Annotated in this window: 47 protein-coding genes and 5 pseudogenes (1 of these 52 only partly in view); 26 read left to right on the top strand and 26 right to left on the bottom strand. The window is 59.8% G+C overall.

Annotation, left to right across the window (positions count from 1 at the left end; translation table 11 throughout):
* Positions 1-961: the 3' portion of an NADH:flavin oxidoreductase/NADH oxidase gene (locus AC1DTN_RS11900; RefSeq protein WP_439019109.1), read on the top strand. The gene continues 146 nt to the left of window position 1, outside the view; the window shows 961 of its 1,107 coding nt (coding positions 147-1,107); its start codon lies beyond the left edge, outside the window; it ends in the stop codon at positions 959-961.
* An 11-nt stretch (positions 962-972) separates the two neighbouring features.
* Here the strand turns inward: AC1DTN_RS11900 and AC1DTN_RS11905 are convergent.
* The 5 genes and pseudogenes from AC1DTN_RS11905 to AC1DTN_RS11925 form a co-directional block, all read right to left on the bottom strand.
* Positions 973-1,327 (bottom strand): annotated as a pseudogene (locus AC1DTN_RS11905) (transposase); the annotation flags it as partial.
* Between the two features lie 449 nt (positions 1,328-1,776).
* Positions 1,777-2,127, bottom strand: a complete 351-nt coding sequence (locus AC1DTN_RS11910; RefSeq protein ID WP_477921036.1) for a DUF1330 domain-containing protein — start codon at positions 2,125-2,127, stop codon at positions 1,777-1,779.
* 49 nt (positions 2,128-2,176) lie between these two features.
* Positions 2,177-3,289, bottom strand: coding sequence for an NADH:flavin oxidoreductase (locus AC1DTN_RS11915; protein ID WP_439019111.1), 1,113 nt, complete (start codon positions 3,287-3,289; stop codon positions 2,177-2,179).
* 152 nt (positions 3,290-3,441) lie between these two features.
* Entirely contained in the window at positions 3,442-3,801 is a 360-nt protein-coding gene (locus tag AC1DTN_RS11920; RefSeq protein WP_439019112.1) for a hypothetical protein, read from the bottom strand.
* A 502-nt stretch (positions 3,802-4,303) separates the two neighbouring features.
* The gene (locus tag AC1DTN_RS11925) at positions 4,304-6,028 is read right to left on the bottom strand and encodes a PAS domain-containing sensor histidine kinase (protein ID WP_477921038.1); all 1,725 of its coding nucleotides are present in this window, start codon (positions 6,026-6,028) and stop codon (positions 4,304-4,306) included.
* A 367-nt stretch (positions 6,029-6,395) separates the two neighbouring features.
* Here AC1DTN_RS11925 and AC1DTN_RS11930 point away from each other — a divergent pair, with 367 nt between their 5' ends.
* Both AC1DTN_RS11930 and AC1DTN_RS11935 read left to right on the top strand, forming a co-directional pair.
* Complete coding sequence (locus tag AC1DTN_RS11930) at positions 6,396-9,245, top strand: ATP-binding protein (protein ID WP_439019114.1); 2,850 nt, start codon at positions 6,396-6,398, stop codon at positions 9,243-9,245.
* 289 nt (positions 9,246-9,534) lie between these two features.
* Positions 9,535-9,931, top strand: a pseudogene (locus AC1DTN_RS11935) (NUDIX hydrolase); the annotation flags it as partial.
* A 155-nt stretch (positions 9,932-10,086) separates the two neighbouring features.
* On the opposite strand, the gene AC1DTN_RS11940 reads toward AC1DTN_RS11935, so the two are convergent.
* The 8 genes from AC1DTN_RS11940 to AC1DTN_RS11975 form a co-directional block, all read right to left on the bottom strand.
* Positions 10,087-10,299 carry a hypothetical protein gene (locus tag AC1DTN_RS11940; RefSeq protein WP_477921040.1) on the bottom strand — a complete coding sequence of 71 codons (213 nt, stop codon included), beginning with the start codon at positions 10,297-10,299 and terminating at the stop codon, positions 10,087-10,089.
* Positions 10,296-11,105 (bottom strand): DUF2092 domain-containing protein, encoded by an 810-nt coding sequence (locus AC1DTN_RS11945; RefSeq protein WP_477921041.1) that lies wholly within the window; start codon positions 11,103-11,105, stop codon positions 10,296-10,298. The genes AC1DTN_RS11940 and AC1DTN_RS11945 overlap by 4 nt, the downstream gene beginning before the upstream one ends.
* A gap of 159 nt (positions 11,106-11,264) precedes the next feature.
* A complete protein-coding gene (locus tag AC1DTN_RS11950) occupies positions 11,265-13,103 on the bottom strand; it encodes an adenylate cyclase (protein ID WP_477921042.1) in 1,839 nt (612 codons plus the stop codon).
* 188 nt (positions 13,104-13,291) lie between these two features.
* Positions 13,292-13,756 (bottom strand): hypothetical protein, encoded by a 465-nt coding sequence (locus AC1DTN_RS11955; RefSeq protein ID WP_477921043.1) that lies wholly within the window; start codon positions 13,754-13,756, stop codon positions 13,292-13,294.
* 500 nt (positions 13,757-14,256) lie between these two features.
* A complete protein-coding gene (locus AC1DTN_RS11960; protein ID WP_439019119.1) occupies positions 14,257-14,655 on the bottom strand; it encodes a helix-turn-helix domain-containing protein in 399 nt (132 codons plus the stop codon).
* 255 nt (positions 14,656-14,910) lie between these two features.
* A complete protein-coding gene (locus AC1DTN_RS11965; RefSeq protein WP_439019120.1) occupies positions 14,911-15,750 on the bottom strand; it encodes a TIGR01459 family HAD-type hydrolase in 840 nt (279 codons plus the stop codon).
* Positions 15,743-17,023: an FGGY-family carbohydrate kinase gene (locus AC1DTN_RS11970; protein WP_439019121.1), complete on the bottom strand. Its 1,281-nt coding sequence runs from the start codon at positions 17,021-17,023 to the stop codon at positions 15,743-15,745. The genes AC1DTN_RS11965 and AC1DTN_RS11970 overlap by 8 nt, the downstream gene beginning before the upstream one ends.
* Positions 17,020-18,102 (bottom strand): class II aldolase/adducin family protein, encoded by a 1,083-nt coding sequence (locus AC1DTN_RS11975; protein WP_477921044.1) that lies wholly within the window; start codon positions 18,100-18,102, stop codon positions 17,020-17,022. Before AC1DTN_RS11975 ends, AC1DTN_RS11970 begins: the two co-directional genes overlap by 4 nt.
* Positions 18,103-18,298: 196 nt before the next feature.
* On the opposite strand from AC1DTN_RS11975, the gene AC1DTN_RS11980 reads away from it, so the two are divergent.
* From AC1DTN_RS11980 to AC1DTN_RS12020, 9 genes are all read left to right on the top strand, one after another.
* A complete protein-coding gene (locus tag AC1DTN_RS11980; protein ID WP_439019123.1) occupies positions 18,299-19,078 on the top strand; it encodes a DeoR/GlpR family DNA-binding transcription regulator in 780 nt (259 codons plus the stop codon).
* Positions 19,075-20,481, top strand: a complete 1,407-nt coding sequence (locus AC1DTN_RS11985; protein ID WP_439019124.1) for an FGGY-family carbohydrate kinase — start codon at positions 19,075-19,077, stop codon at positions 20,479-20,481. Before AC1DTN_RS11980 ends, AC1DTN_RS11985 begins: the two co-directional genes overlap by 4 nt.
* Positions 20,478-22,022 (top strand): sugar ABC transporter ATP-binding protein, encoded by a 1,545-nt coding sequence (locus tag AC1DTN_RS11990; RefSeq protein ID WP_477921046.1) that lies wholly within the window; start codon positions 20,478-20,480, stop codon positions 22,020-22,022. Before AC1DTN_RS11985 ends, AC1DTN_RS11990 begins: the two co-directional genes overlap by 4 nt.
* A gap of 31 nt (positions 22,023-22,053) precedes the next feature.
* Positions 22,054-23,037: an ABC transporter permease subunit gene (locus AC1DTN_RS11995; RefSeq protein ID WP_439019126.1), complete on the top strand. Its 984-nt coding sequence runs from the start codon at positions 22,054-22,056 to the stop codon at positions 23,035-23,037.
* Between the two features lie 65 nt (positions 23,038-23,102).
* Positions 23,103-24,041: an ABC transporter substrate-binding protein gene (locus AC1DTN_RS12000; protein WP_439019127.1), complete on the top strand. Its 939-nt coding sequence runs from the start codon at positions 23,103-23,105 to the stop codon at positions 24,039-24,041.
* 77 nt (positions 24,042-24,118) lie between these two features.
* Positions 24,119-25,018, top strand: a complete 900-nt coding sequence (locus tag AC1DTN_RS12005; RefSeq protein ID WP_439019129.1) for a sugar phosphate isomerase/epimerase family protein — start codon at positions 24,119-24,121, stop codon at positions 25,016-25,018.
* A gap of 173 nt (positions 25,019-25,191) precedes the next feature.
* Complete coding sequence (locus tag AC1DTN_RS12010) at positions 25,192-26,457, top strand: metallophosphoesterase family protein (protein ID WP_477921047.1); 1,266 nt, start codon at positions 25,192-25,194, stop codon at positions 26,455-26,457.
* On the top strand, positions 26,408-29,965 hold the full coding sequence (locus AC1DTN_RS12015) for an AAA family ATPase (RefSeq protein WP_477921048.1): 3,558 nt from the start codon (positions 26,408-26,410) through the stop codon (positions 29,963-29,965). The genes AC1DTN_RS12010 and AC1DTN_RS12015 overlap by 50 nt, the downstream gene beginning before the upstream one ends.
* Positions 29,966-30,868: 903 nt before the next feature.
* Positions 30,869-31,087: a hypothetical protein gene (locus tag AC1DTN_RS12020; RefSeq protein ID WP_477921049.1), complete on the top strand. Its 219-nt coding sequence runs from the start codon at positions 30,869-30,871 to the stop codon at positions 31,085-31,087.
* A gap of 9 nt (positions 31,088-31,096) precedes the next feature.
* Here the strand turns inward: AC1DTN_RS12020 and AC1DTN_RS12025 are convergent, their stop codons facing one another.
* Together AC1DTN_RS12025 and AC1DTN_RS12030 are read right to left on the bottom strand one after the other, a co-directional pair.
* On the bottom strand, positions 31,097-31,603 hold the full coding sequence (locus AC1DTN_RS12025) for a LapA family protein (protein ID WP_477921050.1): 507 nt from the start codon (positions 31,601-31,603) through the stop codon (positions 31,097-31,099).
* Between the two features lie 51 nt (positions 31,604-31,654).
* The gene (locus AC1DTN_RS12030; RefSeq protein WP_477921052.1) at positions 31,655-32,341 is read right to left on the bottom strand and encodes a TetR/AcrR family transcriptional regulator; all 687 of its coding nucleotides are present in this window, start codon (positions 32,339-32,341) and stop codon (positions 31,655-31,657) included.
* Positions 32,342-32,488: 147 nt separating this feature from the next.
* On the opposite strand from AC1DTN_RS12030, the gene AC1DTN_RS12035 reads away from it, so the two are divergent.
* From AC1DTN_RS12035 to AC1DTN_RS12055, 5 genes are all read left to right on the top strand, one after another.
* Positions 32,489-33,658 (top strand): patatin-like phospholipase family protein, encoded by a 1,170-nt coding sequence (locus AC1DTN_RS12035; protein WP_477921053.1) that lies wholly within the window; start codon positions 32,489-32,491, stop codon positions 33,656-33,658.
* Between the two features lie 27 nt (positions 33,659-33,685).
* Entirely contained in the window at positions 33,686-34,444 is a 759-nt protein-coding gene (locus tag AC1DTN_RS12040; RefSeq protein WP_477921054.1) for an acetoacetate decarboxylase, read from the top strand.
* Positions 34,445-34,470: 26 nt separating this feature from the next.
* Positions 34,471-35,253 carry a 3-hydroxybutyrate dehydrogenase gene (locus tag AC1DTN_RS12045; RefSeq protein ID WP_477921056.1) on the top strand — a complete coding sequence of 261 codons (783 nt, stop codon included), beginning with the start codon at positions 34,471-34,473 and terminating at the stop codon, positions 35,251-35,253.
* Between the two features lie 129 nt (positions 35,254-35,382).
* On the top strand, positions 35,383-36,276 hold the full coding sequence (locus AC1DTN_RS12050) for a DUF2092 domain-containing protein (protein ID WP_477921057.1): 894 nt from the start codon (positions 35,383-35,385) through the stop codon (positions 36,274-36,276).
* 287 nt (positions 36,277-36,563) lie between these two features.
* Positions 36,564-37,367 (top strand): hypothetical protein, encoded by an 804-nt coding sequence (locus AC1DTN_RS12055; RefSeq protein WP_477921059.1) that lies wholly within the window; start codon positions 36,564-36,566, stop codon positions 37,365-37,367.
* A gap of 130 nt (positions 37,368-37,497) precedes the next feature.
* Here the strand turns inward: AC1DTN_RS12055 and AC1DTN_RS12060 are convergent, their stop codons facing one another.
* A complete protein-coding gene (locus AC1DTN_RS12060) occupies positions 37,498-38,253 on the bottom strand; it encodes a TetR/AcrR family transcriptional regulator (RefSeq protein ID WP_477921060.1) in 756 nt (251 codons plus the stop codon).
* A gap of 114 nt (positions 38,254-38,367) precedes the next feature.
* Between AC1DTN_RS12060 and AC1DTN_RS12065 the strand changes: the two genes are divergently transcribed.
* The 5 genes from AC1DTN_RS12065 to AC1DTN_RS12085 all read left to right on the top strand — a co-directional run bounded on the left by AC1DTN_RS12065 (position 38,368) and on the right by AC1DTN_RS12085 (position 45,655).
* On the top strand, positions 38,368-39,432 hold the full coding sequence (locus AC1DTN_RS12065) for an efflux RND transporter periplasmic adaptor subunit (RefSeq protein WP_477921061.1): 1,065 nt from the start codon (positions 38,368-38,370) through the stop codon (positions 39,430-39,432).
* 1 nt (position 39,433) lies between these two features.
* A complete protein-coding gene (locus AC1DTN_RS12070) occupies positions 39,434-40,531 on the top strand; it encodes an efflux RND transporter periplasmic adaptor subunit (protein ID WP_477921062.1) in 1,098 nt (365 codons plus the stop codon).
* Positions 40,528-43,581, top strand: a complete 3,054-nt coding sequence (locus AC1DTN_RS12075; RefSeq protein ID WP_477921064.1) for an efflux RND transporter permease subunit — start codon at positions 40,528-40,530, stop codon at positions 43,579-43,581. The genes AC1DTN_RS12070 and AC1DTN_RS12075 overlap by 4 nt, the downstream gene beginning before the upstream one ends.
* A gap of 1 nt (position 43,582) precedes the next feature.
* A complete protein-coding gene (locus AC1DTN_RS12080) occupies positions 43,583-44,866 on the top strand; it encodes an alpha/beta hydrolase (RefSeq protein ID WP_477921065.1) in 1,284 nt (427 codons plus the stop codon).
* Positions 44,867-44,932: 66 nt separating this feature from the next.
* Positions 44,933-45,655, top strand: a complete 723-nt coding sequence (locus AC1DTN_RS12085; RefSeq protein WP_477921067.1) for a TetR/AcrR family transcriptional regulator — start codon at positions 44,933-44,935, stop codon at positions 45,653-45,655.
* On the opposite strand, the gene AC1DTN_RS12090 is transcribed toward AC1DTN_RS12085, so the two are convergent.
* Together AC1DTN_RS12090 and AC1DTN_RS12095 are read right to left on the bottom strand one after the other, a co-directional pair.
* Positions 45,652-46,107, bottom strand: coding sequence for an NUDIX hydrolase (locus tag AC1DTN_RS12090; protein ID WP_477921068.1), 456 nt, complete (start codon positions 46,105-46,107; stop codon positions 45,652-45,654). The genes AC1DTN_RS12085 and AC1DTN_RS12090 overlap by 4 nt on opposite strands.
* A gap of 87 nt (positions 46,108-46,194) precedes the next feature.
* Positions 46,195-47,643 (bottom strand): CYTH and CHAD domain-containing protein, encoded by a 1,449-nt coding sequence (locus tag AC1DTN_RS12095; RefSeq protein ID WP_477921069.1) that lies wholly within the window; start codon positions 47,641-47,643, stop codon positions 46,195-46,197.
* Between the two features lie 179 nt (positions 47,644-47,822).
* On the opposite strand from AC1DTN_RS12095, the gene AC1DTN_RS12100 reads away from it, so the two are divergent.
* Positions 47,823-48,215: an NUDIX hydrolase gene (locus AC1DTN_RS12100; protein ID WP_477921197.1), complete on the top strand. Its 393-nt coding sequence runs from the start codon at positions 47,823-47,825 to the stop codon at positions 48,213-48,215.
* 62 nt (positions 48,216-48,277) lie between these two features.
* Here AC1DTN_RS12100 and AC1DTN_RS12105 read toward each other — a convergent pair.
* Positions 48,278-48,469, bottom strand: a pseudogene (locus AC1DTN_RS12105) (adenylate/guanylate cyclase domain-containing protein); the annotation flags it as partial.
* Between AC1DTN_RS12105 and AC1DTN_RS12110 the strand changes: the two are divergent.
* Positions 48,444-48,980 carry a transposase gene (locus tag AC1DTN_RS12110; protein WP_477921199.1) on the top strand — a complete coding sequence of 179 codons (537 nt, stop codon included), beginning with the start codon at positions 48,444-48,446 and terminating at the stop codon, positions 48,978-48,980. The pseudogene AC1DTN_RS12105 and the gene AC1DTN_RS12110 overlap by 26 nt on opposite strands.
* On the top strand, positions 48,884-49,093 hold the full coding sequence (locus AC1DTN_RS12115) for an IS66 family transposase (protein ID WP_477921201.1): 210 nt from the start codon (positions 48,884-48,886) through the stop codon (positions 49,091-49,093). Before AC1DTN_RS12110 ends, AC1DTN_RS12115 begins: the two co-directional genes overlap by 97 nt.
* A gap of 341 nt (positions 49,094-49,434) precedes the next feature.
* Here AC1DTN_RS12115 and AC1DTN_RS12120 read toward each other — a convergent pair whose 3' ends face one another.
* The 7 genes and pseudogenes from AC1DTN_RS12120 to AC1DTN_RS12150 all read right to left on the bottom strand — a co-directional run bounded on the left by AC1DTN_RS12120 (position 49,435) and on the right by AC1DTN_RS12150 (position 57,175).
* Positions 49,435-50,892, bottom strand: a complete 1,458-nt coding sequence (locus AC1DTN_RS12120; protein ID WP_477921070.1) for a DUF1254 domain-containing protein — start codon at positions 50,890-50,892, stop codon at positions 49,435-49,437.
* 111 nt (positions 50,893-51,003) lie between these two features.
* Positions 51,004-51,759: a transporter gene (locus tag AC1DTN_RS12125; RefSeq protein ID WP_477921203.1), complete on the bottom strand. Its 756-nt coding sequence runs from the start codon at positions 51,757-51,759 to the stop codon at positions 51,004-51,006.
* Positions 51,760-51,953: 194 nt separating this feature from the next.
* Complete coding sequence (locus tag AC1DTN_RS12130) at positions 51,954-53,756, bottom strand: adenylate cyclase (RefSeq protein WP_477921072.1); 1,803 nt, start codon at positions 53,754-53,756, stop codon at positions 51,954-51,956.
* Between the two features lie 229 nt (positions 53,757-53,985).
* On the bottom strand, positions 53,986-55,290 hold the full coding sequence (locus tag AC1DTN_RS12135) for an alpha/beta hydrolase (RefSeq protein ID WP_477921074.1): 1,305 nt from the start codon (positions 55,288-55,290) through the stop codon (positions 53,986-53,988).
* A gap of 74 nt (positions 55,291-55,364) precedes the next feature.
* Positions 55,365-55,734, bottom strand: a pseudogene (locus AC1DTN_RS12140) (hypothetical protein).
* 104 nt (positions 55,735-55,838) lie between these two features.
* The gene (locus tag AC1DTN_RS12145; RefSeq protein ID WP_477921075.1) at positions 55,839-56,855 is read right to left on the bottom strand and encodes an Lnb N-terminal periplasmic domain-containing protein; all 1,017 of its coding nucleotides are present in this window, start codon (positions 56,853-56,855) and stop codon (positions 55,839-55,841) included.
* A 53-nt stretch (positions 56,856-56,908) separates the two neighbouring features.
* Positions 56,909-57,175 (bottom strand): hypothetical protein, encoded by a 267-nt coding sequence (locus tag AC1DTN_RS12150; protein WP_477921077.1) that lies wholly within the window; start codon positions 57,173-57,175, stop codon positions 56,909-56,911.
* Positions 57,176-57,334: 159 nt separating this feature from the next.
* Between AC1DTN_RS12150 and AC1DTN_RS12155 the strand changes: the two are divergent.
* A pseudogene (locus AC1DTN_RS12155) lies at positions 57,335-57,541 on the top strand (LssY C-terminal domain-containing protein); the annotation flags it as partial.
* Positions 57,542-57,671: the final 130 nt, after the last annotated feature.

Below are 57,671 nucleotides of genomic sequence, written 5' to 3' on the forward strand. Positions count from 1 at the left end.
CTCCGGCGCGGCATTGCTTATCATTGAGGCGACGGCCGTCCTTCCCGAAGGTCGCATCACATATGCCGATGTCGGCCTCTGGAACGAGCAGACCTATGCAGCAATGAGCTTGACACTTGAGAGTATTCGCCGCTGGTCGGATATGCCGATCGGAATTCAATTGAGCCATGCGGGTCGGAAAGCGTCAACCGAAGTGCCTTGGCTAGGCGGAGGGCAATTCGCTCCAACCCATGGTCTGGGGTGGCAGACGAAAGCACCCTCTGCGATCCCCTTCATGGCCGACATTATTCCGCCTGCAGCGCTAGACAAGCAGGGCCTCGCCCGAGTGCGTGACGCATTTGTGGCGGCCGCAAAACGCGCGGCGAAACTAGGCCTCGATCTCGTCCAACTGCATGCTGCCCATGGGTACCTTCTGCATCAATTCCTATCGCCCCTCTCAAATCACCGGACTGACATATATGGGGGCTCTCTGGTCGCCCGAACCCGATTCCCACTGGAAGTGTTCGACGCGGTCAGGCTAGCAATGCCGCCGGACAGAGCTGTCTCGGTTCGAGTCTCTGCTACGGATTGGGTTGAAGGTGGCTGGGACCTTGAGCAGACGCTGTTCTTCGCCGAGGAGCTCGAAAAACGCGGTTGCGACGCGATCCACGTCAGCAGCGGCGGCTTGCACCCGGATCAACGCATCGCGACCGGCCCGAGCTATCAAGTGCCCTTTGCTCGGGCCGTGAAAACGGCGGTAGACATCCCGGTGGTCGCGGTTGGTCTCATTTCCGGGATCCAACAGGCAGAGGCCATCGTTGGCACCGGCGATGCCGACTTGATTGCCCTCGCTAGAACCATTCTCTTCGAACCGAACTGGCCTTGGCACGCGGCCGTCCAACTGGGTGCAAAGGTGCGCGCTCCACGGCAATATCTGCGATCGCAGCCTAGCAGGTTCCGGGACTTGTTCGACATTGACTGAAGCGATCGGATTCAAAGGTCCGGTACCAAATCGGTTTGTCCATCGCGAAGGGTGCCACAGCTTAGCATGCTGTGCATGATGACGGCCAACTTACGCGCCACTGCAACGGCTGCACGCTTGATGCCAAGACGCTCTCGAAGCTTGAGCCCCAATCTTTGAGGCAGCTGTCATTTCGGGATTTGGTCGCGTGAGCATCACCATTGCCGCCTCGTACAGAAGGCTTCGCAAGTGGCTCTCTCCGCGGCGAGAGATATGCCCGTCGTAATCGATCTCTCCGGATTGATACCGTCTCGTTGTCAACCCAAGCCAGGCACCCACGGAGCGAGATCGTTTGAAGTTGTCCGGATCTTCAATGGCAGATGAGAACGACAGCGAAGTTGTCTTATCGGGGAGCAACCACCCCGCAATGAACATTGGTTGTCACAGGGGGATCACACCGCGATTACCCCATGTTCAACCACCGACGACTTCTGGAGCCCATCGGGAATATACCGCCAGCCGAAGCCGAATAGCGGTACCACGCCATGCTAGACGAAGCAGTCATGGTCGCATAGCTCAAACGAAACGGCCTCCGGCAAACCCGGTGCGGTTCACATAGCTTTCCTCGATGATCCGCTCATCAACTTGCCCACCGCAAGTTGACCTGCTCCCGGCCGTGACCGGAAAGCTCGACGATCGAACGAGCTACACCACCTCTCGGACATCATCGAAACCACCTGAGCTTTGACCGACGATCGATGTCCAATCATCCTCAACGGTGACACTTATAAGATCGACTTCTGTCCCTCGGATCGACCGACCTGGAACTAAATGAGTCAGCCCGTCCGCTGCGCTTCACGAATGCCGGCGACGAAGCCCTTGATCGTAAAATCTTCGGGCATCTCATCGATTAGAATGATGTCTGAAATTGCATTGCTCTTCCGCAGCGGAAGTATAGCCTGATATTCTTCTGACCGGTACCAAGACGTCGCGGCCTCTCGGCTTGGAAATTCCATCAGAACGACCGAACCCGGCCATGTGCCTTCGACCACTTCAGCCGCCCCCTGCGCCAGCCACCTGCCGCCGAAAGGGGCGACGGTGGCTTCAACTTGATCCAGGTAGGACAAGCCAGCCTCGTTGGGAATATCGTTGGGGATGCGAAGATGGTTTATGAGATAGGCTTTCATGATCGTATTCCTTGCTTCGGATCGAGTGGTGAAATTTTTCGCGTCCGCGTCAGTCGAGCGTGGACAGCATTTTCTTGTCGAAGGGGTTCAGACAATTCTGTCCGTTGCTGCGTACGAGAGTTGCCCAGTCCGCGTTTGCGATCAACGCACGACCGACTGCAATCAGGTCAAACTCATTGGCGTTCATACGGCGAATGAGTTCCTCCAGACCGGAGACCGGCGCGAACTGGGATTTTCCCAGCAATTGCGCGGAGAAGTCTTCGCCTGCGAGACTGACAGAACCGACGCTAATCGTTTTGAGCCCAGTCAGTTTGCTGGTCCAACTCGCGAGGTTGAGATCGGACCCGGGAAATTCCGGCTCGTAAAAGCGGCGCGTCGAGGCGTGGAACACGTCGATACCCGCTGCGGCTATGGGAGCAAGAAGCGCCTCCAACGCCTGCGGCGTTTCGGCGAGCCGCGCTGAATAATCCTGTATCTTCCATTGCGAATACCGAAAGATCAAAGGGAAGTCCGGCCCTATGGCCGCGCGAACGCCCCGTACCACCTCCACGGCAAAGCGCGTCCGTTCAACAGCATCGCCGCCATAGGCGTCCTTCCGCTTGTTTGTGCTTGCCCAAAGAAATTGGTCGATCAGATAGCCGTGCGCACCGTGAAGTTCCACTGCATCGAAGCCGATCTGACGGGCAGCGGCAGCAGCGCTCGCAAAAGCATCAATCGTATCTGCGATATCAGAATCGTTCATCGTCCTGGTGTCCGGAGCAGTTCCTGTTGGACCTTCAGACAGTGCTTCCGGGTTGGGACCGGTGCCCGGCTTGCGCGTAAGGCCCTGATGCCAGAGTTGCGGTGCAATGCGGCCACCTGCCGCGTGGACCGCTGAGACGACGCGGGCCCAGCCTTCAAGGCTCTCTTGCGCATGAAAATTAGGAATGCCCGCATCATTCGAAGCCGCCAATCGGCCAATCGTCGTCCCTTCGGTGATAATCAGGCCGACACCGCCCTCCGCTCGACGCCGATAGTATTCGGCGACATTGGCACCCGGAACGCCACCCGGACTGAACTTGCGCGTCATGGGGGCCATGACAATCCTGTTCTTTAAGGTGAGACCGTTGAGATTTATAGGGCGAAACAAGGTGTCGGAATTAACAATGGTGTGCTGATCCATCGCGAGGCGCCTTTTATGAAAGAGAACGGCCGCCGAGTGTAAGATACCGCTCGGCGGGGAGCGCTTTGCAGAAATTGCCGAGCAAAGCTGCGCGCGTGCCTATCAAAGACAATGGCCCGGGCGGGTGCTGGCGTCCGGGCCATTCGTCGAAATCAGTTTACGGTGAACATGATGCTGCCGTCGGCCGCCTGTTCAGCGTTGACGATATCCCTCACGTGGACGCCGCGCTTCTGGAGGCGTTCGACGAGCCCCTTGTTTGCGGCAATCGAAGCCTGGATATGCTCAATGCCGCCGGTGCTGCGCGGAGCTTCGGCGTCGGTGCCGGAAGTATTGTCGAACTTCGAGTTGTCGTAGTCTTCGAGATACATGATCGAGAAAGGCTTGCTGTAGGTGAGCAAGGTTTTCTCGATCTCCGGATCGCCGTTCATTGTAAGGCTGTCGGCGTGGCTGACACCACTGAAGCCGATGGTTGAAACGGCGACGATTATAGCAATGTGGGCAAGACGGTTCATTTCTGAATTCCTCTCGATGGACGCGCAAGTGTAACTACGCACGTCACTTGGTTGCACAAGTATACGATGATTGTCATCCTTCCTAGATGACGCATTAAATATAAATCTCTAAGAATATACCGATATAATACAATTGTATTCGCCAGTATATACCCTTGTACAGGTTGGCATAGCTTTAATATTATCTATTTTATACATAATGTTTACTCCGGAGATCTATACGTCCTGGCCGGAATACAAACTCCCAGGAGAGGGCTTTAACACCGTCGTCCGAAAGATGGTGTCCGCCCTCGCGGGCTGCCCGTAAGACTGCGTTCTCGAAGCACGCCGCGTAGCCGCCGGCAAAACGTTGTTCGAGGATTGTTGCGCCGTGTTTGCTGCCGGAGGGCCTTGCATCGCCAGGGCGTGAGGTTCGGTAGCCCGTCATCCGTCCTGACCGTCCGTACCGTGCGCCTGTCGCGCTGACGTTCGCCGTGTATGGCGTCCATGAAAGTCTTCTTTCCTAGTGTGAGGAAACGATCGGCAGGTGGACAAAGAAAGTCGCGCCGCCCGCCGGGTTCTGGCTGGCGGTTATCTTCCCGTTGTGCGCCTCGACGATTGATCTGCAGATGGCGAGACCCATTCCCATTCCGTGTTCCTTCGTCGTGTAAAAGGGCTTGAAGAATGCTTCGCCATCGCCGGAAAAGCCGGGTCCGTTGTCGCTGCACGAAATGACGACCTCATCGTCGTCAAGGCGCGCCGACACGCGGACGATCCGGCTGCTGAAATCGTCGTGGGAAAGCGCCTGTATTGCATTCATTATCAGATTGATGATGACCTGCTGAAGCTGAACGGGATCGCCGTTGATGTTGGGCAAATCGTGCGCGAGGTCGATATCAACCTCGACCTTGCTTCGACGGGCCGGAGCTTCGACATAGGACAGCGCCCCTGATAGGAGTTCGACGCAGTCTACCTTACCGAACGTCGATCCGCCCTTTTCGAAAAGCGTTCGGACACGCGCGATGATGTCACTTGCCCGTCGGGCATAGCCGACCATCCGTCTGGCGTTCGCCTTAGCCTTTTCGACATCCGGCTCATCGCGTTCGATCCAGCGTAGCAGCGCTCCGCCGCTGGCGACCAGAGCGCCGAGAGGTTGGTTAACCTCGTGCGCGATCGAGGCCGTGAGTTCTCCGGCCATCGCGACGCGGGCGACATGAGCGATCTCCGCCTCGCTCTGCTTGAGGCGCTCGGCGCTCTGGACCTCGGCGGTGACGTCCATGATCACGGCGGTGTAGGCGGCTCCCCCGGCGGAGGTGAGCTGTCCGAGCACCCGGATATGCTTGATCCTGCCGTCATCGAACGAAAGACGGAAAGTCGCTTCGATCTTCGCCCTGCGCTCGCGTAGTTCCGCGCGGAACTGCTCGAACTCAGAAAGGTCGTCTTCGTGAATACGCGATACCAGGAGGGACAGCGACGGTCGGGTTTGCGGGTGATACTCGAGTATCCGGTAGGTTTCGTCAGACCAGAACAACCTTTCAGTGGAAATCTCGAAGCCGAAGGTGCCGATCTTGCTGAGTACCTGCCCCTTCGCGAGATAGGCCTCGCTCAGTTGCAGCGACGTCTCTGCCGCCTTTCTCTCCTCGATGTCGAAAATCGCTCCGTACCAGGCGGAGATAGCGCCGTTCTCGTCGTATCGAGGCGTTCCGATGCTGAGGCACCAGCGGTATCCGATCTTGTCATTGCCGACGCGGGCTTCGTAGCTTCCCTCGGTGCCGCTGACGAGCATCCGCCGCCAGTAGGTCTCTATGCCCTCCCGGTCGTCGGGATGCACCCCGTCGCGCCAACCCCAACCGATGGCCTCAGCGAGGGTCAGGCCGCAGAAATCAAGCCATCGTTTGTTGGCGTAGTCGAGGAAGCCGTCAGGCCTCGCGCGCCAAATCATCGCGGGTACCTGGTCGAGTGTCCGCTCAAAATCGGCGGCCGTTTCCTCGCCGGCGATTTTCGATACGATAACGCTATGAGCCTCCATTCCGACAAGGAGGCGACCCTGGTGGACATTTGACGCTCTGAAGAGATGAGAACGAAATTCGCCGTTCACAGTACGCACGCGTACGACCGCTTGGTCATCATCACCGGAGGGCAAGCCCGCGAGAACGGAAACCTCAGCTGTGTGCAGGAACGACTTCCAGCGGTCGCCGAGCAGGGAGGAACCGTGCTCGCCCGTAACGCGTGCCCAGTGCCTGTTCAAGTAGATCGCCTGCCCTTCGTGGTCCAAGATTATGGCCAGCGCAGGCAGTTCCTCCGCGATTTCGGATGGTTTGAACATCGGGCTAACTGTGCGACGGTTTGATGGCGGTTGCTGACCGATGCGGGTACCCCGTTGCTGGAGAGACCTCCTCAATCATGGCTGTCTTCCTCATTCAAAGCCGAAAACACTCTTCTCACTCCGTTCAACGGATGCTCCGTCAACAACTGTTCTCGGCATGTCATACCTCGTTTTGGCGTCTCTTGGCGGAAACGCTTTGATTTTTGAACACCATCGCGCGACTCCGCCACTTCTGAGAGTCGTGCTATGTTAATAGTTGTAAATCGATGCATAGGGTTTGCGCGAAGTGATGAACTCCGACCAGGGCGGCATCGTACGTTTCGGGCCGTTCGAGCTGAACATCCATGAGAGAATCCTGACAAGGAACGCCGAAGACATTCGGCTCGGTTCTCGCGCCTTGGACATCTTGATTAGTTTGATCGAGCGGGCCGGTGAGGTTGTCAGCCGCCACGAACTCATGAAGCTCGTCTGGAGGGGCGTAGTCGTCGAAGAGGCCAATTTGCGCACGCAGCTTTCGATCTTGCGAAGGGCTCTAGCGGACGGAGAGGGCGGCAACAGGTATATCGTCAACGTTGCAGGACAAGGCTACTGCTTCGTAGCCCCTCTCATCCGAATGGCAAGGGTTGCGATCCCGTTGCCGGTTGCATCATCGCGGCCGGGCACGCGCCATGAACTTCCCGCGCCTCTGGAAACCCTCATCGGACGAGAAGAGACCGTCACCAGCGTCAGGCAGCGTCTCAAGGAGCGGCGCTTCGTGAGCATTGTAGGTGCCGGTGGGATCGGGAAGTCCAGTGTTGCGGTCGCTGTCGCCGACCAAATGAGGCAAGAATATGGGGAGGATCACGTCTTCTTTGTCGATCTCAGTTCGGTTGCCGAGGAGGCGGACGTGCCGAGCGCGATAGCGTCGTCTCTCGGGTGCGCCGTTCAGGGACCGAACGCCGAACCGGCGATCCTCGCGTTCGTGGCCTCCAAGAATTGCCTGGTCGTACTCGACAGTTGCGAGCACTTGATTGTCGCGGTCGCGCAGATCGCCGACCGCATACACGCCTATGCGCCGATGGTCTATGTACTCGCCACCTCCCGGGAAGCCCTGCGGGCCGACGGCGAGACGATCTTTTTGCTGGGGCCGCTCGAGGTTCCGCCGGAAGGAAACCTCTCCAGACAAGAAGTCGTTCGTTTTCCTGCGGTTCAATTGTTCCTGGAACGTGCCAGTGCGAGTGGCCACGACAGCGAGCTAACGGATGACGAGGTGTTGAAAGTCTCCGACATGTGCCGCCGTTTGGACGGCATCGCGCTTGCAGTTGAGCTTGTGGCAAGCCGTGTTGGCACCTTTGGTATCGGCGGGACGGCCGAGCTTCTGGCAAACGGTGCCGAACTTCATCTGCGGGGTCGGCGTAGCGCATTGCCCAGGCATCAGACCTTGCAGGCGATGCTTGACTGGAGCATCAACCTCCTCTCCGATGTCGAGAGGACGATGCTGTTCAGGTTGTCTGTCTTCGCGGGTCCGTTCAGCGTTGAGGCAGCGCACGGAGTAGCAGCCGAGGATGGATGGACCGTTGGTCAGACCAGCCTCGTAATCACCTCGCTGGTCGAGAAGTCGCTGATTTTCGTGTCGCCCATCGGTGGCTACCTGTTTTACAGGTTGCTCGACACCACTCGCTCTTACGCGGGAAGCAAACTTGCGTCGCGGGAGGACGTCAACGTCATTTCACACAGACACGCAAACTATTTCAGGCATTTCCTGAAGTCGCTTTCCGTCGAAAGTGCGATCCACGATGCCAGGACCATGTCGTCCTTCATCCCACATTTGGGAAACATCAGAAAAGCGCTTGCATGGTGCTTTTCCGATAGTGGGGACGCACTTATAGCCGTTGATCTTTCCGCCAGCGCCGCGGTTCTGTTGATGGACCTCTCGCAGTACGGCGAGTGTCAAAGGTGGTGTTCGCGGGCACTCGCTATCATCGAACCGAATGCAAAGGGCACGCCACTGGACTTGCGCCTGTCCGAAGCACTTGCCCGATCGGCGATGTACACACTGGGTAACCGCGACGAAACGAAGTTCCTGATCGAGACGGCTCTAAACCTCGCGGAGCGGTTGGGCGACAACCGGCGGCAGTTGAATCTTTTGACCGACCTGAACATCTTCTTTACAAGACGGGGAGACGCGGGCGCGGCGGTCGATGCGGCCAACCGAGCGGCCGTCATCGCCCAGAAAATCGGAGTTGTAGAGGACGAGATAGCCGCCGAGCTCATGCTCGGAGTGGCGTGTCATCAGGCGGGCGACCAAGCGGGCGCTCTCAGGCACTGCCGGCATGGTTTTAAACTGGCTGCACAGGCCGCACCAATTCAACTCGACCTGCTCACGGAAGCGCGCGGGCGCTTCATGCTGGCCCGGTCGCTGTGGCTCGTCGGGTACCCAGACCAGTCCCTGCAGGTCGCTCGACAGACGATCAGGGAAATTTCCAGATACAGCCATCATGTGTCCTATTGTGTGGCCCTGACCTATTCCATCCCGGTTTTCTGTTGGTGCGGTAACTTCGACGAAGCATCTGCCGCCGTTGAGATACTTCTGGCGCAGGCGGATAAATATTCGCTTCAGGCGTTCAAGACACTCGGGGCTGCCCTAAACGGCCAGATCATGGTGGAGACTGGGCGGAGCGAGCAAGGAATAGTGTTGCTGCGAGCCTCTCTTGAGGCGTTGAAAGCAGAGAACTACAACATCGTTTCCTCGTCGGTATCCTGTTTCCTCGCGAAGGGTCTGGCTGATCTCGGTCGTTTCGCGGAAGCCCAGACCATTGCTGAGGAAGCCCACCGGCTTGCCGGTGCGATCGGCGAAATCGTTTGGCTTCCCGACATCTATCGGACAAGAGCAGAGATCCTGCTCGCCCAGCCGGACCCGGATCTCGTGCAGGCCGAAGCTTTTTTGGTGCTGTCGATGGAGGAGTCCGTTCGGCAGTCTGCCAACAGTTGGGAGTTGAGGTCGGCCATATCGCTTGCCAGGCTATGGCGATGCATGGGAAGAGAAAGCAACGCCAAGGAATTGCTCGGTCGCGTCTACGCCAAATTCAAGGAAGGGTTCGATACATCTGACCTCGTCGCGGCCCGACAGATCCTTTCAAAGAACGGGCCTGTCCAGTGAGCCGGCGAGGGTTTTTGCCGCCATCGACCTTTGGTAAGAACAGCATGCTGGTTAATCTCGGCTTGAGGACTAGAATGCAAACAATCTCGTTGGCGCGTAGCGGAGCAGTTTGATGACTGTGGTAAAGCGGGCAGACGACAGTCAAATCCGCTTTGGGCCATATTGCCTCGTGGCCTCGCAGCGCTTGCTTACCAAGGACGGAGTACCGGTTCCCCTTGGGGGACGAGCGTTAGACATTCTCATCTGTTTGACAGACCGCGCCGGGGAGGTTGTACCCGCCGGCGACCTGATGCGGCTTGTCTGGCAGGACGTCCGGGCAGCCTCCGCGACTGTAACCTTGCTTCAAAAGCTCGCGACTTTGCCGGACAAGCTGTTCACGGCCGCGTTCCGACAACAATACGGTGCTCTCTGTTTTCGGCGGACTGAAGGCGCGATCGAGATACTGGTCATCACTTCGCGCGACAGCGGCAGATTGTTCATTCCGAAGGGGTGGCCGATGAAGCGAAAGAAACCATACGAGGCTGCTGCGATCGAAACCTGGGAAGAGGCAGGCATTCGCGATTCCGTTTGCAAAGCCGGTCGGCCGCTACGCTTATCTCAAGGATCTGGATGACGGGGACGTCGCCCCATGCGTCGTCGACGTTTTTTCAATCGAGGTCGCCAAGGTAAACGCGGATATTAAGGAGGGCGTCATCACATTCTTCGGATGTCCGCCGCACCCAGACAGGGCGATGATCAATGCGCACCGCAGAATCCACTGAACATAGCCGGCAACTATCGACCCTATTCCCCGAGTTGCTTTTGCTTCCCACTTGTCGAATGCGTTCGCCGGGCCTGTTTTTTAGCAGTTATAGACGCCGACGGCGCAGCGCCGGACCGTGCGGCGCGCAGCTCCAGCCACGCTCACAGGCGTCAGCGGGCGGCCGACCCTGGCCTCTGCTGGCGTGAAGACGCCATTCAGTCCCGGAATCGCAAGCCCGTTTCCGAGTTCGAGGCCAGACATGGCGATCGCTGCAGCGAACAGCAGGAGTTTCGGTTTTCTTGCGACGGTCATTTGGTGCCTCCTATGGCAAAGTGATCAGGAAGCTCATCAATATCGGCAAGCTTCGTCAGGTCGACTTTCTTTGCATTCGTGGTGTTTTTGAAGCCGAAATCGTCGGCAACGACATCGATACCTGTCTTCCAGTCACTGATCTGGATGCTGTATTGCGGGCCCTGATCCACCTGACTTGCGGTGATGACATAGCGACACGGATAGGGATGATCGCCCTGAGCGATCCATATCTGCCAGTCGACCTCCTTGGTGCGGAATGCAAGGTGGTCGCATTCGACGCCGCCGATCACACCACTGCCGAGGTCCTTGACGTCGACCACGTCGCGCATCAGTTCCTCATAGGCATCCGGGAGCAGAAGATCGGCACCCGGAACGGGTCTTTGGAGCTTGTCCCGCAATTCATCGATCAGGTGATCGATCGTGCCTGGAACCTCTGCCTGGGCATAGAGGTTGGCGTCCTTGCCAAGCAGCCAGAGCGTCTTGCCGTCGAATGTGAACTCAACGTTGGCGAACCCACCAAACCGGGTAACCCGGAGTTTATCCGGCCGGCCCATTTCAATCTTGCCGGAACTTGCTAGCAGAAACTTCTGATGGTCGCTGGTGACGACCTCCAGGTTGGTGTCATACGAAAATGAGATCGCCTTTTCTGCGGCCAGATAGTCGGACATGGTTTTAACGAGCTTCTTGGCGTCTGCGTCGTCGGCACGTGCAACGGATCCACATCCCAAGATGATCATCAAGCCGAGTGCTGCCGAGGACGCCGCCGCCACGGCAGGGTGCAAGGCTCGCTGGGGTGCTTTGGTCATCGACAAATCCCTTCTAAATGGTTTGGTCGGACAACTGAGGTCGCTCGCTGGGTCTCGAGTATCAAAGAACGATAATCAGCGACCCCAACCTACACGGTGACGGCGGCGTGCGCGTGTAACATCGGGTATGTTCTGTGCCTGTTGCGGGTATCTCCAGCGCTACCTCGGTTGAAGAGCCGTGGAGCCGTCGATCGGCAGCGACATCGTCGCCTGCAACTCGTCCATCGCAGGCAGTCCGGCCGTTCGCAGATCGGCAATCACCCGTGCCCGGTCCTGTGGCTGAATATTACGCATCTTGAGTTCGGCCACGATGTTCGCAATGAAATCGGGTCTCATTTCGTTAAACCGCGCGGCCTCGCTGCGGGCGTCTTCGATCATTCCGGCGTCGACGTAGATGACGGCAGCCACCGCATGGAATAGCGGGAACTTCTGCAGGTCCGCCTGCCTGATCTCGATGACTGCGGTCCTGTCGTCGTGCAACATGTAGGCTGCGAGGGCGCACATTCCGCGATAATAGCCGCCGCCGGCAGGGTTGAGAGCAATGGCACGATCCAGCAGTGCCGCCCCGCGCTGCCACTGCCCGCTCATCGCCAGCCGGGTACCAAACTCTCCTAGCAATTCGGTGTCGTTCGGATTGGTCGCCAGTGCCCGTTCGCCTATCTGAAGTGCCTCGGGAACCCGCTGGCTGAAAAACAACGTCGTCATCAGCGCCTGAAGGGCGCGGGTGTTACCGGGATCCAGTTGAACGGCGCGGCGGGCGGCCTGGAAGCTGCGATCTATCGGCGCGGACGAAATGGGCTTCCGGTTGAACCTGAAACGATCCTCATCGAGATAAAGGATGGACAACATCGCCCAGGCCGTCGCAAAGGTTGGATAACGGGCGACAGCACTTTCGAGGCAGTCTCGAACCCGTCCGTGCCGCTCGACGCTCAACTCAGCACGGTAAGCATAAAAGCTCAGCGTGCAGCCGTAGATGCCAAGATCATCAGGCGGCGGTTTGGAGACATCGGCCTGCGCCATGATGCCATAGGGCTGCGCCACGGCGCTCGCAACCTTGTTTGCGACGTCGGACTGAATGGTGAACAGGTCGCGGATGCCGATGTCGTCGTCGTAGGTCTGCGACCAGAGGATCTCATCGGTCTGCGTGTCGAGCAGACGTGCCGTCACACGCACGCGGCTTCCGGAGACACGGACACCGCCTGCCAGCAGGAAGCGCGCGCCAAGTTCACCGCGAATCCGCGATGTCCCCACCTCTGGAGGCAAGGATTTGGACGTTTCGCGACCGAAAACCTTGATCTCCTTGAAGCGGGGAAGAGCAGCGAGAAGCTCCTCAGTCAGGCCCGTCGCGTAGAGTTGCGCCTGAGGACCATCACCCAGATTGGCAAAAGGAGCGATCACCAATGTCGGTCCATCGGTTCCGGTTATGTCAGCAGTCGCGAAGGGCCAGATCGAACCAAATCGAATAGAGGTCAAGCCAGCCGGGGCTACAGCGCCGCCCACGATCACGATCAATCCAAGGGCCACTGCCCACATATGCCGTCTTGAGCCGGGAAAAGGGGACTCGGCGCGCTCCGACGGCAAACTTTGGTCTTCAGCATCAGAATTGTCAGCACTCGGACTAATCCAGGCAAAGGTCGGCACGTAACCACCTTTCGGAATGTCTATTCGGATCGGATCGTGTTGACCTGCTGTAAGATAGTAGCGCTCAAGCACCTGCCTGAGCCTTCCGGCCTCAATCCGTACAACCGGATCATCCTGCGTGAAATCGTTGGGGCGCTTGAAGACCTCAATGGCGACGGAATAACCCTTGATCCGGTCTGCCCGGCCTGCAAGCGTTTCCTCCACCGCATAGGTAAGAAATGCGGCACTCCGACCGATATGCGGAAATTGCGGGCTGGTGATGATTCGCTTTAGCTGAGCTCGAACATCATCGTGAGCCGGAGGTGGGCGCGTCGAATCCGGCGCGATATCGCGCCTTGCTGGCAATGTATCCTGCACGACAACTTGCTCCTCACCCGCCTTTGAGGGGGGGCGGGACCACCGGAGATTTTATTAACTATCTCTTTTGTAACCTACCGCAGAAACTGATCTTCGTCCATAAAAGGCACCGCATCGGGCCCTTTGACGACTTTGCCGATCAGGGAAGGGGAATTAAGACGCGTGAATCGCAGAAGCGGGCTTCCTGTCTAGAAGACTAGTTTATGCTTTCCAGGCGTCACTGCGGCTGCGCCCTCAACCCTTGGCCGGGCGAGGTCCAACAGGTCATAGACAAAGATTGGCTTCCCTTTGAGCAGATAGAAGCCCCATCCCCCGAAGCGTCCGCCGGCAGTCACCAGCATGCCGTTTCCGCCGCCAGCGGGCACATCGATATCGGCCGTGATCTTAAAGTACTTGTTGAGGATGCTCGGTGCCGTCCCAAGAGGCACGCCCACGATCGGTTTCGTATAGATGAAGTCATTGCGTCCGGCGACGATGCTCGGTCGCGGGAGAATGAACCGCGTCAAGGCCGAGGCATCCAAAGGCAGGACCTGGTGCTCTGCGGCCTCGATCCAGAACAAATCCTGCAACTCCTTTGGCTTGCCGGGATTGGCAGCCGCCAGATCGTTGTTTTGCGTCCAGTCCTTGGACAGGTCGAACAACTCCCAGGTCACGCCGTTGACGATGTCTTTCGGGATCGGAGCCTCCGTTCCAAGGTTCCCGATAGGGCAAAAGGCTTCGTGGGATCGAGCTGGTTGAGTTGGTTGAGATAGTTGATGGCGTCGTCCGCCATGTCCGTAGTCAGGTTGTAAGTGGGGTTGTTCAGATAGGGATAGACCCGCGTGGTATACGGTAGAGGTCCGGTTGCCACTGGTTGGTCTCGCCGCTGACCAGCCAGGCGGGACCCTTCGATCAATGGCCCATCGGAAGGGGATTTGAATATTTCTACGCCCGATAGAATCCAACAGCATCTCTCGCAGCGTTACGACCAATTTCTCGACGCTACGAGATGATGCGAGCGGCTCGGATGGATCGTCATTGATGCTGCACGGGATAATCAGGTGCTGATCAAAGAATTGGGAACAGACGTCTAGTGGGACCATCTCGTGCCTTTCGCGCCATAGTGCCGAGGAGGTTTCATAGCACGAGCCTTGCCGTACCAGAGGCGACGGGCTCACTGAGAAGCGGATGCGGATCGATCTGGATCGTCGTCCAATTCTGTAGAAACGGATTTGATGAGGCTAGCCAGGGCTTTCCTGACGCCAGCATTCTTCACCCGGTCAAGGTCGCTGGAGACGTACGCGCGACCTGTCGCCTGTAGCGAGATCGTATCCCGCTCGATGGTTTCGGCACCTTTAAAGAAGTCGTCCATGGAAACGCTGAGAGCTTGCGACAGATGGTAAAGAACGCTGGCACTGACGCGATTTGAACCCTTCTCGTACTTTTGCACCTGCTGAAACGAAATCCCCAAAGCCTCGGCGATGGCGGATTGGCTTAATCCCTTCGTCTTCCGGATACGTGCCAGATTTCCGCCAACGACCGCATCGATCGGGTCTCGTGCGTTTCGCGCCATCTTGTTCTCCGTTCAAATATCGTCCGCACCCGGTATGGTTTGCCACGCCTTCTGAAGGTCGGCAACGGGTTCACTGGAAACTGGCCCTCTAAGCTTCCTCGCGTATAGCCGCGATGGTTTCGGTGCTCGTTGCGCCGAAACCGCAATCCCTCCGCATTAACGCCCGGCGAAGCAATTGTTAGCGGGACTGGCGGCGCGGCCTTCGGGACTACGCCAATCCTTCCAAGGCCGCAAATCCAGCGCCAATGTCCGGGACTAAAATGCAAAATGCTGGAGGATATACCTTGGGTAGGCACGCGCATTTTCGCAGAGTTTTTCTAACTGCTCATCGCTGACATCAGCAAGAATCCCGGTACGCACCAGCACGGAATCCAATCCAGCCGACTTCGCACCAAGAATATCGTGATCGATGCTATCGCCGATGCAGACCACGCGACGACGGTCGGTGACGCCTACGAGCTTCAATGCGTGTTCGTAGATTTCGGGATACGGTTTTCCAAGCCAGGTGACGTGACCGCCCATCCCCTCGTAGAGCTTGGCGATGGTGCCTGCGCCCGGCGCTATGGAGCCGTTGCTCAATTTATGGATGTCCGGATTGGTACAGTAACAGGGGACTCCGTTCTCGGCCGCCGGACGCAGCATTTCGCGGTAGTCATCCATCGGTATCCGTTCGGTTTCGCTGCCGGAGATGATGACAATTTCGGCGCCGGCGGCGTCTTGTGCGGAGATGAGCCCAAGCCGTTCGGCGAGATTGGTGTCTCCACCGCTGGATATCGTCAAGCATCGAGCATTTTTCGGGATGGCGTTTTCAGGTCGAGAGAGGATATCGAATGCCACGTCTCCCGATGTGACAAAGAAGTCGAAGCTTGCAGGGGCGAAGCCGAGCTTAACGAGCCGCTCGGAATTGTATTCGCCGCTTCTGCCTGAATTGGATAGGATAACGACCTTCCGGCCCGCCGATGCGAGCTTGGACAGGGCAGCGATTGCACCCTCATAGGGACCGGCGTCGTCCCTCAGTACCCCGAACTGGTCGACGAAGAAAACGTCATATGCCGGCGTCAGTTGAGGTAGAGTGATCTGCGTTGGTTCAGGCATTTCCGCCATCCAATCGGGAAAGCACCAGCGCAGCTGTACCGACGGCTGCCTCGACCGATTTCGCAGGCAAAGTGTCCACCCCCATAGCCTGCGCCCTCATGGCGGTCCAAACGGGATTTCGCGCTCCGCCCCCAACCGTTCGAAGGCTTGTCACGGCAGGCGCTCCCAACTCGCTTAACCGCTGATAACCCAACCTCTCGATCTCGGTCATGCCTTCAAGGATTGCCTGAAAGTATGCGTGATCTTCGGCGGGACGCGGCGTGAGCCGGGGCGGGTAATGAGGATCGTTGATCGGAAAACGCTCGCCGGGTCGCAGAAGCGGATAGTAATCCAGATCCAGCTGGCGGTCCGGGTCGATCTTTTGGGTGAGTTCGTCCAGACGGTCATCGCCGAATAGGGCGCGCACGACGTTTCCACCGCTGTTCGAAGCGCCACCAACAAGCCAAAACCGCCCGACACGGTGCGAGTATATGCCATATTCGGGCGCGCTGATCGGAGCGTCCGATGCAAGCTTGAGCACAATCGTGGATCCGAGGGCGGTTACCGCGTCGCCAATGGCCGATGCTCCCGTAGCAAGAAACGAAGCGCAGCCGTCGGTCGTTCCCGCATGGAACCAAGCGGATTTGGGCAGACCGAGTTCCCGCAGGTATCTCTCGACCGGGGCGACCTTTTGGCCCGCACGATAGACCATGGGCAGCTTGGATACGTCCACTCCCGCCGCTTCGATCCAATCCGGCCAGCGTTCCGTTCCCAGATCGAAACCCGTCTTGAGTGCGTTGTTTTCGTCACTGACCCGCCCTGGGCAACCCAATTTCATCAGGATCCAGTCGGCCTGATGAACGATGGCGTGAGCACGGTCCTGGCGCGACAAATAGATGGCTCGGGCAAGGCCCGAATTCGCGCCGACTGCCGTGCTGGTCGCTGGAGCCTCATTTGCTATGCTTTCGATGATTGCAGGATCAGGGCAGGGATCGTTGTACATGAGGACCTGACCTGTCGGCTCGCCGGCATGATCGAGCGAGAGGACGGTCCCGGACGTTCCGTCGACGGCGACGCCTTCGACAGAGTAGAGATCTGTTTTGTGGGCAAGACGCTCGATTGCCTCTGCCACCCTATTCCACCAGCATGCTGGTTGACGCATTTCGTCGGGCGACCGGAACGGTGCGGAGGCGAAGCCGACCGGATTGCCCGCACGGTCGATAGCCGAGGCCCGAGCGCCGGACGTGCCGATATCGATTCCGAGTGCAACTGGTTGGCTATTTTTGGCGCTCACGCGTTCCGCCTTTCCGAACCTCGGTCGAGCGCTTGTCGATATTGCTCCGCTTCCCAGTGCGTCAATTCATATTCGTCGTCGTTCGAAAGATACACTACCGACGCCTCTTCAGGGATGCGGCCCACCACCTCCGAGAGGCAACGGGCCATAACCTCGCCACCTGCAGTGAGGGTGCTGGACAAGAGTACTCCCTTGTCCGGGACGATCAGCATTTTCGGAGCTTCACGACCTTCGCGGTGAGATGCGGCCTCGAGGTCGGCCGCGCTTTGCCCCTCTGAAAGCACGCCTATCTTCGTTCCAAGGAAAATGACGTGGTCCGGATAAAGCGAGCCGCCAAGTGCAATTCCTCGATTGACATTCGAAAGCGCGACGGCGTGGCTTTCACTGTCGCGTGCCGGATGATAGCCGGAATTCTTCGCAATCCGTTCCAGCGCATCGACGTCGGCCAGACCGCTGTTCCGGGTTTCGCGTGAAAGGGCCTTCGAGACACGCTGGATACGACCGGCGACTTCCTCAACCGTGTCACCGCAAACGATGATCCCGTGGTTGAACAGGATCAGGACATCAGGCATCGAAGCGGCGGCTTTTTCGATCTCCCTGGCGAGCGGGGTCCCTGGACGCCTATACGGTATCGTCACCCATCTGAGATCGGAGACGGCACTCATGCATTCAGCCAGCATGGCCTCGCGGTCTTCAAGAACGGCCCGAGCAATTGCGTTCACGCAATGATAATGCGCGACCACCGGACTTTTGAGTGCCGCGTGAAAACTGGTTTCGATCGACGGCCGAAGGCCGCTGGAATTCAGTTCGGAAACAACGAAATCGGTGGACTTCTCGGCCCGTACGTCGCCATTGCGAAGCGCTGCAACCAGCGGATCGACGGCTACTGGGACCATGATGTCTTCAATATCCGCCTTGGAAAGCCACGTGCCCGATGCCTTCACCCACATCACGCCGTCGCTCTTGATCGACGTATTGCCGCCTGCGCCCTGCGTCTTGAGGATGTCGCTGCCAATCTGGCTGGAAAGCCCGAGAAAACTCTTGAATAGCTTCGTATTCCTGGGGTCCGGTTGGGTCATATCATCTTCCCTCCTGCTGCGTTGATACTCGCCTTCCGGTTCGGCTGGCTCATGAGCGAACTTTTGCGCGATCCTATAAATGTGATTGCAGATCGTCAACGATGAAGATTTTGCGTCTCTCGTGTTGCGATCCTATACATGATGTGATTATAGTTCGTCATAAGCGCTCAGGGAGAAGCGTCAGTGGAGGACTGTCTTGAACGATTCCGATCGCCATCGCCTGATTGCGGAAATGCTTCGCGAGCGGCCCTTCGCGTCCGTGCGTGACCTGCAGAAGCGGCTTGGCGTTTCCCCTGCGACAATCCGAAGAGATATCGATAAGCTTCACGACATCGGAGTTGCTCGAAAGGTCTACGGCGGGATATCCGCTAACGAGTCATCGACCGTGGCGCGTCTTTCTGCTCGGCCATATGACGAAAACCGCGACATTGCTGTTGATGCAAAGCGTGCGATCGCTGAGATGGCCGCGGGTCTGGTGCGAGACGGGGACTCGATAATCGTCCATGCAGGATCGACCTGCTATCAACTCGGTCTGCAATTGGCTCGTCGCAACGTCCGCCTCTACACGAACTCCATGCCCTTGGCCGCATATGTCGGCGAGCACGGGACTTGCCATCTGACCTTGGCGGGCGGGGTGCTGTATCGAGAGCCCGGAATTATCCACGATGCGTCGGCCGGCGCGCCCGACTTCTTCGCCTCCCGGTTCTTCCTTGGCACCCAGGGCATCAGCAGCGAGGGACTTCTGGAATCGCACCCGTTGTTGACAAAGGCGATTGGGGAGTTGAGCGGTTGTGCGGACGAAATCGTGCTTCTGGCAGATAGCCGCAAACTCTCGATTCAACCGCGCAATGTCGTTCTCCCGCTTTCCCGTATCGGCACGATCGTCATCGACGACGGATTGTCGGACGTCGGAGCAAAAATGCTTGAGGATGCGGGGGTTACGATAGTGATCGCGACGGTCGGAGGTCAGTCATGACGCCACCAAACGCGATCGCGGTCTTCGATCTCGGCAAGACCAACTCGAAACTCTTCGTGTTCGGGGCCGATGGCTCGTTACTTTCGGAGACGCGAACGAAGCCGTCATGGGGCGAGTACGAAGGTTTTCGCGTGCTCGACGACGCCGCTCTGTTCGAATGGATGAAGACCGCACTGACGCGTGCGATTGAAGACCACTCGGTCGGACACGTCATCTTTTCCGGTCATGGCTGTACATTTGCGCTCGTTGAGGAGGATCACCTGGTGCATCCGATCCTCGACTATGAACAGGAACCTCCTCCGTCGCTGGGGGATCGCATCGACATGTCGATCCCGGCTTTCTCCGAGACATATTCTCCAAGGCTGCCGCTGGGTTTCAACTACGGGCGGCACATGCTTTGGCTGGAGGCCGTCAAGCCCGAGGCGCTGAGCCACGCCGATGCTGTTCTTCCCTATCCCCAGTTCTGGTCGTGGAAATTCTCTGGCCGCAAGGTGTCCGAGGTATCTTACATCGGCTGCCACTCTCACCTTTGGGCACCGCTGCGCGGTGATTTCAGCAGTCTGGTCGATAGTCGAGGTTGGCGTGAGAAGATGCCCGCTTTCGAAAAAGCAGGCGCTGTTTTGGGCAATTGGAATCTCACAGACGGAACGGGTGAGGCGCGCTCCGTCAATGTCCACAATGGCGTTCACGACAGCAATTCGGCCCTCTACTACTATCGTTCGGTTGGATTCCAGGACTTCACCCTCGTGTCTACCGGGACGTGGGTCGTGATCTTCAATTCGGCATGCCCGCTCGAAGCGCTGGACGAAGATAGGGATATGCTCGCGAACGTTACGGTCGATGGGAAGCCGGCGCCGACGATCCGTTTCATGGGCGGCAGAGAGTACGATCGCGCCAGTGGCGGCTGGAACAAGCCTGTGAGTCTTGAGGCACTGTCTCGGGTAATCGCAAAAGGCGTGTTCGCATTGCCGTCGTTCGCGCTCGGCGGCCCGATGCAGGGCTTCGAAGGCCGGTTCGTGGGACCGGAGGTGGAAGGCGAGGAGAGGGCGGCCGCCGCGCTTCTATACGTCGTTCTCATGACCAGTCTGTCCCTCGATCTCATACGCTCCGATAACGCGATCGTCATAGACGGTGGCCTGGTCAAGACCGGGTTGTTTGCCGAAATACTCGCCCAGCTGCGGCCCGCCCAGCCGATCTTCACCAGCGCGACGGCCGAAGGCAGTGCCTTTGGTGCCGCGGCTCTTGTTTTCGGCACGATGGGCCTAGAGCCGTTCGCAAATGAGACCAGTCAGGTAGCGCCGGCGCAGATCTTTGGTCTTGAAGCATACCGCGACACGTGGCGAACGCTAGCTGAGATCGACAGGCCGGAGGCGACGCATCCAAGGAAGGAGTTCCACGCATGAGCGCGGCAAACACCGAAACGCAAGCACCCGTCCTGCAGATGCGCAATATCAGCAAGACGTTCGCAAGCACCAAGGCTCTTACAAACGTCTCGCTGACCGTCTATCCCGGCGAAGTCCATGCCTTGATGGGTGAAAACGGCGCCGGGAAGTCGACGCTGATGAAGGTTCTGTCCGGCGCCTATGTTGCGGATCCTGGCGGCGCTGTCCTCGTCGAGGGAAAGCCGATCGTGTCCGGCGATCCGATCAAGGCCAAGGCAAATGGCATCGCGGTCATTTATCAGGAACTGTCGCTCGCGCCGAACCTGACGGTTGCACAGAACATGTTCCTGGGTGCCGAGCCGTCGCGCTATGGTGTCGTCGACAAGGCTGCGGCACGCGCCCGTGTCGAGCCAATCCTCAAACAGCTGGGAATAAACTTCGGACCGTCGCAGCTCGTGGCCACACTCTCGTTGGGCGAACGTCAGATGGTGGAGATCGCGCGTGCCCTGACCACCAACGCGAGGATCATCGTCATGGACGAGCCGACGACCTCGCTGACCTCCAGGGAGACAGAACGGCTTTTCGAAGTGATCGCAGGCCTGAAGGCGCGTGGCATCGCGGTGATCTACATCAGCCATAGAATGGAAGAGATCTACACGCTCGCAGACCGTGTCAGCGTTTTGCGCGATAGCGCCTACGTCGGCACGCTCGAGCGCGAAGAACTGTCCGCCGACCGGCTGGTCTCGATGATGGTCGGTCGCGATCTCTCCACTTTCTACAAAAAGGAACATCGGGCACCTGTGCAGGCGGCCAAGACGGTTCTTTCAGTGAAAGATGTTGGCGACGGCCGCCGAGTTCACGGATGCTCGTTCGACGCAAGGGCAGGCGAGGTCCTCGGCATCGCGGGCCTGGTTGGGTCCGGTCGGACGGAACTAGCGCGCCTCGTTTTCGGCGCGGACCCCAAAACGGCCGGCACGGTGTCTTTGGAGGGCCGGGAACTGGCTATTGCCGGACCGCGGGACGCGATGGATGCAGGGATCGCGTATCTCACAGAGGACCGGAAGGGTCTCGGCCTTTTCCTCGACATGACGATCAATGAAAACATCAATATCGGCGTTATCAGCAGGGATGCCGGCCCGGGAGGCATCCTGAATTTTGCCACCGCCAGGGAGCGTGCCGCCCGCGCCATCAAATCATTCTCCATTCGCACGTCGAGCGCCAGCATCAATGTCGGCGCTTTGTCGGGTGGCAACCAGCAGAAGGCACTGATTGCCCGTCTCCTCGAGACGAAGCCCAAGGTTATCATTTTCGACGAGCCGACCCGCGGCGTCGATGTGGGTGCCAAGTCCGAGATTTATCGGATCATCGATGAACTCGCGCAGGCGGGCATCGCGATAGTCGTGATTTCGAGTGACTTGCCGGAAATCATCGGCATCGCCGATCGCGTCCTGGTCATGCGCGAAGGACGCATCACGGGCGAAGTTCTGGCGACGTCGGATCAGCCAATCAGCCAGGAAGCCATCATGGCCTTCTCCACCGGATCGGCATCGAAAGTCGCCTGAAGCCGGACAACAAAGACGACGGGATAAAGATATGACCTCGACATCAACCGACCAGTCGAATGCAGGCAAGGCAAGATTCAGATCGACGCTCACCGCGCTCGGTATGTTGCCGGTGCTCGTCATCCTGGCTATCGGCTTTCATCTGTTGAGCGGGCGCTTTCTAAGCGTCAACAACCTGTCGATCGTCATGCAGCAGGCATCGATCAATACGGTTTTGGCTGCCGGGATGACGTTTGTGATCCTGACAGGCGGCATTGACTTGTCAGTGGGTTCTATCCTTGCGGCCTCGGCCATGGTTGGCGTGATCGTGTCACTCTGGCCGGATGTCGGCATGCTGGGTATTCCGGCTGCGATCGGCGTGGGACTTGCCTGTGGTGTCGTTAACGGCACGATCATTTCGGCACTAAAGCTTCCGCCCTTTATCGTCACTCTCGGCTCGCTGACCGCGATGCGCGGCATCGCCCGACTGCTCGGTGGCGACACGACGGTTTTCAATCCCGACCTGCCATTCGACTTCATCGGAAACGGCAGTTTCCTCGGCGTGCCATGGCTGGCGATCATTGCGCTGGCGACGATCCTGATCTCATGGTTCATCCTGAAGCGCACGGTATTGGGGACTTGGATCTACGCTGTTGGCGGAAACGTCGAGGCAGCGCGCCTCACCGGGATCAAGGTCCCACTGGTGCTGCTCTTTGTCTACTCGATGTCGGGCCTGCTTTCGGGGCTTGGCGGCGTGATGTCCGCAGCCCGTCTGTATGCCGCGAACGGCCTGCAGCTTGGCCAATCCTACGAGCTCGACGCGATCGCAGCCGTCATTCTCGGCGGAACCAGCTTCGTCGGCGGTGTCGGGTCGATCTGGGGGACGCTGATCGGCGCACTCATCATCGCGGTGCTGTCCAACGGCCTCATCCTCGTCGGCGTTTCCGACATTTGGCAGTACATCGTCAAGGGACTTGTCATCATCGTGGCCGTGGCGCTCGACCGCTACAGGCTCAAAGGACTTAGCCGCACCTGACGTGCGGCTGGAGGAACCGGGGTTGCCGGATAACGGGGCGCAGGAAGCGCCATAAGGAGGAAAATATGCGCATGATTTCGAAACTGCTCGCAGCGACCGCTCTGGCCGCAGCCATCGCACTGCCGGCAGCCGCCAAAGACCTGGAAAAGATCGGCATTTCCGTCGGTCTGCTTGGCAATCCGTTCTTCGTTGCGACCATCAAGGGCATCGAGGATCGCGCCAAGGAAATCAATCCGAACGTACAGGTCACCTCGGTTTCGGCAGACTACGACCTCAACAAGCAAGTTTCGCAGATCGACAGCTTCATCGCCGCAGGCGTTGACATCATCATGCTGAACGCCGTCGACGCTAAGGCGATTGCTCCGGCCGTCAAGAAGGCCCAGGCTGCAGGCGTTATCGTTGCCGCCTTCGACGTTTCGGCTCCGGGCGCTGACGTCACGGTCATGACGAACAACATCAAGGCAGGTGAAGAGGCGTGCCAGTACATCGTCGATCAGCTCAAGGGCAAAGGCGACGTCGTGATCATCAACGGCCCTGCTTCGTCCTCGATCCTCGACCGCGTGCAGGGTTGCAAGAACGTGCTCACGAAGAGCCCGGACATCAAGATCCTGTCGGACGACCAGAACGGTCAGGGCTCGCGTGATGGCGGCCTCTCAGTCATGCAGGGCCTGCTGACGCGCTTCGACAAGATCGACGCCGTCTTTGCCATCAATGACCCGACGGGCATCGGTGCCGAGCTTGCCGCCAAGCAGCTGAACCGCAACGAGTTCTTCATCACTGCCGTCGACGGTGCCCCAGATATCGAAAAGTCGCTCGCAAGCGGCAATTCCATGATCAAGGCCTCGGCTTCCCAGGACCCCTACGTCATGGCCGGCGACGCCCTCAAGATGGCTGTCGATGTTCTGAACGGCAAGAAGCCGGCGGAGAACACTGTCCTGCTCGACCCGAAGCTGATCACTGCTGACAACGTCAAGGATTACAAGGGCTGGACCGCAGCCCGCTAACGTTTCCTCCCAGGAGCTCGCCGGCGCCTTCGGGCCCGGCGAGCCTTCGCTTCAATGAAATTCAGGATATTAGTGTCATGTCCAAAATCGGCGTCCACTCGTTCGTCTGGAGTGCTGGCTCGTCTCGCGATGAGCTTGAGCGTACACTTACCAGATCGCATGAACTTGGCTTTAAGCTGGTGGAATTTTCCTATCTCGATCCAAAGCTGGTCGACGTGAAATGGCTCGCATCCCGCATCAGGGAACTGGGCCTCGACGTCGCGGTGAGCATGGGTCTTCCGACCGATGGTGACATCTCCAGTGATGATCCGTCGGTGGTCGCCAACGGTGAGGCCATACTCGACAGAGCCGTTGCGTTGGTTCGCGATCTAGGTGGCACGAAGCTCGGCGGTATACTGAGTTCCTCGCATGGAAAGCAGGAGCATGCGTTGTCCCGCAAGGGATGGGAAACGAGTGTTACCACGCTGTCACGGGTCGCCGATCGTGCGAAGGCAGCCGGTGTCACTCTCAATCTCGAAATCGTCAACCGCTTCGAGAGCAACATGCTCAATACGGCAGCCCAAGGTCTAGCGTACATCAAGGACACAGGTGCCTCGAACGTCTTCCTGCATCTCGACACCTTCCACATGAATATCGAGGAAGCAGATGTCGGACTGGCAATACGCAATGCCGCCCACAAGATCGGCTATGTCCACATCGGCGAAAGCCATCGTGGTTATCTCGGAACGGGCAACATCGATTTTGCCGCCATCTTCGACGCTCTGGTCGCCATCGGATGGGACGACTACGTCACGTTCGAATCCTTCTCAACGGCCATCGTTGACAAAGATCTGTCTTTGAAGACGGCTATCTGGCGAAACCTTTGGGACGACAATGTTGCTTTGGCCCGACATGCTCGCCAGTTCATCGAACTCGGTTTGGAAACCGCATGCCTTAAGGCCGAACTCGTGAAGGATGCTCACGCGCCATCGGCGTAGAGGTGTCGAACAAAAAGTCATGGAGCAGGTCAAGGCCCAGATGGCAGAGGCCGTGCGAGCATCCGTCATAGCACCCCGCTTTTTTGGGGATTGCCAGAACAAACCGAGAATAAAGGCTGGCGCGGGCAAATTGTAAGGGCTAGGAAGATCGACCAACAGATGAGGCTCTGCTTTTGGTCTATCGATTCATTCACACCGCCGACATTCATCTCGACTCCCCGCTGCGGACGCTGGCCCTGCGCAATGCCGAGCTTTCCGAGCTGATTGGATTGGCGACCCGACGGTCATTTGTCCGCATCATCGATCTATGCCTTGAAGAACGGGTAGACGCGTTGGTCATCGCCGGCGATCTCTACGATGGCGATCAGACGTCGATGAAGACCGCCCGATTTCTGGCCGAGCAGCTTGCGCGTCTGCATGAAGCCGGCATCAGCGCGTTCATCATTCGCGGCAACCACGATGCGCTCTCCAAGATCACGACGGAGCTAGTTATGCCGGACTCCGTCAAACTGTTCGGTTCCGTGGCCGAAACCATTGCCATAGACCGAGCTCCCGGCCGGTTCGCAGTTGCGATACACGGACTGAGCTTTGCCAAGCCGCAAGCGCCCGAAAGCCTCCTTCGACATTATGCGCTGCCTGTTCCGGATGCCGTGAACATCGGCATTATGCACACCAGCCTTGGCGGCTCGGCGGGGCACGATCTGTACGCTCCATGTAGCGTCGCCGACCTCCGCCAAATGGGTTTTCGATACTGGGCACTCGGCCACATTCACAAAAGGTTGGCGGTCGAGGATTTATCGTCCGCGATCGTTATGCCCGGCATCCCTCAAGGGCGCGACATAAACGAGGACGGTCCAAAGTCCATCTCCCTCGTTACGATAGGCGATGACCGCTCTGTCTTTATCGAAGAACGCCAGACCGCTGTCGCCCAGTTCGGGAGGCTGGTCGTCGATATCTCCCGAGCGAATGATTGGAAAAATGTCGTCCTCGAGGCTAAAGGCTCATTGGAATGCCTTTCTTCAGCAGTGTCCGCTGACCATCTTGTTGCACGCGTCGAAATAACCGGAGCCACAGAGCTCGCATGGCGCATCCGGCGAGACGCCGACCTTCTCCGAACCGAACTAGAGACACACGGTGCGACGATCGGGAATGTCTGGATCGAGAAAGTCGTGACGTCGCCGGTCGCGCCCAAACGGGATGATGCGCGGCCGAGCGCGCTCGACGAACTTGCAGCGATTATCGACAGCGAGATCCGCGGCTCGACCGAATATAGCGACGAGGTGCGCTCGATCGCCGACGAACTGCGGGCCCAGCTCCCGGCCGAGCTCCGCGAGATCTTCGGCAAGGACGAAGCGTCTTTCGAGAACTTGTTGGCGCAATTTGCCAAGGATGGTACGTCGCAGGTCTTGGCGCGTCTGCGCGGCGGCGAGGGAGAGTAGCGTGCGCATCAACCGCCTCGACCTGACGCGCTATGGCAAGTTCACCGACGCCGTCATCGATTTCGGATCGCGACCTGTCGGATCTCCAGACCTCCACGTCATCTACGGTCCGAACGAGGCTGGAAAATCGACCACGCTCGATGCGATCCTCGATATGATCTTCGGGATCGGCAATACAACGAAATACGGGTTCCTGCACCCCTATAATACCATGCGTTTAGAGGCGAATGTTCATGTGGGAGGTCAGGACAGGGACTTCGTCCGTATCAAGCGGCCGCAGAACAGTCTGCTCGATCGTGAAGAACGCAGCCTCGCCGATACGAAGATCCGGGCCGACCTTGGCGGAATAGATCGTGACGCGTTCTCGACAATGTTTTCGCTGGACGACATCACACTGGAAAAAGGCGGCGAGAGTATTCTGGCAAGCAAGGGTGACCTGGGCGAACTGCTCTTCTCCGCCAGCGCCGGGCTTTCCGATCTCAGCCGCCAACTCCTGGCGATCCGCGGGGATGCGGACAGCTTCTACAAATTTCGGGGACGCAGCAGCCAACTGAGTGAGCTCAAGCTGCGGTTGACGGAGCTGAAGCAAAAACGCGAAGAACTCGACCTCCAGGCGACCGAGTATCGTAAGAGGTTGGCTGAACTGCAGCGCCTCGACGGTCTCTACAATCAGGCCTTGACCGAGCGTGCGAACACCCAGCGCCAGGCTGACGAGATCAACCGTGTCCTACGAGCGCTTCCGACGATGCGCAGGCTTACCGGGCTTCGAGGCCAGCTCGATGCCCTCGAGACGGTGTCCGATCCACCGGAATCGTGGAGGATCGAACTCCCGGAAATCCGCAAGGGTGAAATCGAAATCCGCGTCAAGCTGGACGAGGTTGCCCGTACTATTGCGGAGATCGAGAACGAGATTGACGGGATCGCCGATGACGCTGTCGCTCTTTGCCTCGCGGCCCGCGTCGCCGATCTCACCAAAACATTCGAACCCAGATACCTGACGGCGCAGGTCGATATCCCGAAGCTCTCCAGCCGGGTCGCTGAACTCTCTGTCGAAACGCTCCTTCTGCAGCTAGGCAAAGCCGACGAGAAAAAACCTGCGCGGTTGGTTCTGGATGCGGCGACCGTCGGCAAACTCAGATCGCTCATCAGCGCCAGGTCCGGGGTCGAAGCTCGTCGCGCTTCCGCGGAGGAAGAGCTTATCCGTTCGCAACGCGCCCTTCAGGATGAGGGCAACCGGATTTCCCTCTTCGAGGAATTTCGCGATCCTGCACGGATCAGGGCTTTCGAAGTCCTCGCGGCGACGGTTAAAGCTCTGCCGAAAGCCGACGACGAGGTCGCGTTCCGTTCGCTGATGCGGCGGCGCGAGAACGCGGATGGCGTATTGGCGGAAAGCCTTGCGCAGCTGGTTCCCTGGGACGGCAGCCCGGCCGACCTGGCGGCATTGAGCGTACCGTCGGCCGCAAAGCTGAACGATTGGAAGAGCCGATACCAGGACGGCCGGGAGCGGACGAAGACAACGCGCGCCGAACTTGAGCGCCTTGAGCCGGACGCCCGACGGATGGACGCGGAGATCCAAGTCCTCCGCGCTCGGGCAGGGGAGATCGACGAACCTTCGATCGCGGCTAGCAGAGCCGCCCGTGAAAAAGCATGGGTTTCACATCGTCAGGCAATGGACGCGCAATCGGCCGACGCTTTTGAGCATGCCATGAGAGCGGACGATCACCTCGTTTCGCAACGGCTCCTGCATTTCGCGCAGGCCAGCAAGCTGGCGCAGTTGATGATGAGCCGAGCATCCGCAGGTTCCGATATCGAAACTGCCCGCGAGCGCATTGAAGCGGCCGCACGTTCCCTCGCGGAACTACGGGCGGAGATGTCCCCAACGTTGGCATCGATTTCGTCCAGTGCCGAATTTGGTGTTGATGCCTCAGAGCTGGAAGAATGGTTGCGCAAAAGGACCGTTGCCCTAAGGGCACGTGATGATCTATCGGCCATCGACCAGGAGGTCGCGGAAATCCGCGACAGGGCTCAGCAATCGAAGAAACTGTTGCTTGCGGCTATCAAGGCTACGGGCCTGGCCGCCGGCTGCGACGCCGATCTGGCAACGCTGTTCGCAGCCGCCGAAGAGGGCCTCGATGCCTTCAACCTCGCCATGGATCAGGCAGACCGTCTGGTGCGACTGAAGGAGGATAACGCCGCGCGTGCGCGTGCGATGACCGATGCGTTGAAAGCCACGCAGGAATGGGAAGCCAGATGGTTCGAGCTCTGCAACGGCTGCTGGTTAGGGGAGGCGTCGATCCTCCCAGACGTAGATGCGGTCAACGGGATTCTCGACGTCCTCGAAAAACTAGCTTCGGCAATCGAAGCCAAAGACAGCCTCGTCGATCGAATCCAGAAGATGGAAAAGGATAGCGCTCTGTTCGAAGCTTCGGTGTTCGAATTGTGCGACAGCCTGGAAATTCCGAAATCGGCCTCTCTCACGGAGCTTACGCGGACGATCACCGACCGTATCATGGTTGCAGAGCGGGGCAGGGAGCAACGGGAGAAGCTGGGACGCGATCTCGACAAGAAGCGAGAAGAAGCGCGCGAATACCTTGTCACCAAGGAGGTACTCGATCTCCAAATAGGAAAGATGGCAGCGTTCTTCGACTGTACCACGCTGGATGAGGCCGAGACCTTTATCGAGCTTTCCTCGAAGCGGCAGGCGCTGCGGACTTCCATTTCTGACGTCGAGCAGGAACTCGTCGAGATCAGTGGTGCGAACGATATCGGTGACGTCGAGGAGAGGCTCGCGTCGGCGAATAGAGAAGAATTGGAGGGCCAGCTAGCCTTGCTGACGCCAATCCTCGAAGACCAGGACAGAAAATGTCACGACGTCTTCCATGAGCGCTCCACCATGCAGAAAGCGCTCGACGCCATAGGCGGCGATTCCGTCGTCGCGGAAATCGAGGAGCAGCGGCGCACCATTTTGCTGGAGATCGAAGAACGCGCCGGTCGTTACCTCGAGCTTCGCGCGGGGATAACCGCCGCGGAGCAAGCACTGAAGCTCTATAGAGATCGCCATCGGAGCGGGATGATGACAAGGGCATCCGAGGCGTTCAGGACCATCAGCCGCGGAGCCTACACGGGCGTCGCCGCGCAGCCCGGCAAGGACGGGGAGGTCCTCATCGCCGTATCGGCGAACGGCGGTTCGAAGATCGCCGATGAACTCTCCAAGGGCGCGCGCTTCCAGCTCTATCTCGCGCTTCGGGTAGCGGGATATCACGAGTTCGTCGCCAATCGCGCTCCTATCCCGTTCATCGCCGACGACATCATGGAAACCTTCGATGACTTCCGCGCCGAGGAGGCCTTCCGGTTGTTCACCGAGATGGCCGGGCGTGGGCAGGTAATCTATCTGACGCATCATCAGCACCTGACCGAGATCGCCAAGAAGGTTTGCCCGAGCGTCCGGCTACATGATTTGGAGACGATTCAATCGGCGAGCCGGATTGGTAGGATTGCGGCCGAGTAGAAAGGGACTTGGCGACAAGGCGCAGCTACGATGAGCCGAACCGGATTACCGCCTCATGCGCCATCCACTAGATATTACTCCCATGAGTAAGTTTGGCATTGGGGATTGGAATGCAACCTTGAATATGCTGGTGGACATCAGCGATCGAAAACTCGCCGAAACGAACCAGAAGGTATTCCTCGACGAGCTCAATCACCGCGTCAAGAATAACATGGCGATCCTCGTTCGCTGATCGGGTCCGCCGAAAGAAAAGCAAGAGCACTGAACCCCGTGCTGTTCTGCGCGATGCCGCCCGAGGCCGCTGGGTTGAAAGTAATTAACCAGGGCTTCCATAAACGTCATGCAATTTTAGGTGCCGTCGGTTCGACTCCCATATGTGGACGGCCCCCGACTCGCAAGATATTTCGAGATAATTTGATCTGATTGCTTGCGTCCATATGTCCGGCCTGTTGTTCCGTTCGCACATGAACGCTGGCCAAGATGGTTTCCGCAACACAGGTCCCAAACATCAAGGCGGCCTTGACGGGCCAATGGGATTCTCGGGGTGTCCTGTGTCCCGGATCGAGCGATCACCCATCTGCTATTATCTTGCAAGTTCTAGTATTACCAACACGTGGTGAAGTTCAGGATGTCCCTGGTTCTTGCTTCCGAATCGTCATGCGGCGCATCCCGTCCGCCCGAAGGAGCTGAGCGCGGAGACCTCGTGCTCGATGCGCAGCATCTTGTACATCCACTCGGTCGAGGGACATTTTCGCCGCGTTCGAGCGCTACCAACTCCATGATAGCAAGACGCCATTCTTCGGCGGGCGGCTTGTCTTCGTCACGGAGGCGTTCGGCGGCCAGCATCCCGTCGACATACGAGATGCGCAGAATCGCTTCGGCGACTTCCTCGGTCCGCAGCATATGGACGGCGTACGGCATGCCGAGCATGTCCTTGGGACGTCCGTCGAAGGCGACGATCCTGTTCTCCTTCTCGAGCTTCAGGATCTGGTCGACGTAGAGCATCAGCGACGCGCCACCGCTGATCTCGGTCAGTTCGGTGATCTTGCGGTCGCCGACATCGTCGTGCCAGCGCGCGAGCGAGAAGCTACCGTTGTCTGGTACCTGACGGCGACCAGGTGATTTGTCGGGTTATGAAAGTGAAGCCGTGGGATGTTGAGCGTGCTTTAGTCCGCGAGGTGCATGGAACATCATTCCCGAGGCTGCTCGCCCGGTCGCCAGTTCCGCGCGGCAAGCCTCACCGAAATCCAGAAGAAAGTTCATCGCGCCGGAATGCGCAAGGTCTCGCATTTCCGAAAGGGAACGGTTGGGGGTCAGGTAGGTTTCGACGATCCTTGCCATCGCTAGTTCGGCTGCATCCACGACCCGTCTCGACGAGATCAGACGCATCTGGGCGACCAGTGCGTAAAGTAGCACGAGATCGGAAACATCGTCCTTCTGGTGGCTTATCGCGTCGGCGTAAAGTCGCGTCGCTTCGGCTATGAAGTCGGAAAAAAGCTTTTCCCGCTTGGCGGCCTCGAGCTCTCGCTGTTTTTCCCTCACTTGTGAACGGTGCGTCATCCAGGCGGTGGCGAACGAGGCGAGACCGCCGATAACGACGCCGGCGAGGCCCATCAGGGCGGAGATGTATGGGTCCATGAGAACTTGCCTTTCGGAACGAACGGGCTCACCAACGACGTGGCTATGATCCTACCCCGCCAGCGGAGGACCTACCCATACGCCTTCTGGTACCGCGGGGATGCTGTTCACCAATCCGTCGAGCATTCCTTGCAGCACGTTCGCGGTCAGCTCCTTTGTCTTGTCGCTGGGGCCGACGAGTCGGTCCGCCAGCAGCAAAGTTAGACCGTGCATCTGGGACCAAAAAACGAGAATCGCACCATCGATCGTGCGGGTGTTGGCCTCGGTATCTGCAATTGGGCGCCCGAGAGCGCCGTCGGAAATCGCCTCGACGACAAGGGCTTTCATGTTGTAGGCCGCAGTTCTTTCGATCGCGGGACGCCCATCGTCCTGACCGGCAAGGTAGCCGCCGAACATCAATCTGTAGAGCGCCGGATTGTTGACGCCGCCGCAGACATATGCGCTCGCCATGGCTGCTAGCCGCTCGCGCGGACTGTCGAGTTCCTTGGTCGCTTCGGCCATCCGCTTCGCCAGCAGTTCGAACCCGACCGCCGAAACGGCGGCCAGCAATTCGCGCTTGTCGGCGAAGTGCTTGTACGGGGCGTTGTGGCTGACGCCCGCGCGTCGGGCGAGCTCACGAAGCGAAAATTCCGTGCTTTGAGACTCGCTCAGGACGTCGAGCGCGGCCTCTACGATCGCCCTGTGCAGGTCGCCATGATGATACGGGCGCTGGTCTTTCGTGGAAATGTCTTTGGTCATGCCATCCGTTTAGATTGCTAAGTTGCTTATGTCAACATTCTGCCATTGCATGTTGACAATGTCCACTCTAGCGCCTAAGTGGGCGGCGTCAACATGGGCTGCGGTCGATTTGGAACGGCGGCAGGATTAACAACAGAGGTAAACTGCATGGCCGCCGTCAAAAACAAGACGCACCGCCTGATGGAACGCCCCCCGTTCGAGCGTATCGCGCTGTTGTTGCAAGGAGGAGGGGCGCTCGGTTCATATCAGGCGGGCGTCTATCAGGCATTGGCCGAAGCCGATCTGCATCCCGACTGGGTCGCCGGCATCTCCATCGGCGCCATCAACAGTGCCCTGATCGCGGGAAATCCACCTGAAAGACGAGTGGAGGCGCTCCGGAGCTTCTGGGAGACGGTAACGGCCCCAGCTGCCGGGATGCCAACTCTGTTTTCGACCATGCTGGGGGCGATAGGCCTCCAGGGTGATTTCGCGCGTGGCCTGCTCAATCAGGCACACGCCTTCGCCACCCTAATGGATGGCGCGACGGGCTTCTTCACGCCCCGTCCGGTGCCGCCTTTCTTTTCATCGGCCGGCAGCATCGAAGCGGAAAGCTTTTACGACGTCGCACCGCTGAAGGCGACGCTGGAACGGCTGGTGGACTTTGACCGCATCAAAACGGGCGCCATGCGTTTCAGCGTCGGCGCCGTCAACGTACGCACCGGCAACTTCGAGTATTTCGACACCACGACCCACGATATCCGCCCCGAACATATCATGGCGAGCGGCTCCCTGCCGCCTGGCTTCCCGGCCACGAGGATCGACGGCGAGTGTTACTGGGACGGCGGCCTCATCTCCAACACGCCCCTGCAATGGGTCCTCGATAACGCGCCGCGCCAGGACACGCTGGCCTTTCAGGTCGATCTCTGGAGCGCGAGTGGCGAGTTCCCGCGTGACCTGCCAGGAATAGAACTGCGCCAGAAGGATATCCGCTTCTCGAGCCGCACACGCGCTGCGACCGACCATTTCAAGACGCAGCACCGCCTGCGTCGCGCACTCGGCCATCTCGTGGAGCTCGTCCCGCAGGACGCGCTGCTGCAAGCCGATCCGGAGATCAAGCTGCTCGTCGATCAGGCCGACGAGAAGGTCTACAACATCGTACAGCTCATATATCGCGCCAAGAAATACGAAGCGAGCTCTAAGGATTACGAGTTCTCCCGGCTGACGATGGAGGAGCACTGGGCCTCCGGCTACAACGACGCCCTTCGAACATTGCGACACCCCGAGGTGCTGCAGCGGTCCGGCACGCCGGATGGCGTCGCCATTTTCGACTTCGATTGAGTTTTCACCAAAGAGAAGAGCACGACCATGAAGATCGCAGCAGTCCGCGAAAATGCCTTCGCGATGCCGTTCAACAACCCGGCCTATCCGAGGCCACCCTACAAGTTCTACAACCGCGAATTTGTCGTCATCAACTACCGGACCGATCCGGAGGCTCTCCGCGCCATCGTCCCGGAGCCGCTGGAAGCGATCGGCGACACCGTCGCTTATGAATTCATTCGCATGCCGGATTCGACCGGCTTCGGCGACTATACGGAAACCGGGCAGGTCATTCCGGTGCGCTTCACGACGCCATCCGGCAAGGTGCAGGAAGGCAGTTACGTGCATGCCATGTATCTCGACGACAACTCGCCGATCGCTGGCGGCCGCGAGATCTGGGGCTTTCCGAAGAAGCTGGCCACGCCGAAGCTGTCGCACGAGCAGGAGACGCTCGTCGGAACGCTCCACTATGGCTCGGTTCTGTGCGTCACGGCGACCATGGGCTACAAGCATCGCGAGCTTCCGCTGGAGCCGCTCGCACAGGCGATGGCAAAGCCCGCCTTCGTGCTGAAGGTCATCCCGCACGTCGACGGTTCGCCCCGGATTTGCGAACTCGTGCGCTACTATCTCGAGGATGTGATGCTGAAGGGCGCATGGGCCGGGCCGGCAGCCCTGCAATTGTTCCAACACGCGATGTGCGACGTCGCGCGTCTACCCGTGCGCGAGGTCACGTCCGCCAGCCACTATGTCGCCGACCTGACACTCGGCCTCGGCGAGGTCGTATTCGACTACCTCCAAAACGGCTGATCTCCTGCAACTGAAAGGAACTATCCATGTCTCGATTTGATGGAAGAGTAGCGATTATCACCGGAGCCGCGAGCGGCATCGGCAAGGAAATCGCGCTTCGCTTCGCAGCCGAAGGCGGCATTCCCGTGATCGCCGACCTCAATCTCGACGCCGCGAACAAAGCGGCCGCCGAGATCAAAACCAAGGGCGGCGACGCCTTCGCCGTGGCAATGAACGTCGCCGACGAGGAGCAGGTGGAAAAAGCCGTTGGTGACGTGATTTCGAGACTCGGCAAGATCGACGTGCTAGTCAGCAACGCCGGCATCCAGATCGTCAAGCCGCTGGTCGACTTTCCCTTTGCGGACTGGAGAAAGCTGCTTTCGATCCATCTCGACGGTGCCTTTCTGACCACACGCGCCTGCCTCAAGCACATGTATGCCGCCAAATACGGCCGGGTGATCTACATGGGTTCGGTACACTCCAAGGAAGCGTCGAAGCTGAAGGCGCCCTACGTCACGGCGAAGCACGGACTGATCGGACTGGCCAAGGTACTGGCAAAGGAAGGGGCCGAGCACAACGTCACGGCCAACGTGGTCTGCCCCGGCTTCGTGCGCACGCCGCTCGTCGACAAGCAGATCCCCGAACAGGCGCGGGAGCTCGGCATCAGCGAGGAGCAGGTAATCAAGACGGTGATGCTCAAGGACACGGTTGACGGCGAGTTTACCAGCACCGATGACGTGGCCGACGCCGTTCTCTATTTCGCCGCCGCCAAGTCCAATGCCGTGACCGGTCAGTCGCTGGTCGTGAGCCACGGCTGGTTCATGCAGTAGGATCGAGGACGGACGACACCCTTTGCGGCGCCGTGCGACAGAAACGCTCCAGCAACTCCGGACCAACTCTACCTCGCGACGAGCCACAGTTGGGCTCGCGTTATCTCGTCTGTGTCAAAGGAAATGAACATGAAAGTCTGTAATGGTTTGCGGCAGGCCCTCACGAAGGCCCGGCGACCTTCGGTGGCCACGAACCGCTCTGTCGACGGCGCATGCGTGCGTGGAATGACTGCGATACTGCGGAACGCCGTCCAGACTACTGCGCTCGGCATGTGCTTAGGATTCGCCGTGCTGCCGACAGCCCGAGCGGATGAGCCGACCCCGCCGATAAAACCGGCGATCAGCGACGAGGCCGCGACCGCCGTTTCGCAGATGGGAAAGACGCTCCTTGCCAGGGACCTGAGGATCACGGCGAGAACGATCAGCATTTACCTGGATCAGTCCGGACAACCGCTTCACATCTTCCATACGATGCAAATCACCGTGCGCCGTCCAGACCGGATCGCCGTCGAGTTTGCCGGCGACGACGGCAAGCACGATCTGTTCTACGACGGCAAGGCGGCCTCGGTCTACTTTCCCGACAGCAAGAAGTACGTGACCATCCCGGCCTCGGGCGACATACCATCTGCGCTCAACGAGGTTACCACCAAGCTGGACGTCGATTTTCCGCTCGGCGTCCTTTTTGCAGACTCTCCGGACAAAGTCCTGTTGGGCGATGCCATGGCCGCCTGGCAGGTCGGGACGGCCAACGTGGACGGCGTCGAGTGCCAGCATCTGTTTTTCTCTCAGAAGTCTGGCATCGATCTGGAATTGTGGGTCGAGAAGAATGCCGCGGCGACGCCGCATCGTCTGGTCGTCACCTACCCGTTGCTGCAGGGGCAACCAAGCTTCGTTGCCGAATTCACGAGTTGGCAGACCAAGTCCCCTCTGTCCGACTCCGAATTCATCTTTGAACCTCCCGCGGGTGTGAAAAAGATCGACCTGACGCCAGCCGTCGCGTCGGGAACGGAAGGAAGCAAGTGATGAGCTATCTAAAGCGCACCTGCCTTGCTTTTCTCGCTTTGACGGCCATCACATCGGACGTTGCCTTCGGTCAGTTTGCGCCGCCGCCCGGTGGTCCGCCGCCCCTGCCGTCTGGAGGGCCACCCCATTTCCCGTCGGGAGGGCCGGGCGGGTTCCCACGTCCGCAGATAGGTCGCACCCCGCGTCCGCCCATGGCGAGCCACGGTCGGCCGCCGGTGAGCGCGCAGAAACGTCTACCTGTGAGCCCTCGCACTCGTATGCCAATTGTCGGTGGCGCAAAGGGGCGATTGGCGGAAGGACCCGGCCGTGGACGTGGCAATCTGTCCGGGAACATCCGCAACACGGTGAGTTCGGGCGGTAACATCAACGGCAACCGCACCTTCATGAACTCCGGAAGCAGTATCGTCGCAAAGGACTCAGGCAACCTCACCGTCAACAATTCCGGCGATCTCAAGGTCTCTGGAAACGGCAACGGATACTTTGGCCGCGGATACTACGGCCGCGGCGATCACGGCCGCGCTGACTATGGTGGGGGAGATTATGGGCGCGGATACGGCCGTGGATACTATCGCCGCGAGGCCTACGTCCTGGGCGGGTATGCGGCAGGCGTCGCCGTCGGTGCTGCGGCCGCCTCGAGCACAGGTGGAACGACGTATTCTTCCTCTGGAGATCAGTCTGGATCCACGACGAAATCCTCTGGCATAGCGTCTTCGAGTTCATCCCAAGGCAGCGGGGGCTCTGCCAACGCGGCGTTGCCGGGTTCGCATCACGGCGGCTCTTCGGGTTCGTCTCTCGCCAGGTCTTCAGGCTCTTCCGGCGAGGTATATGCGAGCTCTTCCGATCAGAGCTTTTCGAACCCGACCGTCGGCGGGGGCGGAGAGGGCGGAACGACCCAGAGGGGCGACCATAGCAGCTCCCAGTCTGTGAATCCTTTGATCGTCGGCCTGTTTGAGAACCTGCCGCCGGAGGGTGCGGCATGGACGTCCGAAGATGCGGTCGGCTGGCTTCAGGCCGCTGCCGCCAATCTGCGTATCGTCTATAAGATCCAGGAAAATATCGTGGTCACGGGCGAAGTCCCGCCGCCGAATTAAGGTCGCCGGCCTGGCGGGAATTAGAATCCGCACGGCACGGGAGGCTCAGGCCGGACGTCGCATGACGCATCCGGCCTTGCCACGCATCGAAGAATGCGAAGCTCCGTCCGCTCTGACACAGTTCACCAAATCAGCATCTGCGTTCCGAATGCTGCATGAGCCCGCTCATCACGAGGTCGATGTGCGCCTCAAGAAGCGCCTTGTCGTCGAACGGTGTTCGATCCGCAAACATGAGGCGCCAGACGGCAACTTGAAAAATCGAACTCGCGAGCACGTCCCGCGCATWGGYYGCCGCGTGTTGGCAAAACTCTCCCGATTTCACGCCTTGCTCGATTAGGGGCGCGAGGACAGCAAGCGTCGGCGTGATGAAGCGGCCATGATAGCAATCGACCGCTTCGGGAAAGCGAGTGCCTTCGGCGAGGGACAGGCGCAGGAGTTCCCTAATCTTTCGGTCGTTGGCCGTGCTTTCATAGAAGATCAGCAGCAGGCCACGTATCCGGTCGGCGCAGGATCCACGAAGGCTGCCGATGGCGGTCGACAGGTCCGCGGATGACGTGGAGGCGCAGCGAAACGTTTCCTGGAAAAGAACTTCCTTTGTCGGGAAATAGAAGTAGATCGTTCCCTTTGTTATCCCCAGTCGGGCTGCGATGTCTTCGACCCGCGTCGCCGCATACCCCTTCGCCGCGAACTCCTCGAACGCGGCCTCCTGTATTTCGTCAGGACGCCTTGCCTTGCGCTCCGCCCTCGATGTCTTCTTTTCAACTCGTTTCATCACATCCCTTTGAATTTTTTGGGGATATCCGGAGACACCTTTGGCGGCCCGCTCAGGATCCTTGGTGGTGGCGCGATCCGCAGTGGCAGCCGCGATTTGACCGTCACCGCTCATCTTTTCTCGATGTTGCGTGTGTCAACATTTTTGACCCTGATATGTTGACATCGTCTACTTTACCAATTAAGTGGGCGTTGTCAACATCGGGCGATGGCCTGTTAGGAGCAAAAAATGCAGTCCTTTCGATTGCTGGGAATTGGTCTCGCCTGCGTAGTTCTGGCTGCCTGCGAAGAGAAAGCTGAAGTGGCGCCGCCGCCACAGCAGGTCCGCGTCGTTGCGGCGTCGAAGGCTGAGTATCAGCCGGGTGCGGAAATCACCGGCGAGGTGAAGGCGAGGGTTCAGACCGAACTTTCCTTTCGCGTCAGCGGCCGGGTTCTGGAGAGAAGGGTCGACGTCGGATCGCATGTTCACGCCGGCGACGTTCTGGCGCGGCTCAACGACACCGAACAACAGGCCGACGTGAGCGTCGCCCAGGCCGCGCTGGAGTCGGCGCAGGCCGTCGCCAGACAGAAGACACTCGCCTTCGACCGGGCGAAATCGCTCCTGCAGTCTCAGGCTGTTCCGCGGGCGGTCTTTGACGATGCGCAGCAGGAGTTGCTGAGTGCGCAGGCTTCGCTCGAGGCCGCCGAGGCCGCGCTCGCGACGGCCGAGGATGCGCTCTCCTACACCGAGTTGAAAGCGGATGCCGACGGCATCATCACGGCGCGCGGCGTCGAAGCCGGGCAGGTCGTATCAGCAGCGCAGTCGGCCTTCACGCTCGCCCATGATGGACCGCGGGATGCGGTGTTCGACGTCTTCGAGGCATTCTTTCTCGATGGCCGGCCGCTTGATGATGTCGAGGTCGCACCGGTCTCCGACCCGTCGGGCGACGTCCACGCCAGCATCCGCGAGGTCTCGCCCGTCATAGACGCCAAGGCAGGCACGATCCGGATCAAGGTGGGGCTCCAGGACGGCGCGCCATGGCCGCTCGGAACGCCTGTCGTCGGCAAGCTGCGCGCCTCGCCGCGCGACGGCATCGTCCTGCCCTATACCGCGATCGCATCAGCCGAAGGCGAACCCGCCGTGTGGCTCGTCAACACCCAAAACCATTCCGTTTCGCTCCGGACGATTTCGGTCGACCGATACCGCCAGAGCGATTTCGTCGTGACCAGCGGCGTCGCCGCACACGACCTGATCGTCACCGAAGGCGGAAAATTCCTCAAGGAAGGCCAGGCAGTCGCCTGGGAAGGCAAGTGAGATGACCCTCAATCGCATATGCGCCTCTCTCCCGCTTCTTCTGTCAGTGTCGCTGCTTGCAAGCTGCGATCAGAACTCCGTCGCAGGGGAGGAGACGGCTCCCCGTCCTGTCAAAGTCGTCATGGCAGCGGCCGAACAGGATAAAATCGCAAGTTTGCCCGGCGTGGTGCGAGCCCGCATCGAGACCGACCTGGCGTTTCGGACGCTCGGGCGAATGGTCTCGCGCAAGGTCGATGTCGGCGATCTTGTGCACAAGGGCGATGTCCTGGCGGAAATCGATCCGCTCACTCTGCAGCTCGCGGTCACGAGCGCGGAGGCCGAACTCCGCAACGCAGAGGCGCAGTTGGAGAACGCCGCGACGACCGAAACGCGCAAGCGAAAGCTTATGCAGAGCAGCGCAGCAAGCGTCGCCGATCACGATCTTGCCGAACAGCAACTCAAGTCGGCTACCGCCAATGCTGCGAAAGCGACGGCGAGCCTTGCGAAGGCGCGCGAGCAGCTAGGCTACGCCGAGCTGAAAGCCGAGTTCGATGGCGTCGTGACCGCCACGTCCGCAGAAATGGGCCAGACCGTTTCTGCCGGCCAACCGGTCTTGAAACTGGCACGCCTCGAGCAGCGCGACGTGGTCGTCGACGTGCCGGAAGCGCAGTTCAGTCGCGTTCGCCTGGACGACCGCTTCAACGTCGCCCTCCAGCTCGACAGCAGGATCCAGGCGACTGGCGTGGTCCGCGAGATCGCACCGCAGGCCGATCCCAATACCCGCACCTATCGGCTGAAGATTGGGATCGATCAGGCGCCGGACATCTTCCGCCTGGGCGCCGTGGTCACTGCGACACCGCTTGTCGGGGAAAAGAAGCAGGCGATCACGCTGCCGCTCTCCGCCATCCGCCACGAAGGCGGTACCAGCCAGGTATGGGTGGTGGATCGCTCCACGGCCAAGGTCGCCCTGAGGGCGGTTGAACTCGATGGCCCGGCATCCGCCCCCCGTTATGTCCTGGTTCAAGCGGGCCTGCGGGAAGGAGAAGAGATCGTCGTCGCCGGGGTCGATGAACTCACCGATGGACAGAAAGTGCAACTCGGACAGGAGCCACGCCCGTGAATAAATTCAACCTTTCTGATTGGGCGCTCGAGCATCGTTCGCTCGTCTGGTATTTCATGATCATGTTTGCGGTAGCGGGCGCCTTTGCCTATCTCGGGCTCGGCCGCGAAGAAGACCCATCCTTCACGATCAAGACGATGGTGATCCAGGCTCAATGGCCGGGAGCGTCCGCGGAGGAGGTGACGCAGCAGGTCACCGACCGCATCGAAAAGAAGCTGCAGGAATTGGACAACCTCGAACATACCCGCAGCATCACGACCGCCGGTCAGACGACCGTCTTCGTCGACCTGCTGCCGGATACGAACGCGCGGGACGTGAAGCCCACCTGGTCGCGCGTCCGCAACCTGGTCGACGACATCAAGCACGAATTCCCCCAAGGCGTGGTCGGTCCCTTCTTCGACGACCAGTTCGGCGACGTCTACGGCAACATCTTCGCTTTCACGAGCAACGGCGGACTTAGCCAGAGGGAACTGCGCGATTTCGCGGAAAATGCCCGGACGCAGATCCTCAAGATTGCCGACGTCGGCAAGGTCGACATCGTCGGTGCGCAGGAGGAGGTGATCTACCTCGAATTCTCCACCCGCAAGATCGCCGCCCTCGGCATCGACCGTTCCGCCATCATCGCCACGCTGCAGGCGCAAAACGCCGTCACCCAGTCCGGATTTATCGAAACCGGATCGGAGCGGGTCGCCTTGCGGGTCGGCGGGCGCTTCATCTCCGAAGACACGTTGCGTGGAATCAATCTTAGGGTCAACGACCGCTTCTTCCCGCTGACGGACGTCGCAACGATCACCCGTGGCTACGTCGACCCGCCGACGTCGCTCTTCCGCTTCAACGGAAAGCCCGCCATCGGGCTGGCGATCGGCATGAAGACGGGCGGCAACCTGCTCGCCTTCGGGGAAACGCTTGAAAAGACGATGAGCAAGATCGTGCAGGACCTCCCGGTCGGCGTCTCCGTCGAACAGGTCTCCGACCAGCCGAAAGTGGTTGACGAGGCGGTTGGCGGCTTTACGAAAGCCCTGTTCGAGGCAGTCGCGATCGTGCTCGCGATCAGCTTCATCAGCCTCGGGATGAGGGCCGGTCTGGTCGTTGCGATCGCGATCCCGCTCGTTCTCGCCATCACCTTCATGGTCATGTTCTACACCGGCATATCGCTGCAGCGCATCTCGCTCGGAGCGCTGATCATCGCGCTCGGCCTCCTCGTCGACGACGCCATGATCGCCGTCGAGATGATGGTGGCACGGCTGGAAGCGGGAGACAGTCTCACGAAGGCGGCCACCTACGTCTACACATCCACGGCCTTCCCGATGCTGACGGGCACGCTCGTGACCGTCGCGGGCTTCATCCCCGTCGCTTTCAACAAGAGCAATGCCGGCGAGTTCACCTTCACCCTGTTCGTCGTCATTGCAGTTTCGCTGATCGTTTCGTGGGTGGTCGCGGTCGTGTTCACGCCCTTGATCGGGGTGACCATTCTACCGAAGACGATGAAGAAGCACGCCGAACACAAGGGTCGGTTTGCCAAAGTGTTTTCCAGCCTTCTGCAATTCTGCCTGCGCTGGCGCTGGATGACGATCGTCGCAACGGTCCTTCTCTTCGCGGGTTCGATCGCCGGCCTGTCGATGGTGCAGCAACAGTTCTTCCCGAGCTCCGACCGTCCGGAACTGATCGTCGACTGGAACCTGCCACAGAACAGCTCCATCGCCGAAACGAGCCGCCAGATGGGCCAGTTCGAGCGTGAGATACTGGCCGGCAATCCTGGCGTCGAGCATTGGTCGACATATGTCGGCAGGGGTGCGCCGCGCTTCCTTCTCTCCTTCGACGTCCAGCCGGCCGACGTCTCCTTCGGCCAGACGGTCATCGTCGCCAAAGGACTGGACGTTCGCGACAAGCTGAAGCAGCAGATGGAAGCCTACCTTCAGAAGACCTTTCCGGGAACCGACGCCTACGTGAAGCTTCTGGACATCGGTCCTCCTGTCGGCAAGCCGATCCAGTACCGCGTGTCCGGCGAAAATCTGCAGACGGTCCGCGAGCTGGCACAGAAGCTGGGCTCGATCGTCGGCGCCCATTCATCTCTCCGGAACCTTGCCTTCAATTGGAACGAACCGGCCCGTGTCGTGAAGATAGACGTGCTGCAGGACAAGGCCCGACAGCTCGGCGTGTCGTCACAGGACATCGCTATGGCGCTCAACACCGTCGTCCAGGGAAATGCCGTAACGCAGGTCCGCGACGACATCTATCTCGTCGACGTCATCGGGCGTGCCGCGGAAAAGGAGCGCGGCTCGATCGACACCCTGCTTGACCTGCAACTGCAAAGCAGCAGTGGCCAGTCCGTCCCGCTGTCATCGGTCGCAACTTTCCACTACGAGCTCGAACAGCCGACGATCTGGCGGCGTGACAGAATACCGACCATCACGATCAAGGCCGGGATCGGCGACGCGACGCAGCCGGCGACCGTCGTGAAGGCGCTCTCCGACAAGGTTTCGGCTTTCGAAAAGACGATGCCGGCCGGGTATTCCGTCCAGGTCGGCGGCGCGGTCGAGGAGAGCGCCAAGTCGCAGGGTCCGATCGCCAAGGTGGCGCCGGCTATGTTCGTCATCATGGCGACACTGCTGATGATCCAGCTTCAGAGCTTCCACAGGCTGTTCCTGGTCTTTTCGGTAGCGCCGCTCGCCCTCATCGGCGTCGTCGTGGCGCTGCTCGCCAGCAACTCGCCGCTCGGGTTCGTCGCACTCCTGGGCGTGCTTGCGCTGGTCGGAATCCTCATCCGCAACTCCGTGATCCTGATCGTGCAGATCGAGGAGCTGCGCGCAGAGGGAATGTCGGCATGGAAGGCGGTGGTGGAGGCGACCGAACACCGGATGCGGCCGATCATGCTCACCGCGGCCGCCGCTACGCTGGCGCTCATTCCGATCTCGCACGAGATCTTCTGGGGCCCCATGGCCTACGCGATGATGGGTGGGATCGTCGTCGGCACGGCGCTGACGCTTCTTTTCCTGCCGGCGCTCTACGTCGCCTGGTTCCGGATTCCTCGCGAAGCCGAGCAGAACTGAGATGACCACATTCCTCTCACTCCCTGGGCGCATTGCCCAGGGTCTCACCGGGTTTGGGTTCGCAAAGGCGATCACTCCCCACTCGGGCCGCGCCATCCCGGTCCTTGTGGCCCTATCGATCGTTACATCGGGGTGTGCCACCCGGGTGCAGAATGTCCTCCAGCCTCTCGCCGTGGCCCCAACAGATACGAGCCGGGTCACCATGCTCGTTGCCACGACACGAAAACCTTCAGAGGATCCTGGCAAGCTCTTTTCCGGCGACCGCGGGACGGCGATATCGCTTAACAGCGTCGACGTCTCCATCCCCCCCGACCGGAAGCGAAAGATCGGAGAGGTGCAGTGGCCGTCCCGCATGCCTCCAAATCCGCAAAAGGAGTTCGCGGTCACGCAGGTCGCCAAGGTGCAATCTGAGGGCCAGGCTTTTGCTTGGTACAGGAAGAACCGAAATGCGAAGCATCAGGTCATCATCTTCGTTCATGGATTCAACAACACTTATGCAGACGCGGTTTTCCGCTTCGCACAGATCGTCCATGACTCGGGGACCGACGCCGCACCGATCCTCTTCACCTGGCCGTCCAGAGGGCGCGTGTTCGACTACCTCTACGACAAGGAGAGCGCCAACTACTCGCGCCGCGCCCTCGAGGATCTAATCCTCCAGGCGGTGAAGAGCCCCGACGTCTCTGACGTGACCATCCTCGCGCATTCAATGGGTGGGTGGCTTGCCGCGGAGGCGCTGCGCGGGGTCGCCATGAGAGAGAAGTCCATTCCTGCGAAGGTCAAAAACGTCGTCCTTGCTTCGCCGGACATCGACATCGACGTGTTCCGTCGCCAGTTCACCGAGATGGGGCCGAAGCGGCCGCACTTCGTGATCCTGACGTCGACACGAGACAAGGCGCTGGAGATGTCGAGCTGGCTATCGGGTGGCGTCAGCCGCGTCGGCGGGTCCGATCTCAGACCCTATGCGCCTCTTCTCGACGAACTCGGCGTTTCCGTCATCGACACCAGCGCCGTCGCGACGAACGATCCGCTCGGCCACAATGCCTTCGCCGACAGTCCCGAGATCGTGCGCCTGCTCGGGCGGCGGCTGGCAGGGCAGAGCCTCGAGGGCGGAAAGGCGAGCGTTGCCGATCAGATCGGCATGACGGCTGCCAATTTCGCCGGCTCGGCAGCGCGCGTCGCCGTTGCGGCTCCAGTCGCGGTCATCAGCCCGGAGGCGCGAGAAATCCTGAAGCGGGAACTCTCCTCGAATGGAGGGAAGATGGTGGATGGTCAGATTGCGTACTAATCGTCAGCCGCCTCGATCAGAGCGGTCTGAGAGCCGTCCAGCATGCGGACCAGATAGGATTGGCAAATGGACGTTGGCACGCCTGTAAAAAACCAGCCGAGAGCTGATCACATCTCCTCGATCATCCAAGCCGGCACGGCAGCATGCCGGCTGTACGGGCCATCGAAAACAAACGTCGCCGATATCGCTCGACTGCTGGGGAAGTCGCCGGCAAGCGTGTACAAGATCTTCCCCTCCAAGGCGGCGATTTTGGATGCCATTGCCGGGAATTTCTTCGAAACCGATCTCTGCTTCACGCTGTCTGCCGACGTCGAGCTCACCAGTGCGGCGAACCGGCTGAAAGAAACCGCGCTCGGACAACACCGCCTGATGCTGCAGGCACGTCACGGCGACAGCCGGATGTTCGACCTCGTTGTTCTCGCCGCAGACGGCAGTTGGCCATCATTCAGAGACCATCTGAAGCGACTTGAGGCGTATGTGAGGCAGCTCGTTTCCACCGGCATCGCGACTGAAGAGTTCGGTCCGAGGAATGTTGACGTGGCCGCTGCCTGCTTTTGCGCATCCATCATCTCCTTTTGGGACCCCAGAATTATTGGCGCACTGCCTTCAAACCAGTGTGAGCTGTCAGCTCGTGAGCTCGCCTCCTTCGCAGTGTCAGGACTTCGCCAAGTTCACTCCGTCGGCGACGGATCGCAGTTGGATAGCAACGCGGCGCCTGCGCCGGCATATTCCAGGAACTCGCCGCCGGCGAAGGGCGGAACCGGAATTCGCCGCGATCGATCGAGCTAGCGAAGTCGTCCGGCGCGCTCGACCATCCGTCCAAACTTCAGCAGCAGGCGCTCGAGATCCGGTTCCTCGATGCGGCGGGCGGCCTCAGATGGCGTCAGCCACAAGGACTCTCGCTCCGCCATCTCCGGAAAACGCTTTCGGCAACGCCGGACCTCCAACAGGAAGACGGCAACGACCGGTCGCGCTCTACTTCCGTCCTGCATCAGTTTGTCATAGACGAACTCCCCGAAGGCCTTTTTAGTCGCCTTGCCGATGACGCCCGCTTCCTCCCAAGCCTCACGTTCGGCGACCTTGCGCGGCTTCAGACCCGAAATCGGCCAGCCCTTCGGGATCATCCAGCGCTTGGTGTCTCGTGTCGTGATGAGAAGCACCCGTGGCCCCTTGGGTGTGTTTCGGAAACACAATGCGCCATACTGCTGGATTGGCTTCGGATAGACGTCAATCTCATTCATCGGGCCGGCTCATGTTTCATGAACGTTTTTTCGAACGTGCTGAATAGACCGAGGTTCCGTGGCTCAAGGTTCAGAGCGGCCCTCATGTCAGCGCCAGAAACGCTTGGTGTCCACAACCTCATCTACTGCGGACTGTGCCATGTCGATCAACGCACTCTTGTCCTCGTGGGAAACGACCGACTCCCGAGAAGGGTGGCCGGCCAGTCCATGCTGCTCGAGCACGTTCGGTCCGGTTGCAAGATCGTTCAGTGCTCCAAGATGGTCCTGCAGCTCCTCCATCGCTGCGACGAATTTCCGGTGTCGGCGGGTGCCGCGCTTGTCATTGAAGAGCGATCCGAAGAATTCGGCCGCGTAGCGAAGCTTCTTAGCGTCCTTGCGGACCTGATGACGATGCTCGTCGTCGGTCTCAGCCAGCGCACTGCCGTGCTTTTTCAACTTCCTGCGCCTCTTCTCGAGCGCCTTCGCGGCAAACTCCGAAGCCGATGTCTCCTCGGAAGCTGCGCTCCCGACAGAGCGATCGAGGTCACATTGAAGCCACTCGTTCAAATCGAGCATCAGCGCGCGAGTTCTCGCCGATTCCAGAGCCTCGACGGCGTCGCCGTAGGCCTTGTTGCGGGCATTCTTGAGCTTGGCCCGAAGGTCGGGGTCCTTTGCTTTCATCAGCAGGACATCGAGATTTCGCGCTTCGCCCAGGACGCCCGCGAGCCAGCGAAGCTCCTCTTGGATCATTTTCGGCTCGTCGCCCATCAGGAGCGGCCTGAACAGAGAGAACGCAGAGCGGAAACGCCGCAGAGCTACCCGCGCCTGATGAAGACCTTCCGAATTTCGTCGCTGGAGAAGGATCTCTTCGTTGAGACGGAACTGCCGAAAGCAGGACGCGGCGATCTCTCGAAAGGCGGCAGAGGTTTTGATGTTTCGGTCGAGATCGAGGCGCTCTGCCTTGAACATGAATTGCTGCCTGTCCAGAAGCGCAAGACCCCGTTCGGACTTGGACTGAATGCCGAACCGGAAAGGTGCGATCGCGTCGATCTTGCGAATGAATACGAACAGGTCCTTCGTATCGCCGTCCTTCAGTTCGACTTCGATTTCCTGAATTGGCGAGCGCCTGTCGCCAGACACTACGTCTCCCCGGTCGACGACCACCTCCAGCCGAGAGCCGTTCAATTCGATGTTCCAGACGCGGCGCTCAATGAACACGGTGAAAGCGGCTTCCACCTCAAGTTCCGGTCCGAACTCGCCTGTGAGAGGACTCGTATGGTCGAGGAGGGGTTCATTGCCTTCAATGGGAGTCTCCCATTCTGAACGGACAAACAGTGATTTCGCCGGTCCGGATGCCTTCACAGTCTGGACGTGGGAAGCGCCGGTAGAGCGGATACGCAGAGAGAACCCCTTCTGCGACAGCCGACGATCATCCGTTTCGAAGTAGGTCGAGGACTGCTGCAGTGCGTCGTCAGGCTCTCCGAGAAGATCGGAACGCAAAAGGCTCTCAAGGGCTTCGTTGGAGAGGTCGAGTTTGATTTCGATTTCCGATGGCAAGGCAGGCTCCATTCTGATTGGATGCTCATCAACGCTGGAGGTCCTGTCATAGTTCGGTCGCGTCACGACCTGATGAAGCGAACCGGACTCTCGAACGTCGCCCGGCTAGCTTGCGCGGGCTTCGAAACCGGAGGCAGACGATGCTCAACGAAAACGCCGAGACGGAACTTGCGAAAACCATGTCTGGTCGCGGTGTCGCGCAGGCTGGTGCCCTTTGCTATCGTCGGAGCGAAAACGGTGGAGTTGAAATCCTTTTTGTAGGCGGTCGACGGAACGGTCGATGGGGCATTCCGAAGGGGCACCTCGACGAGGGTGAGACTAGCAGCGCCGCGGCGCTGAGAGAGGCGTTCGAGGAGGCCGGGGTCGCAGGCGTCGTCGACAAGACCGCGTTCGGTACGTTTTCGTATCGGAAGGACACGAGTCCCAACCAATACCACGTGGCCGTCCATCTTCTTCAGGTCTCGAGGATAGCAGACAAGTTCCGGAGAAGGATGTTCGAAAGACGCGATGGTTCCCCTTGGAGAGCGCGCTGCGGGAAGCGGCGCAGCCGGGCTTGCGGATGCTACTCGTAAGTATCAGGTCCATCGATCTCTGACTGCCGCGCGTTCGGCGCGCAAACGCATTGCACGGCTGTCTATGGCCGCCCCAGAGGGTTCATCCTCCCCGCTTCGCATTCCGGCAGTCGTACAGGTTTGACGAGGTTCGCCAGCGCCTCGGGCTTGGCGCATGCCGGGAAGCCAGCGAGCGGCATTGTCTCTATGAACCGATTGCGCTCGATGATGCTTAGGCCGGGTTCACTCATGCTCTCGACAGTCACCTCTGGGTGCAGGAGCGAGGCAGGCGATGTTGTCGAGCTTCCGGACACCGGCCTGCCAGCGGTAGAAGGCCAAACGGGAAAGAAGCGCGGACGCAGACCTCTGCCGGAAGACCTGCCACGCGAGCGCGTCGAATATGACCTCCCCGACGATCAAAAGTCTGGTCCCTGCTGCCAGGGTCAGATGCATCGCATGGGCGAGGCTGTTACCGAGCAGCTTCATATCGAAGTCAAGGCAAAGGTCCTGCAGAACGTCCGGTTCAAATATGCCTGCCGCCATTGCGACCGCACCGGGATCAACACGCCCGTCGTGACCGCGCCTATGCCGAAGCAGCCCCTGCCAGGCAGCATCGCTACCGCTTCGACGCTGCTTTCGCGCTCGTTCACAAACGTCGACGGCACACCGCTTTACCGCGTGGCGCAGACATTGGAGCGGCCGGCGTGCCGATCAGCCGGGGCGCTCTCGCTCACTGGGTGGTCGGCTCCAGCGAGAAGCATCTGCACCGCATCTATGATGCGCTGAAACTGCGGTTGCGATCGCAGCCTCTCATTCATGGCGATGAGACGACGGTTCAAGTCCTCAAGGAAAAGGACGCGCAGGTCTCAGCCGGTCTTGGCATCGGCTTCGCAAGGTGAGAGGGGTCGACTTCAAGATCGGGCTCGGTGTCGCCTGTTGGGGTGGACGGCTCCCAACGGCATCGCGATGTGCCAGAATGAGTTCGTTGAAAGCTCAATCGAGGGAGGCCGTCCGTGGAACAAATTATTCATGTTGGTGTGGACACGTCAAAGAGTGTTTTCCAATTGCATGGCCAGCCTGTCGACTGCAGCATAAACCGGCCCCATCATGGCCAATCCTGTCCCCTCCAAAGTTAAGGCGACGCTACCGCTTCGACTTCGTCGGGGCCATCTGGCGCGTCCTTTGCACATGTTGGAACCGGTGGGCTTGCGGGAGATTTTCCGTCGGCGTTCGGCGCCTCCTACGAGACCCGCTTCACGCCGGGTGGCTGCCACGCCCCTTCTCCTGCCGGCAGGATCGAAGGCGCTTCCGTCTTCGGCCAGTACAGGCGCATCACGAGATAGATCTTGTCGTCCGGTGCCGGAAGCCAATTGGATTCCTTGTCCGCACCGGGGCTACCCTTCTGGATGTACAGTGTCAGTGAGCCGTCCGCGTTCTTGTTCATCCCCGGCAACATCGGGGAGTTTATGAGGTAGCGATTGATTGGGTTCTTAACCAGGAGCTGGCTCTTGCCGTCGTACATTGTAAGGGACCAAAATGAGTTCACAGGCGGCAACTGGCCGGATGGGAAGGTAATGGTGTATTTATGCTTGCTGCCGTCGAGCGCCTCGCCAGCGGCGTCCGTTCGGGTATAGGGGTACATGGCTTCGACGGCATCGTTGCCATAGATACCGCCCTTTGCGGCCCCCGCGCGCATCAGCCAATCGCCGTTATAGAAGGCCTCGTCGCCAAAGAACGAGCCGACGTTCCAGCCGTTGATGCTCTTATTGCCGCTGGCCAGCCATTTGTCGACCTTGTCGTTACCCTCCTTCATGCCCAGCAGGATCTCGGCTTTGTGTTCGAGCGACAGATCCTTCAACGCGAACGTCTTGCCGGGCCCGATGCCAATTCTCGCAAGTTTCGCACGGATCGCCTTGTCCTTCCCCGTCTCGGGCACGAACTGCAGGGCCGCGTCGAGGTACTCGAAGAAGTTATCCTTGATCCCGGCGGTTGTGGCAGGGACGAATTCGACCTTGGGAGCGGCAGAAGGTGCGGGTTGCTTCAGGAATGCAGAGAGGGGCCGTGCCTGGTAACCTGCCTGAACTTTCTCGACGTTCGGCATGTCGTCAGAGTTGAAGAGTTGAGTGCGGATGACCGCCAATGTAAACGGCGTGGTCGATTGGAACACCTTCTTGACCCCTTTGGGCAATTCACCCTTCCAATCGGGGCCGACTACCAGATAGTCGCCAGGCTCGCTCCCAGTGGCCCGCGTGCCTATATAACCATAGTTGTAGGTATTTCCGTCGATGAGCATGACCGAGTAGTAGCGCTCCCTTTCGATCGCAGGCACCGAGACAACCATCGGTTCAGTGCGCAAATCCAGCCAGAGCACAGAGTAAGGGGTGTCGCTGTTCGGTGTGATAACGGCCGTATCCTCCGGCGTGGCGACATGGTGCAGATTTTTGATTTCGTTGAACGGCGCCTTGAACTGCCCGGAGTTATTGTCCACGGCATATTCCTGCATAACCGCATAATTCATCACGAGGGGCAGACCGTAGATGAAGCCTTCCTCAGCGATGGCCTTGGCCTCCAACAGCCTAGGCCAATCGGAATTGTCCTGATCAATGATCAAAGGGGAGGTGAGGTCGGCGGCCTTCGCCGTCGTCGCGACGAGCGCTGCCATGGCTGCAGATCGGAGCAAATTACGTTTCGTAAGCATTTGAACATCCTTTCGGTTCGCCGCGTGTGGTGAGGGTACGCGGAAGTAGCAGAAGAAGTTGTGCGTCGATCCGTGAGGAGGCGCCGTAGACGTCTCAGCGGCTCTTTACGCCTATTTCGGAAACAGGAACGTCAGCCCCAGACGGACGCCCAGCCCTTCTGGGCCGTCGTCCGGAGCCAACGCCCAATATCGAAGCCCGGCAGTCAAGCTGATGGGCTGCTCCTTCACCTTGACCAGCTTCGAGACGGTCAGGTTTATCGGCACCGACCAATCGTGCGCCGTCCAGTCGTATGTGGATTCCGTGTTCAGCGCGAACGTCCATGCCGCCGGCGTCGTGTAGGAAAGGAAGGGCTGCATGTACGTGCTATTGATGTCGTTGCGGTCCTCGTTGCCGGCGAACGACCAGATGTGGTTGGCGAGGATGCCGTAGGTCCAGGGGCCGTCCTGCTTCAGCGCGACGATGGTCGGCCCTGCGCCCCATTTTTCGCCGCCGAGCAGATCGTCGGTCGCGGTTGGGATCAGGAAGACGGGTCCGGCACCCCAGATAAGACCGCCATCGGTAGGCTTGGCAGGCGACAGGAAGAAGCTCTGAACGACGTCGCCGAGGCCGAATTGCGATCCGGATGGTCCGGCGACGTCGTTCTGGTAGGTCACGGGTAGGATTGTGCGGGAGATCAGATTCCAGTCGGCGTTCAGCGAGAAGGGGATCACGGGCTGGATGTTCAAGGTCGCCTTGTCGCCATCGAGCGGACCGTAGCCCTTGTCATAGTTCAGCTGGAACGGAACGCTGATGAGCGAGGCGATCGGGTTCGAAAGCTTCTTGGCGAGATCGGCGCTGGAATCCTGACCGTAGCCCGGTGCCGCCATGCCGAGGATCGCGGCGATGGCGAGCGTCGGGGACCTCTTCACCGCGTAGGTCCGGGTCGATGCGGTGTTGGCCATTTGCTCTGTCTCCATCCGATCCGCAGGCTGGCGGCGAGCCAGGCTGAGGTCACTTCATGCGTCGGAAGATGAGGCAACGAACCGGCAGAAGAAATGTATGTTACTGTAGCGTACGGCTTTCACGGACCGTAGGAGGCGTCGGAGATCCTAAACTCGGCTTCGACATCCGTCGTGCTGGGCACTGGCAGTCCAGCCCGTCGAAGCGCTGCGATCATGCGCATGCTGTCCTTCGGCGGCAGGTTTCTCTTCCGGTTCTCGGCCACGATGTTGCGCAGATAGTCGGGGCGCATTTTGATGAACACCTCGCCCTCGCGCTTCGCCTCCGCCAACAGCCCCGCCTCGGAGTAGATGACCGCCGCAACGCCATGGAAGAGCGGAAACTTCTGCAGGTCGGCTTTACGGATTAGTCGCACCGCCATCTCATGATCGTCGAGCATGCAGGCGATCAGGGCACGCGTCCCAAAGTAATATCCGGCACCGCCCGGATTGAGCTCGATCGCACGATCCAGCAGGTCCGCGCCGCGCTTCCATTGCCCCGAGAACGCCACGCGTGTTCCGAGCTCCCCGAGGAACTCCGTGTCGTTCGGGTTGGCGGCGAGCGCCGCTTCGCCGACGTCGAACGCCTCTTTCGTCTGGTTGTTGAAGAACAGAGCCGTCATGAGCGCCTGCAGGGCGCGCGTATTGTCGGGCTCGAGCGAGACCGCCCGCCGCGCCGAAGCCAGAGCGCGCTCCATCGCGGGATCCTTGTCACTCTGCGGATTGAACTCGAATCGGCCCTCGTCGAGATGGATGATCGAGAGCATCGACCAAGCAGTCGCGTAGCCGGGGAAGCGCGCCACGGCCTTCTGCAGGCAGTCGCGCGCGATCCGATGTGTTTCCGGGTTCAGCTCCTCGCGGTACGCGTAGTAGCGAAACGTGCAGTCATGGACGCTCATATCGTCCGGCGGCGGGCTGACCGCCAACGATTTCGCGATGATGCCGTAAGGCTGGGCGATCGCCGTCGCGACTTTGCTCGCGACATCCGTCTGAATGGAGAAGAGCTCGTGCGTGTCCAGGTTCTCGTCGTAGTCCTGCGACCACAGGATGGATCCGTCGGAGGTGTCGACGAGGCGCGCGGTCACACGGATCTTGTCGCCCGCCACGCGGACCCCGCCTGCGACCAGATAACGGGCGCCAAGTCCCTCGCGCACCTGCGACGCCTCGACGCCGGGAGGCAGTGCCTTCGATGTCTCGCGGCCGAAGACGGTGATCTCCTTGAAGCGGGGAAGGGCGGTTAGAAGCTCCTCGGTCAGCCCGGCGGCATAGCGTGCAGCCTGGGGGTCGTCGCCGAGGTCCGCGAAGGGCGCGATCACAAGGGTCGGCTCGCCGGGAACATGCCCGGCGGAACGACCGCTGGACGGCCCCTTCAGAACGCCCGCGTAAAAGCCAAGCCCCGCGCAGACGAATGCCACGAGCATGGCCTGTACCGGCCAGGCGAGACGCCGCCACGCGGAAATCCGGTGCTCGGCCATATCTTCATTCGCCGCATCCCCGGCCGCGTCTATCGGCGGATCGTTCCACGTGAAGGTCGGCACGTAGCCGCCCTTGGGGATGTCGATGCGGATCGGATCGCGCTGGCCTGCGACGAGATAGTAGCGTTCGATGACCCGGCGCAGACGTCCGGCCTCGATGCGAACGACGGGATCTTCCTGAGAGAAACCCGCGCTTCGGTTGAACACCTCGATGGCGATCGAATACGCCTTGAGCCGCTGCGCCCGGCCTGCAAGCGTCTCCTCGGTGACATATTTCAGGAAGGCAGCGCCACGTCCGGCATTCGGAAACTCCCGGCTCGACAGAATTCGTTCAAGCTGCGCCCTGACCTGCTCAGGGGTCGGACACGGGCGCTCGGCCCGATCGTCAGGCGTAGGCACCGAGGTCTGCATTGGATGCTCCCCATCCCTCACACATATGCGCGACAGTTAAAGCTTGTATTGGAATCCCCTAATGCAACCTAACGCCGGAAGTGTGTTTCGTCTACCTGAAAGAAGTTTCAAGGCGGATCACGTAGGGCCGGGCAACCGGTCACGGGCGATGACGCCGATGAACGAGGCCCCCAAACGGGCTATGAAGACGAGGGTGCCAGGCGTGGCGAACTCAAGCCGGCACCTCCTGCTATCGCTGCTTCCGGCAGGCCGGGTCCGCCGGGGTCGCCGCGCAGTTCTTGACCGCGATCTTCTGCGCTCCGCTATCTTGTCCGGTCAGACCGCCGACATGAGTGGCGTAGTTGCTGCGAGTATCGGCGTCGAGCACCGCGACGGGGGCGGTCAGTACGAGGCCCGCGGCGCTTCCGGCCGCCGCCGCCACGTTCGTTGTCCCTGCAAGGATCGTGTCGCCAAGGCCGACCCGGCTGTCGGTCAGCGTCTGCCCTTCGGACAGCCGCGCGCCGATGAGCTGGACGACTTCAGGCGATTCTGCGAACTTGCTGTGATTGAGGTCGTCGCTGACCTTGATCTTGGTCAGATCGATCACGGAGACCTTATAGTCGGCGAGTTCGCTCTTGTACGGTGCAGTTTCCGGATCGATCGACCCAAGCCGCGGGATGTTGCCCCAGACCCGCCGCGAGAAGGCAAGCGCCTTGTCGTCGCGCGAGACGAAGAGCGTGAACTGCGGATGGGGGTCGCCCATGTCCTCGATCTGCGACCGGAAAACGTCCACGTCGACGTCCGGAGCGGCCAGCATGACGTTCTTGAACTTCGCCGGGAGACCGCCGTTGCGGATCGCCATCTGCCGGAGCGCTTCCAACGCCAGCCAGTTCCCCATCGAGTGGGCCAGCACGTTGACTTCCTTCACGGTGCTGTCTTTGGCGAGATACTGGAATAGCGTCTCGAGCGCGTTGCGCGTGTAGTTGGTGCTCTCGCGGTCATAACCGTAGGCGAGCAGGCTGCCACGCGATGGCCAGGTCACAAGAACCGGCGTACTGCGGACATTGGAATCGTGGACGATCTGAGCGAAGCGGTAGACGCTGTCCTCGAAGCGGTTGTTGAAGCCGTGGATGAAGACCAGGACGCTGTGGTCGCGGTTCCTTTTGACCGAGGCGTTCAGCCAGCCTTTCGCCCCCTCGAGACTGAGCTCGTCGGCCTTCAGCGTGGCGAAGTCGGTCTCCGGATTCGAAGGCAGTCTCTTGGGCCAGGCGACGTCGCCCTCCTTGCGGACCTTGGGCAGTGAGACTCTCATCTGCGCGAAGGACGGCGTCCGGGCGCGCTCGCCCGTGAACATCTCGCCGTGAACAGTCGATCGGGCGCGGGTGGTCGCGACCAGCATGTCGACGCGACTGGTGTCCGGCACGGTGTCCGCAACGGGGAATAGCACGTTCTTCGGATGTCCGCCGCAGCCGGCCAGCACGACCAGCGCGAGGCATGGAAGAAGTCGCCGGATGCGACCAACAGTCAACGAACCAAACAAGCTCAAGTCCCCCATCGCCATTCCGGCTACATCACCGCTGTCTGTTCAAATCGATCGACGTGGTCGATGCTCGCGCAGATCGTCGAGCGCTATCCTGGGCAGGCGTCCCTGAAACCCGTCTTTTTGGTGCTGTCGGTGTAGTACCAGCACATGCCGGACTTCGGCGGCGTCCCGGCGACCGAGGCCGCCGTGGCGCCCGCAATGAAGCCGATGGCGGCTCCACCCGCGATCGCACCCCCGGCGGGCCAATAGCGGCGAGGATTCACGACGACGACGACGCGCCCGACGGGCGCGCGAGGGACCACGACGGTGCCGCGATTACCGACGGCCGCACTCTGGCTCCGCAGCCGACCACCGCAGGGCGGGCTTCGGCGGGGTCGGAGCGAGCGTTGGCACGGCCACCATCATCAGGAGGGCCGAAGCCGTCGCGACGTTCTGAAAGTGCTTGATGACGCTCATGAGTTCGGTCCTGGTTAAGGGCAAAGGCAAAACTCGCCCAGGGAATTCCTGACAGGACGGACCATGCCTCAATCATAACTATTCCCTTCGTATGTTACTGTACGTTACGGCGTAGCGACGACGACCGGGAAGGGCACGCCAACGCGGATCGCCTTCGAGAAGTCGGGGGACAATCCATCCGCCCGCGCCCGTGCGTCGATCTTCGCAATCTCCCGCAGGCGGTCGAGCGGCATCGACGTGTCGATGGCTGCCCGGTCATAGGCGTAGTCGGGAAGATAACCGTTGACGATCAGCCGCCAGTCGAGTGGGACCTTGTCTCCTGCGACCCGCATAAGTTTGGCGACCGTAGTCGTGCAGTTCGTCGTGACCGAATTGTAGAACTGCGGCGTCTGGGCGAGCGCGTTGGCCTCGGCGACGTATTCGAGCAGCAGGTTCCGCGCCTGCTCGGGACTGGCTCTCAGCCGGTAGATTTGGACGTCCTCTTCACGCACGTTGGAGCGGACGCCGACGACATCACGTTCGTCCGCGGCAACAACCACCAGCGGGTCGTTCTTGAAGAGATCGGCAAGGGGAGAAAACCCGCCACCGACCTTGTGGCGTACCTCGATCGACCAGGCGAGCTGTTCGCCGCCTTCGAAGCCGAAGCTGAAGATGACGTGCGCGATCTTCGGCCCCGCCCAGTATGACATGAACAGGTCGACCGTCCTCACCTTGCTCACATCGTAGGTTCGCGTCGTCCAGCGCTCGGTAAAGTCGGAATTGCTTCGCCACTCGAAATCCCGGACATCGGTCAAGGTCAGCAAATTCCCGTCGACACGACCCGTAACCTGGCGGGCCACATCCGGCGCCCATGCGGCGTTGGCTTCCGGCTTGATCGAGTTCCACCAGAAGAGTACCAGCGCGAAGACGACCGTGAATGAAAGGAGTGCTTTGATGCGCAGCCGGCTGGCAAGCGCCGCTAGGGTGAGGAGACCGAAGACGAGGAAGACACCAGCGCCAGTTGCCCGCCCGCCGTCAGGAAGGGACAGGCGATACCAGAGGGCCAGGGAGCCCCAGGCTGTCAAAGCCGCCACGATGACGGCGGCCGCGAAGATGAGGACTATCGCCATCGGTCGAGGCATCTTGTTCCTTTTTTCTGTAGCCGCCGTGCCACCACGACGGAGAGATCGCGACTTCATCGGGCGGCTGGGAATGGCACGACCTTGGCAAGATCCAGCATGGTGTGGATTTCCGCGGCAAGGCCGTCCATGAGTTCCAGCGCCTCGGCATAATGTGCGTCTCGCTCCGGAGCCGTAGATGACTCCCAGTCCCGCACGAGCTGGTCCGCGATGGAAAAGTCGTTGCACAGGTCCCGGAAGCTTTCGTTGCGGGAGGCAAGCGATTCGATCTCTAGCGTCTGCTCGGGAAACCTTCGCTTGGCGAACTCCGTGTCGTATTGCATTGCATCGGCTCCCGGCCAGGCGACGCGGGGGCGCATATCCGCGTAGTCGTCGTGAAGATGGCACAGAACCCGGCCAACACTATGTAGGTTACAGTAACACACTGATCGGCGACAGTGCTCCGGTCGCGGAAGACCCAAAGTTCCGGCATCACCAGGTAGATCACCCACCATATCGGACCCGATCTCGACGCCGAGCGCGAACTGGTGATCGGCGACCTCAAGGCTGCCGGGCAGATCTCCATGACTTACCAGCGCGCAGGCGTCGGTCCGACAAAAGATGGTCGCAACGGCAGCGGCGATCCATACTTCACCGACGGTCGAATCCTTGTAGGGGTCCTGGTCCTGAAATCGGCCGACAAGCAATAGGACGACGACGATGAGACCAGGGCAAGGATCCGCGTTCATGTTGCCTGGATACAGTCTGAAGAGAGGGCCGTCATTCTTTCATAGCGTCACTTCCCGAAGGGCCTCGAGCCCGTCTTCGTGACGCCGGCTG

The sequence above is a fragment of the Rhizobium sp. 01T444 genome (assembly GCF_056398305.1).

What these genes read in the sequence shown, in the direction of transcription:
- AC1DTN_RS12005 (WP_439019129.1), top strand. Translation starts at nt 24,119, where the DNA reads ATGTCCAAAATCGGCGTCCACTCGTTCGTCTGGAGTGCTGGCTCGTCT.
- AC1DTN_RS12025 (WP_477921050.1), bottom strand. Translation starts at nt 31,603, where the DNA reads ATGGACCCATACATCTCCGCCCTGATGGGCCTCGCCGGCGTCGTTATC.
- AC1DTN_RS12000 (WP_439019127.1), top strand. Translation starts at nt 23,103, where the DNA reads ATGCGCATGATTTCGAAACTGCTCGCAGCGACCGCTCTGGCCGCAGCC.
- AC1DTN_RS11990 (WP_477921046.1), top strand. Translation starts at nt 20,478, where the DNA reads ATGAGCGCGGCAAACACCGAAACGCAAGCACCCGTCCTGCAGATGCGC.
- AC1DTN_RS12030 (WP_477921052.1), bottom strand. Translation starts at nt 32,341, where the DNA reads ATGACCAAAGACATTTCCACGAAAGACCAGCGCCCGTATCATCATGGC.
- AC1DTN_RS11930 (WP_439019114.1), top strand. Translation starts at nt 6,396, where the DNA reads ATGAACTCCGACCAGGGCGGCATCGTACGTTTCGGGCCGTTCGAGCTG.
- AC1DTN_RS11960 (WP_439019119.1), bottom strand. Translation starts at nt 14,655, where the DNA reads ATGGCGCGAAACGCACGAGACCCGATCGATGCGGTCGTTGGCGGAAAT.
- AC1DTN_RS12110 (WP_477921199.1), top strand. Translation starts at nt 48,444, where the DNA reads ATGCTCTCGACAGTCACCTCTGGGTGCAGGAGCGAGGCAGGCGATGTT.
- AC1DTN_RS12015 (WP_477921048.1), top strand. Translation starts at nt 26,408, where the DNA reads ATGGTACGTCGCAGGTCTTGGCGCGTCTGCGCGGCGGCGAGGGAGAGT.
- AC1DTN_RS12125 (WP_477921203.1), bottom strand. Translation starts at nt 51,759, where the DNA reads ATGGCGGCACCGGGCTACGGTCAGGATTCCAGCGCCGATCTCGCCAAG.
- AC1DTN_RS12130 (WP_477921072.1), bottom strand. Translation starts at nt 53,756, where the DNA reads ATGCAGACCTCGGTGCCTACGCCTGACGATCGGGCCGAGCGCCCGTGT.
- AC1DTN_RS12080 (WP_477921065.1), top strand. Translation starts at nt 43,583, where the DNA reads ATGACCACATTCCTCTCACTCCCTGGGCGCATTGCCCAGGGTCTCACC.
- AC1DTN_RS11915 (WP_439019111.1), bottom strand. Translation starts at nt 3,289, where the DNA reads ATGGATCAGCACACCATTGTTAATTCCGACACCTTGTTTCGCCCTATA.
- AC1DTN_RS11995 (WP_439019126.1), top strand. Translation starts at nt 22,054, where the DNA reads ATGACCTCGACATCAACCGACCAGTCGAATGCAGGCAAGGCAAGATTC.
- AC1DTN_RS12050 (WP_477921057.1), top strand. Translation starts at nt 35,383, where the DNA reads ATGAAAGTCTGTAATGGTTTGCGGCAGGCCCTCACGAAGGCCCGGCGA.
- AC1DTN_RS12065 (WP_477921061.1), top strand. Translation starts at nt 38,368, where the DNA reads ATGCAGTCCTTTCGATTGCTGGGAATTGGTCTCGCCTGCGTAGTTCTG.
- AC1DTN_RS11910 (WP_477921036.1), bottom strand. Translation starts at nt 2,127, where the DNA reads ATGAAAGCCTATCTCATAAACCATCTTCGCATCCCCAACGATATTCCC.
- AC1DTN_RS12040 (WP_477921054.1), top strand. Translation starts at nt 33,686, where the DNA reads ATGAAGATCGCAGCAGTCCGCGAAAATGCCTTCGCGATGCCGTTCAAC.
- AC1DTN_RS12100 (WP_477921197.1), top strand. Translation starts at nt 47,823, where the DNA reads ATGTCTGGTCGCGGTGTCGCGCAGGCTGGTGCCCTTTGCTATCGTCGG.
- AC1DTN_RS11965 (WP_439019120.1), bottom strand. Translation starts at nt 15,750, where the DNA reads ATGCCTGAACCAACGCAGATCACTCTACCTCAACTGACGCCGGCATAT.
- AC1DTN_RS11940 (WP_477921040.1), bottom strand. Translation starts at nt 10,299, where the DNA reads ATGACCGTCGCAAGAAAACCGAAACTCCTGCTGTTCGCTGCAGCGATC.
- AC1DTN_RS12150 (WP_477921077.1), bottom strand. Translation starts at nt 57,175, where the DNA reads ATGCAATACGACACGGAGTTCGCCAAGCGAAGGTTTCCCGAGCAGACG.
- AC1DTN_RS12145 (WP_477921075.1), bottom strand. Translation starts at nt 56,855, where the DNA reads ATGCCTCGACCGATGGCGATAGTCCTCATCTTCGCGGCCGCCGTCATC.
- AC1DTN_RS12070 (WP_477921062.1), top strand. Translation starts at nt 39,434, where the DNA reads ATGACCCTCAATCGCATATGCGCCTCTCTCCCGCTTCTTCTGTCAGTG.
- AC1DTN_RS12120 (WP_477921070.1), bottom strand. Translation starts at nt 50,892, where the DNA reads ATGCTTACGAAACGTAATTTGCTCCGATCTGCAGCCATGGCAGCGCTC.
- AC1DTN_RS11920 (WP_439019112.1), bottom strand. Translation starts at nt 3,801, where the DNA reads ATGAACCGTCTTGCCCACATTGCTATAATCGTCGCCGTTTCAACCATC.
- AC1DTN_RS12085 (WP_477921067.1), top strand. Translation starts at nt 44,933, where the DNA reads ATGGACGTTGGCACGCCTGTAAAAAACCAGCCGAGAGCTGATCACATC.
- AC1DTN_RS12045 (WP_477921056.1), top strand. Translation starts at nt 34,471, where the DNA reads ATGTCTCGATTTGATGGAAGAGTAGCGATTATCACCGGAGCCGCGAGC.
- AC1DTN_RS11985 (WP_439019124.1), top strand. Translation starts at nt 19,075, where the DNA reads ATGACGCCACCAAACGCGATCGCGGTCTTCGATCTCGGCAAGACCAAC.
- AC1DTN_RS12090 (WP_477921068.1), bottom strand. Translation starts at nt 46,107, where the DNA reads ATGAATGAGATTGACGTCTATCCGAAGCCAATCCAGCAGTATGGCGCA.
- AC1DTN_RS12035 (WP_477921053.1), top strand. Translation starts at nt 32,489, where the DNA reads ATGGCCGCCGTCAAAAACAAGACGCACCGCCTGATGGAACGCCCCCCG.
- AC1DTN_RS11945 (WP_477921041.1), bottom strand. Translation starts at nt 11,105, where the DNA reads ATGACCAAAGCACCCCAGCGAGCCTTGCACCCTGCCGTGGCGGCGGCG.
- AC1DTN_RS11975 (WP_477921044.1), bottom strand. Translation starts at nt 18,102, where the DNA reads ATGACCCAACCGGACCCCAGGAATACGAAGCTATTCAAGAGTTTTCTC.
- AC1DTN_RS12135 (WP_477921074.1), bottom strand. Translation starts at nt 55,290, where the DNA reads ATGGGGGACTTGAGCTTGTTTGGTTCGTTGACTGTTGGTCGCATCCGG.
- AC1DTN_RS12020 (WP_477921049.1), top strand. Translation starts at nt 30,869, where the DNA reads ATGGACGGCGTACGGCATGCCGAGCATGTCCTTGGGACGTCCGTCGAA.